At 27.2% G+C, this 57,671-nt stretch carries 59 protein-coding genes (2 of these 59 running past the window's edge); 30 read left to right on the forward strand and 29 right to left on the reverse strand.

What is annotated here, in order from left to right; translation table 11 throughout:
* The 4 genes in view from XO12_RS01685 to XO12_RS01700 are tightly spaced (at most 57 nt apart) and all read right to left on the reverse strand, a layout consistent with a single transcriptional unit that may run on beyond the window.
* Positions 1–396, reverse strand: partial view of a tartrate dehydrogenase gene (locus tag XO12_RS01685; protein WP_047265260.1) — the beginning only. Its footprint begins 678 nt before the window's first position; the window shows 396 of its 1,074 coding nt (coding positions 1–396); it begins with the start codon at positions 394–396; its stop codon lies off the left edge, out of view.
* 4 nt (positions 397–400) lie between these two features.
* Positions 401–1,663 carry a phosphoglycerate kinase gene (pgk, locus tag XO12_RS01690; protein ID WP_047265259.1) on the reverse strand — a complete coding sequence of 421 codons (1,263 nt, stop codon included), beginning with the start codon at positions 1,661–1,663 and terminating at the stop codon, positions 401–403.
* A gap of 57 nt (positions 1,664–1,720) precedes the next feature.
* Entirely contained in the window at positions 1,721–2,746 is a 1,026-nt protein-coding gene (locus tag XO12_RS01695; protein ID WP_047265258.1) for a type II glyceraldehyde-3-phosphate dehydrogenase, read from the reverse strand.
* A 17-nt stretch (positions 2,747–2,763) separates the two neighbouring features.
* Positions 2,764–3,747 (reverse strand): LacI family DNA-binding transcriptional regulator, encoded by a 984-nt coding sequence (locus XO12_RS01700; RefSeq protein WP_175419571.1) that lies wholly within the window; start codon positions 3,745–3,747, stop codon positions 2,764–2,766.
* Between the two features lie 330 nt (positions 3,748–4,077).
* Between XO12_RS01700 and XO12_RS01705 the strand changes: the two genes are divergently transcribed.
* Positions 4,078–5,109 carry a hypothetical protein gene (locus XO12_RS01705; protein WP_047265257.1) on the forward strand — a complete coding sequence of 344 codons (1,032 nt, stop codon included), beginning with the start codon at positions 4,078–4,080 and terminating at the stop codon, positions 5,107–5,109.
* 60 nt (positions 5,110–5,169) lie between these two features.
* Here XO12_RS01705 and XO12_RS11565 read toward each other — a convergent pair whose 3' ends face one another.
* Both XO12_RS11565 and XO12_RS01715 read right to left on the reverse strand, forming a co-directional pair.
* Positions 5,170–5,472 carry an AzlD domain-containing protein gene (locus tag XO12_RS11565; protein ID WP_084822608.1) on the reverse strand — a complete coding sequence of 101 codons (303 nt, stop codon included), beginning with the start codon at positions 5,470–5,472 and terminating at the stop codon, positions 5,170–5,172.
* The gene (locus XO12_RS01715; protein WP_047265255.1) at positions 5,456–6,136 is read right to left on the reverse strand and encodes an AzlC family ABC transporter permease; all 681 of its coding nucleotides are present in this window, start codon (positions 6,134–6,136) and stop codon (positions 5,456–5,458) included. Before XO12_RS01715 ends, XO12_RS11565 begins: the two co-directional genes overlap by 17 nt.
* 239 nt (positions 6,137–6,375) lie before the next feature.
* Here XO12_RS01715 and XO12_RS01720 point away from each other — a divergent pair, with 239 nt between their 5' ends.
* From XO12_RS01720 to XO12_RS01750, 7 genes are read left to right on the forward strand one after another with little or no spacing between them, the layout of a single operon-like run.
* Positions 6,376–7,371: a LacI family DNA-binding transcriptional regulator gene (locus tag XO12_RS01720; protein WP_047265254.1), complete on the forward strand. Its 996-nt coding sequence runs from the start codon at positions 6,376–6,378 to the stop codon at positions 7,369–7,371.
* A 26-nt stretch (positions 7,372–7,397) separates the two neighbouring features.
* On the forward strand, positions 7,398–8,648 hold the full coding sequence (locus tag XO12_RS01725) for an ABC transporter substrate-binding protein (protein ID WP_047265253.1): 1,251 nt from the start codon (positions 7,398–7,400) through the stop codon (positions 8,646–8,648).
* A gap of 54 nt (positions 8,649–8,702) precedes the next feature.
* Positions 8,703–9,632 carry a carbohydrate ABC transporter permease gene (locus XO12_RS01730; RefSeq protein WP_175419572.1) on the forward strand — a complete coding sequence of 310 codons (930 nt, stop codon included), beginning with the start codon at positions 8,703–8,705 and terminating at the stop codon, positions 9,630–9,632.
* Positions 9,629–10,447 carry a carbohydrate ABC transporter permease gene (locus tag XO12_RS01735; protein WP_047265252.1) on the forward strand — a complete coding sequence of 273 codons (819 nt, stop codon included), beginning with the start codon at positions 9,629–9,631 and terminating at the stop codon, positions 10,445–10,447. Before XO12_RS01730 ends, XO12_RS01735 begins: the two co-directional genes overlap by 4 nt.
* Positions 10,448–10,455: 8 nt before the next feature.
* The gene (locus XO12_RS01740; protein WP_052913139.1) at positions 10,456–12,102 is read left to right on the forward strand and encodes a glycoside hydrolase family 36 protein; all 1,647 of its coding nucleotides are present in this window, start codon (positions 10,456–10,458) and stop codon (positions 12,100–12,102) included.
* Positions 12,095–13,054: a galactose-1-phosphate uridylyltransferase gene (galT, locus tag XO12_RS01745; protein WP_047265251.1), complete on the forward strand. Its 960-nt coding sequence runs from the start codon at positions 12,095–12,097 to the stop codon at positions 13,052–13,054. Before XO12_RS01740 ends, galT begins: the two co-directional genes overlap by 8 nt.
* Positions 13,051–14,100, forward strand: a complete 1,050-nt coding sequence (locus XO12_RS01750) for a galactokinase (RefSeq protein ID WP_047265250.1) — start codon at positions 13,051–13,053, stop codon at positions 14,098–14,100. The genes galT and XO12_RS01750 overlap by 4 nt, the downstream gene beginning before the upstream one ends.
* Before the next feature lie 10 nt (positions 14,101–14,110).
* Here the strand turns inward: XO12_RS01750 and XO12_RS01755 are convergent, their stop codons facing one another.
* Positions 14,111–14,683 (reverse strand): lysine exporter LysO family protein, encoded by a 573-nt coding sequence (locus XO12_RS01755; RefSeq protein ID WP_047265249.1) that lies wholly within the window; start codon positions 14,681–14,683, stop codon positions 14,111–14,113.
* Positions 14,680–14,949 carry a LysO family transporter gene (locus tag XO12_RS01760; protein WP_047265248.1) on the reverse strand — a complete coding sequence of 90 codons (270 nt, stop codon included), beginning with the start codon at positions 14,947–14,949 and terminating at the stop codon, positions 14,680–14,682. Before XO12_RS01760 ends, XO12_RS01755 begins: the two co-directional genes overlap by 4 nt.
* Positions 14,950–15,229: 280 nt before the next feature.
* Between XO12_RS01760 and XO12_RS01765 the strand changes: the two genes are divergently transcribed.
* From XO12_RS01765 to XO12_RS01780, 4 genes are all read left to right on the forward strand, one after another.
* Complete coding sequence (locus XO12_RS01765) at positions 15,230–16,744, forward strand: sodium-dependent transporter (RefSeq protein ID WP_047265247.1); 1,515 nt, start codon at positions 15,230–15,232, stop codon at positions 16,742–16,744.
* A 12-nt stretch (positions 16,745–16,756) separates the two neighbouring features.
* Positions 16,757–16,858: a MetS family NSS transporter small subunit gene (locus XO12_RS01770; protein ID WP_156166120.1), complete on the forward strand. Its 102-nt coding sequence runs from the start codon at positions 16,757–16,759 to the stop codon at positions 16,856–16,858.
* Positions 16,859–16,908: 50 nt separating this feature from the next.
* Entirely contained in the window at positions 16,909–17,778 is an 870-nt protein-coding gene (locus XO12_RS01775) for a hypothetical protein (protein WP_047265246.1), read from the forward strand.
* A 135-nt stretch (positions 17,779–17,913) separates the two neighbouring features.
* Positions 17,914–19,086 (forward strand): iron-containing alcohol dehydrogenase, encoded by a 1,173-nt coding sequence (locus XO12_RS01780; RefSeq protein ID WP_175419574.1) that lies wholly within the window; start codon positions 17,914–17,916, stop codon positions 19,084–19,086.
* A gap of 120 nt (positions 19,087–19,206) precedes the next feature.
* Here XO12_RS01780 and XO12_RS01785 read toward each other — a convergent pair whose 3' ends face one another.
* Together XO12_RS01785 and XO12_RS01790 are read right to left on the reverse strand one after the other, a co-directional pair.
* The gene (locus XO12_RS01785) at positions 19,207–19,881 is read right to left on the reverse strand and encodes a hypothetical protein (RefSeq protein ID WP_175419575.1); all 675 of its coding nucleotides are present in this window, start codon (positions 19,879–19,881) and stop codon (positions 19,207–19,209) included.
* Positions 19,882–19,883: 2 nt separating this feature from the next.
* On the reverse strand, positions 19,884–20,489 hold the full coding sequence (locus XO12_RS01790) for a DUF4897 domain-containing protein (RefSeq protein WP_047265243.1): 606 nt from the start codon (positions 20,487–20,489) through the stop codon (positions 19,884–19,886).
* Positions 20,490–20,583: 94 nt separating this feature from the next.
* Here XO12_RS01790 and trpS point away from each other — a divergent pair, with 94 nt between their 5' ends.
* From trpS to glgB, 5 genes are all read left to right on the forward strand, one after another.
* Positions 20,584–21,561, forward strand: coding sequence for a tryptophan--tRNA ligase (trpS, locus tag XO12_RS01795; protein ID WP_175419576.1), 978 nt, complete (start codon positions 20,584–20,586; stop codon positions 21,559–21,561).
* 5 nt (positions 21,562–21,566) lie between these two features.
* On the forward strand, positions 21,567–22,244 hold the full coding sequence (locus XO12_RS01800; protein WP_047265241.1) for a ScpA family protein: 678 nt from the start codon (positions 21,567–21,569) through the stop codon (positions 22,242–22,244).
* A complete protein-coding gene (locus XO12_RS01805; RefSeq protein WP_047265240.1) occupies positions 22,234–22,764 on the forward strand; it encodes an SMC-Scp complex subunit ScpB in 531 nt (176 codons plus the stop codon). Before XO12_RS01800 ends, XO12_RS01805 begins: the two co-directional genes overlap by 11 nt.
* Entirely contained in the window at positions 22,727–23,476 is a 750-nt protein-coding gene (locus XO12_RS01810) for a pseudouridine synthase (RefSeq protein ID WP_047265239.1), read from the forward strand. The genes XO12_RS01805 and XO12_RS01810 overlap by 38 nt, the downstream gene beginning before the upstream one ends.
* A gap of 269 nt (positions 23,477–23,745) precedes the next feature.
* On the forward strand, positions 23,746–25,944 hold the full coding sequence (glgB, locus tag XO12_RS01815; RefSeq protein ID WP_175419577.1) for a 1,4-alpha-glucan branching protein GlgB: 2,199 nt from the start codon (positions 23,746–23,748) through the stop codon (positions 25,942–25,944).
* 26 nt (positions 25,945–25,970) lie between these two features.
* Here glgB and XO12_RS01820 read toward each other — a convergent pair whose 3' ends face one another.
* From XO12_RS01820 to XO12_RS01830, 3 genes are all read right to left on the reverse strand, one after another.
* On the reverse strand, positions 25,971–27,224 hold the full coding sequence (locus tag XO12_RS01820) for a glycerate kinase (protein WP_175419594.1): 1,254 nt from the start codon (positions 27,222–27,224) through the stop codon (positions 25,971–25,973).
* Positions 27,225–27,435: 211 nt separating this feature from the next.
* On the reverse strand, positions 27,436–28,032 hold the full coding sequence (locus XO12_RS01825; protein ID WP_217683611.1) for a transglycosylase SLT domain-containing protein: 597 nt from the start codon (positions 28,030–28,032) through the stop codon (positions 27,436–27,438).
* Between the two features lie 3 nt (positions 28,033–28,035).
* Positions 28,036–29,478, reverse strand: coding sequence for an alpha-amylase family glycosyl hydrolase (locus tag XO12_RS01830; RefSeq protein WP_047265237.1), 1,443 nt, complete (start codon positions 29,476–29,478; stop codon positions 28,036–28,038).
* Positions 29,479–29,536: 58 nt separating this feature from the next.
* Here XO12_RS01830 and XO12_RS01835 point away from each other — a divergent pair, with 58 nt between their 5' ends.
* Positions 29,537–31,270, forward strand: a complete 1,734-nt coding sequence (locus tag XO12_RS01835) for an HD-GYP domain-containing protein (RefSeq protein ID WP_175419578.1) — start codon at positions 29,537–29,539, stop codon at positions 31,268–31,270.
* Between the two features lie 48 nt (positions 31,271–31,318).
* On the opposite strand, the gene mnmG is transcribed toward XO12_RS01835, so the two are convergent.
* From mnmG to XO12_RS01870, 7 genes are all read right to left on the reverse strand, one after another.
* A complete protein-coding gene (gene mnmG, locus XO12_RS01840; protein ID WP_047265345.1) occupies positions 31,319–33,190 on the reverse strand; it encodes a tRNA uridine-5-carboxymethylaminomethyl(34) synthesis enzyme MnmG in 1,872 nt (623 codons plus the stop codon).
* An 82-nt stretch (positions 33,191–33,272) separates the two neighbouring features.
* Entirely contained in the window at positions 33,273–34,331 is a 1,059-nt protein-coding gene (locus XO12_RS01845; protein WP_047265236.1) for an ABC transporter permease, read from the reverse strand.
* Complete coding sequence (locus XO12_RS01850; RefSeq protein WP_047265235.1) at positions 34,324–35,487, reverse strand: ABC transporter permease; 1,164 nt, start codon at positions 35,485–35,487, stop codon at positions 34,324–34,326. The genes XO12_RS01845 and XO12_RS01850 overlap by 8 nt, the downstream gene beginning before the upstream one ends.
* A gap of 9 nt (positions 35,488–35,496) precedes the next feature.
* Positions 35,497–36,396, reverse strand: a complete 900-nt coding sequence (locus tag XO12_RS01855) for an ABC transporter ATP-binding protein (protein ID WP_047265234.1) — start codon at positions 36,394–36,396, stop codon at positions 35,497–35,499.
* Positions 36,389–36,880, reverse strand: a complete 492-nt coding sequence (locus tag XO12_RS01860) for a hypothetical protein (RefSeq protein WP_175419579.1) — start codon at positions 36,878–36,880, stop codon at positions 36,389–36,391. Before XO12_RS01860 ends, XO12_RS01855 begins: the two co-directional genes overlap by 8 nt.
* Before the next feature lies 1 nt (position 36,881).
* Positions 36,882–37,742: a hypothetical protein gene (locus XO12_RS01865; RefSeq protein WP_052913137.1), complete on the reverse strand. Its 861-nt coding sequence runs from the start codon at positions 37,740–37,742 to the stop codon at positions 36,882–36,884.
* Between the two features lies 1 nt (position 37,743).
* Positions 37,744–38,148 carry a PspC domain-containing protein gene (locus tag XO12_RS01870; RefSeq protein WP_047265231.1) on the reverse strand — a complete coding sequence of 135 codons (405 nt, stop codon included), beginning with the start codon at positions 38,146–38,148 and terminating at the stop codon, positions 37,744–37,746.
* Between the two features lie 176 nt (positions 38,149–38,324).
* Between XO12_RS01870 and XO12_RS01875 the strand changes: the two genes are divergently transcribed.
* From XO12_RS01875 to uvrB, 10 genes are all read left to right on the forward strand, one after another.
* Positions 38,325–38,861, forward strand: coding sequence for a hypothetical protein (locus XO12_RS01875; protein ID WP_047265230.1), 537 nt, complete (start codon positions 38,325–38,327; stop codon positions 38,859–38,861).
* On the forward strand, positions 38,816–39,643 hold the full coding sequence (locus XO12_RS01880) for a hypothetical protein (RefSeq protein ID WP_047265229.1): 828 nt from the start codon (positions 38,816–38,818) through the stop codon (positions 39,641–39,643). The genes XO12_RS01875 and XO12_RS01880 overlap by 46 nt, the downstream gene beginning before the upstream one ends.
* Positions 39,640–40,599 carry a calcium/sodium antiporter gene (locus XO12_RS01885; RefSeq protein WP_175419580.1) on the forward strand — a complete coding sequence of 320 codons (960 nt, stop codon included), beginning with the start codon at positions 39,640–39,642 and terminating at the stop codon, positions 40,597–40,599. Before XO12_RS01880 ends, XO12_RS01885 begins: the two co-directional genes overlap by 4 nt.
* A gap of 12 nt (positions 40,600–40,611) precedes the next feature.
* On the forward strand, positions 40,612–41,295 hold the full coding sequence (locus XO12_RS01890; protein WP_047265227.1) for a metal-dependent hydrolase: 684 nt from the start codon (positions 40,612–40,614) through the stop codon (positions 41,293–41,295).
* Positions 41,296–41,385: 90 nt separating this feature from the next.
* Entirely contained in the window at positions 41,386–41,658 is a 273-nt protein-coding gene (locus tag XO12_RS01895; RefSeq protein ID WP_047265226.1) for a co-chaperone YbbN, read from the forward strand.
* 243 nt (positions 41,659–41,901) lie between these two features.
* Positions 41,902–42,342 carry a J domain-containing protein gene (locus XO12_RS01900; protein ID WP_047265225.1) on the forward strand — a complete coding sequence of 147 codons (441 nt, stop codon included), beginning with the start codon at positions 41,902–41,904 and terminating at the stop codon, positions 42,340–42,342.
* Between the two features lie 47 nt (positions 42,343–42,389).
* On the forward strand, positions 42,390–43,040 hold the full coding sequence (locus XO12_RS01905; RefSeq protein WP_047265224.1) for a DUF47 domain-containing protein: 651 nt from the start codon (positions 42,390–42,392) through the stop codon (positions 43,038–43,040).
* A 54-nt stretch (positions 43,041–43,094) separates the two neighbouring features.
* Positions 43,095–44,267 carry an inorganic phosphate transporter gene (locus XO12_RS01910; protein WP_084822615.1) on the forward strand — a complete coding sequence of 391 codons (1,173 nt, stop codon included), beginning with the start codon at positions 43,095–43,097 and terminating at the stop codon, positions 44,265–44,267.
* A 181-nt stretch (positions 44,268–44,448) separates the two neighbouring features.
* Positions 44,449–45,666: a 6-phosphofructokinase gene (locus XO12_RS01915; protein ID WP_175419581.1), complete on the forward strand. Its 1,218-nt coding sequence runs from the start codon at positions 44,449–44,451 to the stop codon at positions 45,664–45,666.
* Between the two features lie 255 nt (positions 45,667–45,921).
* Complete coding sequence (gene uvrB, locus XO12_RS01920) at positions 45,922–47,895, forward strand: excinuclease ABC subunit UvrB (protein ID WP_047266518.1); 1,974 nt, start codon at positions 45,922–45,924, stop codon at positions 47,893–47,895.
* A 51-nt stretch (positions 47,896–47,946) separates the two neighbouring features.
* Here the strand turns inward: uvrB and XO12_RS01925 are convergent, their stop codons facing one another.
* The 9 genes from XO12_RS01925 to XO12_RS01965 form a co-directional block, all read right to left on the reverse strand.
* Complete coding sequence (locus tag XO12_RS01925; protein WP_175419582.1) at positions 47,947–48,318, reverse strand: hypothetical protein; 372 nt, start codon at positions 48,316–48,318, stop codon at positions 47,947–47,949.
* A gap of 80 nt (positions 48,319–48,398) precedes the next feature.
* The gene (locus XO12_RS01930) at positions 48,399–49,085 is read right to left on the reverse strand and encodes an RsmE family RNA methyltransferase (protein WP_175419583.1); all 687 of its coding nucleotides are present in this window, start codon (positions 49,083–49,085) and stop codon (positions 48,399–48,401) included.
* Positions 49,085–50,359, reverse strand: a complete 1,275-nt coding sequence (serS, locus tag XO12_RS01935) for a serine--tRNA ligase (protein WP_175419584.1) — start codon at positions 50,357–50,359, stop codon at positions 49,085–49,087. Before serS ends, XO12_RS01930 begins: the two co-directional genes overlap by 1 nt.
* A complete protein-coding gene (locus tag XO12_RS01940; protein ID WP_175419585.1) occupies positions 50,356–51,003 on the reverse strand; it encodes an LptA/OstA family protein in 648 nt (215 codons plus the stop codon). Before XO12_RS01940 ends, serS begins: the two co-directional genes overlap by 4 nt.
* A 2-nt stretch (positions 51,004–51,005) precedes the next feature.
* Positions 51,006–51,794 carry a hypothetical protein gene (locus tag XO12_RS01945; RefSeq protein ID WP_047267966.1) on the reverse strand — a complete coding sequence of 263 codons (789 nt, stop codon included), beginning with the start codon at positions 51,792–51,794 and terminating at the stop codon, positions 51,006–51,008.
* Positions 51,787–52,572 carry a patatin-like phospholipase family protein gene (locus XO12_RS01950; RefSeq protein ID WP_047266526.1) on the reverse strand — a complete coding sequence of 262 codons (786 nt, stop codon included), beginning with the start codon at positions 52,570–52,572 and terminating at the stop codon, positions 51,787–51,789. The genes XO12_RS01945 and XO12_RS01950 overlap by 8 nt, the downstream gene beginning before the upstream one ends.
* Positions 52,572–54,878, reverse strand: a complete 2,307-nt coding sequence (locus XO12_RS01955) for a hypothetical protein (protein ID WP_175419586.1) — start codon at positions 54,876–54,878, stop codon at positions 52,572–52,574. The genes XO12_RS01950 and XO12_RS01955 overlap by 1 nt, the downstream gene beginning before the upstream one ends.
* A gap of 12 nt (positions 54,879–54,890) precedes the next feature.
* Positions 54,891–56,531 (reverse strand): PEGA domain-containing protein, encoded by a 1,641-nt coding sequence (locus XO12_RS01960; protein WP_175419587.1) that lies wholly within the window; start codon positions 56,529–56,531, stop codon positions 54,891–54,893.
* A 34-nt stretch (positions 56,532–56,565) separates the two neighbouring features.
* Positions 56,566–57,009 carry a MarR family winged helix-turn-helix transcriptional regulator gene (locus XO12_RS01965; protein WP_047266529.1) on the reverse strand — a complete coding sequence of 148 codons (444 nt, stop codon included), beginning with the start codon at positions 57,007–57,009 and terminating at the stop codon, positions 56,566–56,568.
* A 51-nt stretch (positions 57,010–57,060) separates the two neighbouring features.
* Between XO12_RS01965 and XO12_RS01970 the strand changes: the two genes are divergently transcribed.
* Positions 57,061–57,528 (forward strand): hypothetical protein, encoded by a 468-nt coding sequence (locus tag XO12_RS01970; RefSeq protein ID WP_047266530.1) that lies wholly within the window; start codon positions 57,061–57,063, stop codon positions 57,526–57,528.
* A gap of 93 nt (positions 57,529–57,621) precedes the next feature.
* Positions 57,622–57,671, forward strand: partial view of a 23S rRNA (uracil(1939)-C(5))-methyltransferase RlmD gene (rlmD, locus tag XO12_RS01975; protein WP_175419588.1) — the beginning only. The gene runs 1,288 nt beyond the window's last position; the window shows 50 of its 1,338 coding nt (coding positions 1–50); its start codon is at positions 57,622–57,624; its stop codon lies beyond the right edge, outside the window.

The raw sequence follows: 57,671 nt of genomic DNA on the forward strand, positions 1-57,671 counted from the left end.
TTCTACATTTTCTCTAACAACAACAAAATCTATTTTTTCATTTCTTAAAGGTCCTTTTATACCTTTTAATAACTTTACAGGCCTTAGATTTATATATTGATTGAATTCTTTTCTTATGGGTAATAACAATCCCCATAACGAGACATGATCGGGAACCCCAGGAAACCCAACTGCTCCCAAATATATTGCTTCAAAATTACTTAAAATTTTCATTCCATCTTCAGGCATCATCTTTCCAGTTTTCAAATAATATTCACAACTCCAGGGAAATGTTTCAAATTCAAAATCTATTCCTCCATGTATTTCTTTTATAGTATTGAGAATTTTCAATCCCTCATTTATAACCTCAACTCCTACACCATCACCTGGTATTACAGCTATCTTATATTTTTTCACAAAATCACCTCTTTTTATATGCTTTTTTTAACGCTTTTATAAGCGGTAATTCTTTTCCAGATAAAAACCTAACCATTGCTCCACCAGCTGTACAGATATAACTAAACTTTTTTTCTGCATCTTTTACCAATTTATTGGCTGCACTTACAGAATCTCCGCCGCCTACTACAGAATAAGCATATGAATTTGCAATAGCATTCCATATTTCATATGTTCCTTTTTCAAATATTTTATTTTGATCGTAAGCACCTGCAGGACCATTAACAAATATTGTTTTTGCATTGTTTATTTCTTTTTTAAACAAATCAATTGTTTTTGTACCAATATCCAAAAACAAAGCATCTTCAATAGGCAGATTTTCTAAATTTACCTCAATTCTTTCACCATTATTTTCATATGCAAAATCAACTGGGTTAATAAATTTATCTCCCCATTTTTCCATAAATTCTTTAGCAGGTTCAAAAAACTTGTTTAAAGAACGATCATATATAAATTTTTCTTGTTTTTTACTGAAAAACTTACCTTGAGCCATATGCATAATTATTCCAGTCACGCCACAAGTTAATATTTTATCCGCAGTACCACTTTCCAATACCTGTTTCATCATTCCAAAAGCATCTGAAACTTTTAACCCACCTAAAATAAAGATAGAAGGTTTTTCTGGGTTTTCCATTACGTTAGTCAATGCTTTAATTTCAGAAATTAACAACCTACCACCAGCAGTAGGTAAAATTTCTTCAAATGCAACCATTGAAGGAGCATTTCTATGTGCCGCTGCAAAGGCTTCATTCACATATATATCTCCAAGTGGTGCCAGATGCCTGATTAAAAATGTATTTAACATTTCTTCAGGAACTAATTTTATAGCATCTTCAAAAGTTGATATTTCTTCACTTAAATATCTAAGATTTCCTAAAAGAATTCCTTCTCCTCTTTTCAAGTTTTTAACCGCTTCTTGTGCGGCAGGTCCTGCAACATCATCGATATATTTAATTTCTATACCGAGTTTTTCTGAAAGTTTTTTTGCATGTTCTTCCAGAGGAATTAAATTGAAATAATCTAACGAATCACCCTGGTGGGCTATTATAGCTAATTTTGATCCCTTTTCTAATAATTCTTTTATTGTTGGTACACTTTTGTTAATTCTGTTTTCATCTACTATTTTTTTTGTTTTTGGATCAAGTGGTGAATTAATATCAACTCTTAAAATGACAGTTTTGTCATAAAAATCAAAATCATCTAAAGTGTTTATTTTGAGAACTGTCATATTATCACCTCACTTATAAAATTTGTACGGCGACTAACAGTCACCGCACGATAATTATCAATAATTGATATTTTTAATGTTTAAATATTTGTTAGTTAATGAAACAGCTTCTAATCTGTCCTTTTGCATTTCCATCGCAGCTCTGATTCCATCTATTGTTTCTGGAATGGTAACTGATTCTTGAGGAATATGAATAGAATATAATATTCTGTCATCAAATACGGTAATTGTTTCTTCCCAAGTGAACACTTCGTATAAGTCTCCTCTTGGATGTCCTAAATCACGAGCAAATTTAAAAATCGCAGCATTTCCTAAAAATCCATCTTCGATTTTTACAACGCGAATTCTTGGATGCTCTTTAAATATTTCTATTACTTCCTGTGTGGTAACAGATTTTTTTGGTTTAGCAGCAACTGTTATAAAATGACCATGAGTAACAGGAGTGTGAACTAACGTCCCTGTAGCTTTTACATGAGGCATTACAAGCATTAAATCCACTGCTTGATGATTTGGAACTTTATCTACCTTCAGGGCATTTGTAAGACCTCTATGATAATCTCCGGGATCAGCCACTCTTCTGACAATTGTAATTATTACATTATCTATCCCAAACGCTCTATCCAACGCATCTACAGTTCTAATTAACCCTGTGGTATTACACGAAGTGAGTTTTAAAAATTGTTTTCCTAATCCTTTTTCAAAATTTGCGTATCCATGGAAGAAAACGTCTGCTATTTCTGTTTTTTCACCACCTTGAAAAATAGCTTTTTTACCGTATTTTTCGTAAAGTTTTTTATTTTTTGCTCCGATGCCAGCACTTGTTGCATCTAATATTATGTCGCATTTTTGTACTAAATCTTCCAAAGTACCTGAAATTGGAATACCAAATTTTTCTAATTTTTCTCTGTTTTCAGGAAGAGCTAAATAAAAGTCATATAGCATTCCTTTTTCTTTCAAAGCTAATACGGGTAATGTTGGTGCAACATCAGCGATTCCAATTAACTCAATATCTTTTTGTAAAGCAACTCCATCAGCCAATCTTTGACCAATTGTACCATAACCTACAACACCCACCTTTACCATGTTTAACAACTCCTTTCTTAAAGTTTTACACTTTTCCGGATTATTGGTTTTGTAAAAAGAGAAATCATTATAGGATGTGGATTAATTCCATTCATTAAATTAAATAATCTTCCTGCAGCTAAATTTCCCATTTCTTCTCGTGGAACTCTAACAGTTGTAAGTTGAAATTGTTCGGCAACGTTTAAATCATCAAAACCAATAACTCCAATATCCTCTGGTATCTTATAGTTATTTTTCTCTAAAATTTTCATTATTTCTATAGCGCATAAATCTTTACTTGTTACAATAATTTCTGGTTTTTCTTTTGCCACATTTAATGTTAATTTTTTTAAATCTGAAACTTCTGTAAAAGAATAAATTTTTGGCGTTAAACCTATTTCAATCAAGGCTTTTTCGTAACCTAATTTTCGTTGTTCGAAACTGTAATGTTCTTCTTTGTAATGAAAATAGACTATTTTTTTATAACCTTTACTTAAAAAAGTTTTTACTATATTATATGTTCCTAAAAATCCATTGCTTACAATACTGTCAACATCAAGTCCCCAAATATATTCATCAACTACAACAACAGGTTTATTATAATTTAAAAAATATTCAATATCTTCCTTTTTCAAACCACCACCAACTAACATGAATCCATCAATTTCATCAAAAGATATATTTAATTTTTTATCTTCAATTGAAAAAATAAACAAATTCGATTTTAATTTTGAAAAATAATCTTTAACCCCAGACATTATGGGAACATAGAAATTGTTTTCAGAATTATGAAGTCCATCGAAAACTTCATCAGTACATCCAATTCCTATATTCCACTTATTTTTCTTGGCTAAATTTTTTGCAAATAAATTTGGTTCGTAACCTAAGGATTTTATAGCCATGATTACCTTTTTTCTAGTTTTTTCGGAAACATTGGGATTATTATTCAAAACTCTTGAAACTGTAGCTATTGAAACATTCGCTATTTTAGCAATATCCTTTGTTGTAATTATATTGTTCACCTCCATTTTGAAAACGCTTACAATTTTTATATACTTAATTATATAAATTATTTAAAAAAAATTCAAATTAGATTAAACTAAATATAAACGTATTATGTTTGATTATACATTTTTATCCTTGAATAAACAATAATATTTAATTTTTGCTGTTTTTTTATAATTTGTGGAGGAGAAAATTTTAGATTTTATAGTATAACTTTGTATAAATAAGCTATATTATTAATAAATTACCAACAATAGATTTCATACAAATCAAAAAAAATGATAATATTTTTATATAAAATTATTTTGTAAGCGTTTTCAATTTAAAACAAAAAGGAGTTGAAAATTATGAAGATTAAAAGGTATTTAGAGAAAAAAGCAGAGCAATTTCTAAATGGCAGGAGAAGTATTAGAGATAATAAAACAAAGAATATATTTGATAAAAGATATTATATTTTTCCAGAAAATATTATAGTAAAAAATTATCATAAAAAACCGATTGCCGTATTTAATCCTGGAGCTTTATTGAAAGATGATAAGTTAAAAGTTTTTCCTAGATTAATATTCGATTATTATAAATATACTTCAAGTGTGGGATGTTTCGAGGTTGAAATTGGAAGAATTTTAAAAGGAATTTTAGATAAGAATTTTGAGACAAAAATAATTTTATATCCTGAGTTTTTATGGGAATTTCTCGGAATTGAAGATCCAAGAGTAATTGAAAATAACGAAGAAATTTTAATGTTATATACTGGAAAAGGTTATGTGGACTTTAACAAGAAAAGAAGAGATGTTCTGTCATTTGCAAAATTAGACAAAGACTTCAAAATAAAAAGAAAAGATTATTTCAAAATTTCTGATAGAAATGAATTTTTTTTACCGGAAACTATAAAAGACAGTGCATTTTTAGATTTTAAAGAAGGCAATGTGTCTTTACTTACCAGAATCCAGTTAAAAGATAAATTTTTTTGTTGGCGGGGAATAGCAAATATTAATAAATTAACTATTGATCCAGAATCTTTACATCCTGTTTTTGCAATGGAAGAGTGGGAAACAAAGGTAGGATGGTCTACCAATACTATTAAATTATCTAATGATGAATATTTAGTAGGCTGGCATGCTGTAATGAAAAATGATCTTTCTTATAAGAATGGTTTTGCTATAGTAAATGGAAAAGGGGAATTATTAGGAATTAGTGATTATTTATTATATCCAGAAGGATTGACTGAAAATTATGGAGATAGAGCTTTTGTTATTTTTGGAAATGGTCTTGTAAAATATGAAGATTATATTATATGGATAGGTGGTATTTCAGATTATGGCATAGGTATTTTCATTACAACATTAAAAGACATAATGGAAAACATTAGGATAATATAAAAATCAAAGTAAAAAAGCCTTTCAGAATTTTTGAAAGGCTTTTTTATTATTTAATTAATATTATTGAATAAGATAAACAACTAAGACGGTGATAAATATTACAATTATTGAATTCATGTTTAAAAAAGATAGTATAAGTGCAGTGATAAAACCAATAATACCAGAAAAAATATTTCCTGTAGAATAAAAAATATCGGGAATAATTAACATCCCTAAAATTGTGTACGGGATATATTTAAAAAATTTTTTTAAAAAAGAATTAGAAGTCAATTTCTCAGCAATAAAAAAAGGAACAATTCTGGGAATCAAAGTAACAATACTCATTAATATAATAGTTATAATATATTTATTCATTAATATCATTCCCTATGTGTTTTTCAAAATATGCAAAGATAAAGGATATAATAACAGATACAATAATTATACTAAAATACTTCGGAAGATAATTTCTTACAATTATATAAATAATGATAGAAATTATAACGCTTAAAAATTCATAATATGATTTTTTTATATTTGGAATTAAAATACTCAAAAACATTGCATATAATGCTATTCCCATACTATTTTTTAGCGTAGTATTAAATGTTGATGAAAATAATAACCCTATTAAAGTACCAAAATTCCAACCCAGATATGATATTGATATTAATCCAAAAAAGTAATTAAAGGTAATTCTATTTTTATTATTAAAATAAGCTATAGAAAATGTTTCATCAGTGATACCCAAAGAAAGAAAATAGAAATATTTATTTTTTTCAGATTTTGTAGCAATAGTAGAAGACATTAATATATGTCTTAGATTAAGAAAAAAAGTTGTTATAACAATTTCAAAAATAGAAGCATTTTTTAACATTTCAACTGCAACAAATTGACTAGCACCGGCAAATACCATTAAAGACATAAGCCATCCAACATATCGTGGATAATTATATGTCTTTACTAAAATTCCAAAAGCAATTGCTATTGTAATATAACCTATAGAAATGGGAATTCCATCTTTTAATCCTCTAATAAATTCTTTCATGTTAAACGACTCCTAAATATTTTTTTTATTATACCATAATTTAAATCAGGAAGAAATATAAATTAAAAATGTTTAATTTATATTAATAAAAAACTATAAATAGTTATCTTATATTATAATCAAGTTTAATAAGGGATAATCTGTTTTTGATTTCTATGTTAAATATGTTTTAATATTATCGGTAACGTTATCGGTAACGTTACCGATAATTGGGGTAATAAATTTTCGGGGTGATAAATATGAAAAAAAAAGAAATTACAATTAAAGATATTGCAAATATTGCAGGAGTTTCTATAAATACAGTTTCACGAGCTTTAAATAATAAACCTGATATAAATGAAAAAACAAAAAAAAATATATTAAAAATAGCAAAAGAGTTAGGATATGTTAAAAATGTAACTGCCAGTTCTTTGCGCAATAAAAAAACAAAAACAATTGGTGTTCTTTTCAAAGATATAACTAATCCTTTTTTTGTTGAAGTTTTAAAAGGAATAGAAAAAGCTACAAAAGAAAATAATTATAGTTTAATTTTAATGGATGTTGAAAAAGATTATAATGTTGAAAAAAAAGCTTTAAAAATAATGGCAGAAAAAAGAGTAGATGGCATAATCCTAAGTCCAGTAAGAGGCGCAAATAGAAAATTTAAAGATATTATGCGACTGGGAATACCTTATGTAATATTAGGCGATCATTTTGAAAGTATTGACGCTGATGAAATTTATGCAGATGATGTAAAAGGAGGGTATATTGCTACAAAACATCTTATCGAAAGTGGTGGGAAAAATATTATTTTTTTAAGTGTGAAAAATCATAATTTTGTATCTTATTCTAGATTTTTGGGTTATAAAAAAGCCTTTGAGGAATTTAAGTTAACAATAAATGAAAAGCTAATTTTTGAGATTGATGAAGATGTAAATGCAGCTTATAAAAAAACAATTGAAATCATAAATAAAAAAATCTTTTTTGATTCCATATTTTGTTTCAATGATATTTTAGCTTTTGGTGCTCTAAAAGCCTTAAGAGAAAAAGGTTTCAATATACCAGATGACATAAAGATAGTTGGATACGATGACATAATATATTCATCAATTATTGATTTAACAACCATTCGAATACCAAAATTTGAATTAGGCTATAAATCTTTTCATATGCTTTTAAATAAAATAAATAACAAAACAAAAAAAGGGGAAAAAATAATTCTTGATGTTGAATTAATACAGAGGAAAACTACATAGATATCTTAAAAACAGGGGGTGTATTTATGAAAAAGTTTGTTTTGGGTATATTAGCACTTTTATTAGTTGTATCTAGTGTTTTTGCTGCATCAAATGATTTGGAAATTTTCAGTTGGTGGACTGGTGGTGGTGAAGAAGAAGGTTTAATGGCCTTATTTGCAAGATTTAATCAGTATTATCCAGATATCAATATTATTAATGCCGCTGTAGCTGGTGGTGCAGGAACAAATGCAAAAGCCGTTTTGAAAACACGTATGCTTGGAGGAAATCCTCCAGATTCTTTCCAGGTTCATGCTGGTATGGAATTGACTGATACTTATGTAATTCCTGGATTAATGGAACCATTGACAAATTATTTAAAAGAATGGGGAGTATATGATAAGTTCCCTAAAGATGTTATGAAAATAGTCAGCTATCAAGGTGAAGTTTATTCTATACCCGTAAATGTACATAGAGGGAATGTAGTATTTTATAACAAAAAAATATTCAAAAAATTAGGATTAACAAAGGAACCAACAACATGGGCTGAATTTTTTGATGCTTTAAAAAGAGCTCAAGCTGCTGGATATATTCCTTTAGCTTTAGGTGATAAAAACAAATGGACTACAACACATTTATTTGAAAATATTATGTTATCACTTTATGGTCCAGAAAGTTATAAGGGATTATTTGAAGGAAAAACTTCATTTAATTCGCCTGAAATGGAAATGTCTCTTGTTCTTTTAGAAAGATTAATACCTTTCTTTAATAGAGATCACTCTGCATTAACCTGGCAGGATGCTGGAAGGCTGGTTTTTGAAGGAAAAGCTTTATTTAATGTAATGGGCGATTGGGAAGAAGGTTATTTTAAAACTTTAGGTTGGACTCCTGGTGTCGATTTTGGTTGGTTTGCTCTTCCTGGAACATCTAATGCATTTATGTTTATTTCTGATACATTTGGGTTACCTAAAAATGCACCTCATAGGGAAAACGCATTAAAATGGTTAAAATTCATCTCTACAAAAGAAGCTCAGGATATTTTCAATCCTATAAAAGGATCTATCCCTGCAAGAATTGATGCAGATAAATCTAAATATGATGTATATTTGACATGGTCAATGAATGATTTCGCTACTGTATCTGTTGTACCTTCAATTATTCATGGGTCTGCTGCTCCAGAAGGTTTTGTTACAGGTTTAAATGATGCTCTTAATAGATTCCTTGTAAAGAAAAATATTTCCAATACATTAAGAGATATAATGTGGGCTGCTGAAGATGAAGGTTATGTAACTGAGTAATAATGTAAAACCCGGTTCTTAGAACCGGGTTTTATAAAATAAGGTGGTGAAAATATGAGCATTCAAAGAAGAAAATCTAAAATTGGCTTTTTTATTATACTTCCATCATTAATATTAATAGGTATATTTGTATATTATTTTATTTTTTTGACAATAAGAACGTCTTTTTCCAATTGGAATAGTTTTGGTAGTTTATTAAGGGGAATATATAAATTTGTTGGATTTAGAAATTATCAAAGAATTTTTATGGATGAACGTTTTCAAACAGATTTATGGAATACTTTATACTTTACACTCTTTTTTATTTTTGGTTCCATAAGTCTTGGACTGTTCCTGGCTAATATGATTGATAAAGGAATTAAAGGTTCAAGATTTTTTCAAAATTTATTTTTATTTCCTATGGCTATAGCTTTTGTTGTTACAGGAACAGTATGGAGCTGGATATTCGCTCCTGGAAATATTCCAAAAGACCCGCAGGGAATAAATTTATTATTAAAAATTTTCGGATTAGAAAATTTGCAATGGTTGTGGTATACCAGTTCCGAAAGTATTTATCACTTTAATTTTGCTTTAATACCTGTTATTATTGCAGCAATATGGCAAATGTCCGGTTATATTATGGCCATGTATTTAGCAGGTTTAAAAGCTATTCCAGAAGAAATACTGGAAGCAGCAAGGGTTGATGGAGCAAATGAAAATTATATATTCTGGAAAATAAAAATGCCTTTGCTAAAACCAATTACATTAAGTGCTATGATTGTTCTAGGACATGTATCTTTAAAAATTTTCGATTTAATATATGCCATGACAGGTAGCGGTCCAAATAATGTCACAGATGTTCCAGCTATTTATATGTTTGAATTGACATTTAGATCTAATAAATATGCTATGGGTTCTGCTATATCTGTTATTATGTTATTAATGGTTGCAATAATTATTATTCCATACCTTTATTATTCCCTTAGAAGGGGCGTGAGTTCATGACAAAAATTAAAATAACTATTTCATATATAATATTGATATTAGTATCTTTATTTTTTATTACGCCATTTTATGTCACTTTAATAACAAGTTTTAAACCATTAAGTGAAATTTCCATCGCTACTATGTGGAATTTCCCAAAACATTTTTCTTTTGACGGATTTATTGGTGCATTTAAGAAATTAGCTCCTAATATGAAAAATAGTTTTTATTTAACAATCCCGGCAACAATTATATCAGCTTTTTTAGGGTCTATAAATGGATTTGCTCTTTCTAAATTAAAATTTAAATTTTCAAATCTCATTTTTGCACTTATCTTATTCGGTATGTTTATCCCTTATCAAAGTGTTTTATTTCCTTTAATACAATTTTTTCAGAAAATTGGGCTATATGGCACAATTCCTGCGTTAATTATAATACATGTAATTTATGGTATACCAATCACAACACTTATGTTTAAAAATTATTATGAAGAAGTCCCTGATGAATTAATAGAAGCCTCTTCTATTGATGGTGCAAACCTATATGATGTTTATACAAAAATTTTATTGCCAATCTCACTACCAGGTTTTGTTGTCGTCGCTATCTGGCAATTTACAAATATATGGAATGAATTTCTGTTTGCAGTAACAGTTACCAGTAATCCTGCCAAACAACCTATAACCGTAGCTCTTGTTAACTTAGCAGGAAGTCAGGTTGTTGAATGGAACATACAGATGGCAGGTGCTTTGATTGCTGCCTTACCAACACTTATTGTATATATTGCACTTGGAAAATATTTTATAAAAGGTCTTTTAGCCGGGTCAGTAAAAGGATAGGTGGTTTTATGAATATATTTAATATAAAATATATCGATCATTTTTTAGAGATTAAAAATAACAATTATATACTTAGATTTTATATAGAAAAAATCCCCGAAGGATTTATTGTTAGAGGAAAAATAAAGGGAAAACCTGGTCGAATTGAAATTTTTAGAGATATTGGCGACAGATTTTTATTTATAAATAACTGGCAAAGTTCGGGAAGTTCAAAAGTTATTGATACAGATAAATATTATACATCTCATATGAAAAAGTCAAAATGTAGTGATCATATCTTTTCAGAATTAATTAAGGAAAGTATTGTTTCTGATTATTTTTTAGGTAAAAAAAATGCTTTATATGGATTTTTGACTTCAAAAATTGCACACCCATTTTTCATTATTAAAAACAACGAAATTATCGGATATCTTGATTATTTTGATAAAATTTTTGATGATTTTACAAATATTGAATCCTTTATTTATTTAGAAAATATGCCTTTAGAAAAACTTCTGGAAATTTATGCAGATTATGTAAAAGCTGAAAACAATATTAAATTTTCCAAATGGAAGCCTGTTGTATGGTCCTCTAAATATTTATATTTAAAAAAATTTAAATGGAATAATATTTTAAAAAATCTTGAATTATCAAAAGATTTTAAATATGATGTTTTTCAATTAGATGATTCATGGCAAAAAGATATTGGAGATTGGATACCTAAAGATTCATTTCCAAAAATTTCCGAAATATCTAAAACTATTAATAATTACGGATATATTACAGGTTTATGGTTAGCGCCATTTAGCATATCAGAGACATCAGAAATTTTCAAAAAACACAAAGAATGGTTAATAAAAGATGAAAATAATTTACCAAAAGTGGCTTATATTTATTTTAACAAAAAAATATATGCTTTAGATACAACTCACCCTGATGCACAAGAATATATCAAGAAAACATTTTTGTATTTAAAAAATAATGGAATACAATATTTTAAAATTGATTTTTTATTCTCTGGAGCTACTCCAGGAAAAAGATATTTAAATGTTACTCCTATTGAAGCCTATCATATTGGTATGAAAATTATAAAAGAAAGTTTAAAAGATAATTTTATTTTAGGCTGTAAAGCTCCCTTATTAACTTCATTTAATTATGTAGATGGAATGGAAATAGGAACATCGCCACATTGTAATATTGATGATTATGACTTTGTATACCCCTATGTTTATTCGTTAAAAAATACAATTTCTAAATTTTTCATAAATGAAAAATGGTGGTGGAATAATCCAAGTTGTTTATTATTAAACACAAAAAACTCCGGATTAAATAGTAAAATAGTTGAAATGTATGCTTATGTATCAAGTTTTTTAAATAATATGACTATACAATGTGATGATTTATCAAAAGAATTAAAAAAAGATATATATTTCAAAACTTTAAAGTTTAGAAATGGAACATATAGTGTTAAAGGATTAATGAATATTAATAATGAATACGAAATAATATCTTACTTACCATTTTATGGAAGAACAAATATAAAGATAAATTTAAACAATATTGAATATAAAATTTTTTCAGATATAGAATATCCAGAATTAGAAAAGACTATAAAATTAAAAAATGATAAAAGATTATTCTACTATTACAGCGAAAAGAGTGATAATAATGCTTGAAAGAAGATATAATCCCATTACTGATGAATGGGTAATGATATCCTCCTCAAGACAAAAAAGACCAAATCTTCCTAAAAATAGCTGCCCAATTTGTCCTGGGGCATTAGAGTTACCTGCTGAATATGATTTAGTAAGTTTTGAAAATAGATTTCCGGCATTAAAAAAAGATGCACCGGAAATTGAAAATAAAAGTAAAGTTCTAATTAAAGAGAAATCTCAAGGTTTTTGTGAAGTTATTGTATATACCAAAGAACATAATTCTGAGTTATCCAAAATGTCAATAAAGCAAATTGAAAAATTAATAAATATGTGGGCTGATAGAACTTTAACACTTTCAAAATATGACTTTATAAAATATATATTTATTTTTGAAAACAAAGGGAAAGAAGTTGGAGCTACTTTGCCACACCCTCACGGACAATTATATGCATTTCCTTTTTTGCCCCCAAGAATAAAAGCAAAAATGCAATCCATGAAAAAATGGTATGTTGAAAAGAAAACCTGTACTATATGTGAAATTATCAAAGAAGAAATTAAAATAAATGAAAGAATCATATATGACACAGAAAATTTTATTGCCTTAGTTCCTTTTTACGCTCGTTATCCATATGAAGTACACATTTATCCAAAAAGACATATTGAAACAATTTATGAATTATCAAACAAAGAAAAGAAAGAATTCGCCCTTGTTCTAAAAGTTATTACAAATAAATATAATAAATTATTTGATACTCCATTTCCTTATATGATGATGTTTTTTCAAAAACCTTTTAATATAAATAAGAGTACACATTTCTTTCATTTCCATGTAGAATTTATCTCTCCAATGAGAGGTCCGAATTTAATAAAATGGATTGCCAGTGTAGAAAGTGGAACATGGGCTTTTATAAACCCTGTTGATCCTGAAAAGGCGGCAGAACAATTGAAAAATATAAAGGTGGAGATAAAATGAAATATAGAGCTCCAGGAAGAATTAATATAATAGGAGAACATACTGATTATAATGATGGATATGTATTACCTTTTGCAATAAATAAATATATTTTTTTAGATATAAAAAAATCAGATAAATTTTTATTTCATTCAAAAAATTTAAATCAAGAAATATCCATAAACGAATTAAGAAAAACTAATACCTGGGCAGATTATATTATTGGTATTATACTAGAAATCAAAAAAAAGTATTCTGACATACCTCCTATGGAATTTTATATTGATTCAACATTACCAATTGGTGCAGGGCTTTCCAGTTCTGCTGCTCTGGAAATTGTTTCTGCATATGCCATTAATGACATATTTAATTTAAATTTAACAAAAGAAGAGATAGCAAAAATTTCATGGAAAGTTGAAAATCAATATATTGGTTTAAATTGCGGTATTATGGATCAATATGCTTCTGCTCTCTCAAAAGAAAAAAATGCTTTACTAATAGATACATTCACAAAAAAATATGAATATATCCCCTTAAATTTAAAAGATTATAATTTTTATATTATAAATTCCGGGGTGAAACATGAATTAGGAAACACAGAATACAATATTAGAAAAAAGCAATGTAATCTGGTACTTGAAAAATTAAACAAAAAAACTTTTAAAGATGTGTCATATGATGATCTATATTTTCTGGATAGTATTTTATATAAAAGGGCAAAACATATTCTTGACGAAAATAATAGAGTATTAAAAACTGTAGATGCTCTAAAAATGGGGAATATTGAAATTATAGGAGAATATTTATTTGAATCCCATGAAAGTTTAAAAAATTTATACGAAGTCTCCTGTGAAGAAATAGATTTTATCGTTGAATATTTAAAAAATAAAATATGCGGAGCTCGAATTGTTGGCGGTGGGTTTGGCGGTTCTGTTTTGATTCTTTCTAAAAAGAATAAAATCGAATACTATATTAATGATTTATCCTATCAATATGAAAAAAAATTTAACATAAAACTCCATTATTTTAAGGTAGAAAGTTCAAATGGTGTTGATAAAATTGAATAAATAATATATTCTAAAAAATTAAAGAGATAAGTATAGGTATCGCAACTGATAAAACTACTCCTTGTCCGAATCCTATTAATGTATTTTCTTTATTGGTACTTTTAGAAACTACCCCCAGTAACGTATCCATAGTTGTTGCACCACCTATAGAAATAGCTCCTAATTGTGAAAATTTTGAATAAATCGGAATTAAAATAATCCCTAACACTTCTCTTATAACATTTGCAGTAAAAGATACGGCTCCCAAAAATGGGGAGTGTAAGGAACTTATCATTATTCCAGATAAAGAATACCATCCCAAACCAGCTGAAGCACCTGCTGCTTCTTTAAATGTTAAATTAGTAAACAAAGAAACTAAACCTCCAAAAAAAAGGCTACCAACAATTATTAAAAATGATTGAATAAATATAGTTTTCAAACTCTTTTTTATTTTAAATAAAATATTTTCTTCAGATCCAATATCAACACCAACAGTAAAAACAAGCAACATTAATAACACAGTTATTAAATTTCCTGGAATACTAAATTTAAAAAAGTATCCACTTAAAATACCCATAATAACAGAACTAAGTAATAAAATCATTTACTATTCCCCCTAAAAAATTTTTCATATATTGTTGTTAAAACCACACTTCCAGCAATTGAAAATAAAGCTATATATAATGATAAATATCCTATTTCTGATAATTTTGATATTAAATCTTGATCTGAACCTATTTCAAACCCCATAAAAAATAACAATAGAACTGTAATATAGGTAACTGGTTTATATCTTTTTATAAACGATAACTTTCCTTTCATCCCTAAAAACATTCCAACCAAAAAAGATATTAATATTATCCATAGCATCATATCATCTCCTTGAATAGAAAAAACGGCAACCCTATTCCAAGGCTGCCAATAATAATTATATCATAAAATTCATATTATGTCAAGTTAATTTTTCTTGCTATAAAAACACTTTTTTTATGCCAGATATTGACTTTACAGTCAAATTATGGTATTATATAATTGATTAACATATATGAAATATTTTTCATGCTTTTTGTTATTTAAAACTATAAATAGTAATAAAATATATATAAATGCAATATTATTTTTTTTATTTTAATATGGAAGGAGTGGTTTTGTGGCAAGACAAAAGTGGGGTTCAAGGTGGGCGTTTGTTTTAGCTGCCATCGGGTCAGCTGCTGGATTAGGTAATGCATGGAGATTCCCTTATATGGCTTATTCAAATGGTGGCGGAGCTTTTTATATTCCATATTTCGTTGCTTTATTTTTAGCCGGTATTCCAATTTTGATGGCTGAATTTGGAATAGGTCAGGGTCTTCAAAGTAGTGCTCCAAAGGCTTTAGGGAAAATAACTAAAGGTGCTGAAGCAATTGGTTGGTGGGCTGTAATTACTGGAGCTATAATTACTTTTTATTATAATGTAATTATGGCATGGATATTTAACTATTTATATTTTTCATTAGGAACTGCGTGGAAAGATGATCCAAAGGGGTTTTTCTTTGGTGATTTCTTAAAATTAACCGATGGCCCAGGGCAACTCGGCGGATTGAGATGGCCTATTGTTATCGGACTTCTTATTTCATGGTTATGGATATATTTAATATTAAGAAAAGGTACAGAATCTGTTGGAAAAACAGTTATGTGGACAGTTCCATTACCAGTAATTTTATTATTACTTTTAGGAATTAGAGGCGTTACATTACCAGGAGCAGCTACAGGTTTAAATTTCTTATTTGAACCAAACTTTTCAAAATTAGGCGATCCAAGAGTTTGGGCTAATGCTTTTGGGCAAATTTTCTTCTCATTAAGTGTTGCATTTGGTATTATGATAGCATACGGAAGTTACAATGATAAAAAGAATGATGTTGCAAATAATGCTATTATTACTGCCCTTGGTAATTCTGCTACATCATTTTTAGCCGGTATCGCTGTATTCTCTGTTTTAGGTTATATGGCTCAACAAATGAGCGTACCTGTAGACAAAGTTGTTAGTGGTGGAGTTGGGTTGGCATTTGTTGTTTATCCACAGGCAATATCATTGATTCCCGGTGGAGTTATAGTTCAATCGATTATAGGTTTAGCTTTCTTCATAATGTTATTAACATTAGGAATTGATTCTGCCTTCTCTTTAGTAGAAGCTATAGAAGCTGCTGCTGGAGATAAATTCAAAGTTAATAAAAAATCATTTTTAATTGGATTCTCAATATTGGGCTTTATTTTTGGTCTTTTATTTGCAACTCAGGGTGGTTTGTATTGGTTAGATATTATAGATCATTTCATGGGTACATACGCATTATTGGTTGTTGGTATTTTAGAATCCATCATTATTGGTTGGGTATTAGGAGCAGAAAATCTGAGAGAATATATAAATTCAGTATCTGAAATAAAAATTGGCAAATGGTTTGATATTTCTTTAAAATACATTATCCCTATTGTATTAATTGCTATATTAGGGTTAAATATAGCAGATGAAATTAAGAATCCATATGGTGGTTATGAATCATGGGCACTAACTGTTGGCTTTATTATTTTCCTAATTGTACCAATAATAGCATTTATATTCTCAAAATTACCTTCAAAAGATGATAAATATAGTGAAAAAGTGACGAAAATTACTATTGAAGAAGAATAAGGGGGCTAAAATATGTCTGGAAGCGCTATATTCTTTATGATTTTTGCTGGAGTTGTATTATTTGGTGGTTTAGCATGGTCTTTAAATATTGCAGCAAAAGCAAATAAAAAATAATAAAAGCGATGCGTAAAGCATCGCTTTTATTCAATTTCGGAGATGATATCGTGAGGATTATCTGTTTAGAAAACAATTTTATTAGTTTGAAACTATTTCCTGATTTAGGAGCTAAAATTGCTTCTATTTTTTATAAACCACAGAGTTTTGAAGTTTTATTTAGAACTACTGAATATAAATTACCTAAATACGGAGATCCTTTTGAAAATTATGATACTTCAGGAATCGATGAAATGTTTCCAAACGTAGATAAAGGGAAATATCCATTTGAAGAATATTTCGGCGAAATTTTACCAGATCATGGAGAATTATGGTCTATTCCATGGAACTGTTATAAAAAAAATAATAATATTCATTGTGAAGTAATAAGCCCCAAATTTAATTATATTTTCAAACGAACAATCCACTTAGAAAAAAATAAAATTTTTTTGGCTTATTCTGTAAAAAATTTATCTAATAATATATTTAGAGGATTTTGGACATTTCACGGTTTAATCGCTATCGATGAAAATAGCGAAATAATATTAAACGTTAAAAAAGTTATAAATGTACATAAAAGCAAATTTCTTGGTAACGTGGAAAACATATGTTCTTACCCTGAATACAATAATTATAGATTAAATAAATTTTTACCAAAAAGCTCTAAAAATACTGAAAAATTCTATTTAATAGATAAAGTTACATCTGCTGGTTTAACTCTAAATAACAACAAATTATTATATACTATAGAATTCCCCGAAATTCCCTATTTAGGTATATGGAAAAATGAAGGTGGTTTCAAAAATCAATTTAATTGTGCTTTAGAACCATCTAATGGTTTTTATGATTCTCTAGAAATTGCAAAAAAATACCAAAAAATTCTCACTTTTCAGCCTTTTGAAGAAAAAAAATGGGATTTTAGAATAATATTAAATGATTAGACTATCAAAAAGGTAAATACTATCAGCTATATTTCTACAAACTCCAACGTTTTATTTCTTACAAAAAATGTAGAAATTATAAAATTTTGTGATATAATATAATTAGTTATACGAATAAAACATGGAGGTGATTGTATGAAAAATTTTGTTTTTTATAATCCTACAAAAATAATTTTTGGAGAAAATACTATAAGCAAAATTGGCGAGGAAATTAAAAAATTTGGTCTCAATAAAATTTTATTGCATTATGGAAGCGGCTCAATAAAAAGAAACGGTGTTTATGATCAGGTTATAAATTCTTTAAAAGAATATAATATTGAATGGATTGAAGTTTCTGGAGTAAAACCTAATCCAAGATTATCTAAGGTATATGAGGGTATAAAATTCGCAAAAGAACACAATGTTGATGGAATACTTGCAGTTGGTGGTGGTAGTGTAATAGATTCTGCAAAAGCTATAGCTGGTGGCTTTTATTATGATGGTGATATATGGGATGCATATTCAAAAAAATATATCATAAAAAAAGCTTTGCCTTTATTTAGTGTTTTAACATTATCAGCTACTGGTTCTGAAATGAATGGAAATTCAGTTATAACAAAAGAAGAAACCAAACAAAAATGGTCTACTCACTCTAAAGAATTATATCCAAAAGTATCCATTATAGATCCAACAGCCCAATATTCTCTACCAGAAAAACAAACCATTAATGGTGCTGTTGATGCTATTAGTCATGTTATGGAATATTATTTTGATGGAACTCCTGGAACAGAAATACAACATCAAATTGCAGAAGGAATTATTAGAACTGTAATAAAAAACACAGAAATTTTATTAGAAAATCCTAAAGACTATAATGCTCGTTCAAATCTTGCCTGGAGTGCAACTTTAGCATTAAATGGTCTTTTAAATGCAGGTTCATCAGGTGGTGATTGGGCAAGTCATGCACTTGAACATTCTGTCTCTGCTATTTTTGATATAGCCCATGGAGAAGGATTGGCAATTATTTTCCCTGCATGGTTAGAATATGTAAAAAATGACAACTTAGAAATATTTGATAGGTTTGCTAATGAAATATTCAATATTGACACAGGAAATGCTGCTATAGATGCTAATTTAGGTATTCAAGCATTAAAAGAATGGTATAAAAAAATAGGCCAACCAATATCATTAAAAGAGATAGGTGCAAAAGAAGAGGATATTGAAACACTTGTTAAAAATGCTGTTCAAATGGCGCCTATGGGAAAATTAAAAAAATTAGAAGAAAAAGATATTAGAGAAATTTATACTATAGCCTTTAAAAACAAGTGACGCAAGCGTCACTTGTTTTTATTTCTTTTTATATTCTTTATATATAATTTCTTACTTTATTATTAAAATAATTAATACTATGTGCTGACGCAAAACGTCTGTTGTTTTTATTTCTTTTTATTACAACGTATTTCTATTGTATAAATCTATTATTAATTTTACCTCTCCAGAACCTTTATCCAACATTTTGGCTATTTCATTTATACTCATTCCCCTATTATAATATTCTATAATTTTATCTTTTAATGAGTTTTCTTTCAATTCCTTATTCTTGGCTAATTGTTTTATCAACATTTCTTCATTTTGTCGGTTTCCAATATTTTCTTCTATTTGATCTGTTTGTGCTGTATAAGATTCTCTAAATGTATTTTGAAGATTATAATATTCATTGTTGACTCTTTTTTTATCTTCAATATCTGGCATTTCTACTTTTTTAGAATCCAAACTCGAAAAATGTGATTTTTCCTTTTTTATTCTTTCTACAGTTTTAACTCTCATCAATTCATCATTCTTTTTTTCCAGATCCGTAAGCATGGAAAATGATTTCATATAAGCTTCATCCGCATCTTTTATCAACTGATCCAATATTTCTATTTTATTATCAAGTGCTCGTAACCTCGAAGAAGTTATTTTTTGAAACCTTGCCAATAAAGTATTGGATTGATCCTCAATTGATGAATCAATCGAAATAGAAAAATTATTAAATTTTCTCCATAACGATATTATTAACGATAAATTTATCAAAGAAACGACTGATAAAATTATTAACCAAACAAAAATTATTAATGTTACCATATCTACTTCCTTTCTAATGTCACTTCAGGAAATTCTATTTCACCTGTATTTTTCCATAATAAGTAATTTTCCGTAATTTCTGTTGGATTTGGTATAACTTTGATAAAATCCCAATTTTCCGGTTTATATATATATAATGTTGCACTATTTAAATTTATTTTCTGATCATCTAAAGAAAATTCATATTCATTATTACCTTTTTTTTGAATAAATCCTTTAATTTCAGATTTTTCTATAACATTAATTTTATAACCATCACTAACCGATACTGTTGATTGAACACTGATTAATTCAAACATTCTTCCAGTTTTTTTGGTCAAATTAGAAATGAAATCTTCATATACCTTTCTTTTTTCAGAATCTGGTTTTTTATAACTTTCTAATAACTTATTATATGATTTTTCATCTTTAGCCTGAACCGTTACTTTTGATAACATAATAACATTTCCATTATCCTGAATATAATAATAATTATCATTGTTAATTATATCAAAATCTATCCTTGCATTTTTAGCCATAAAATAATTAAAAATACCTATACCAACTATAAATATTAAAGCAAAAATAATAAAATTAGATGAGTTCCTCTTTTGTTGTCCTTCCGCCATTTAAATTCCTCCTTGAATTTTTATATTTTCTTATTATATAATACCACAAAATGTGGTAAAATTAAAGGAGTATTCATGAAAAAGGAGGAGTTGTATGAGAATATTAAGTGGTATGCGTGCAACTGGAAAATTGCATCTTGGACATGTGTTAGTTTTAGAAGATTGGAAAAAATTGCAGGATGACGGTAATGAAACATTCTTTTTCGTTGCTGACTGGCACGCTTTAACTACTCATAAAGAAGAGAGTAACATTATATATCAATCAACACTTGATATAGTTAGAGGATATTTAGCTGCAGGTATAGATCCAGAAAAGTCTGTTATTTTTGTTCAATCTGCTATTAAAGAACATGCTGAACTATATTTATTATTTAATATGTTAGTTTCTGTAAGCAGATTGGAAAGGATTCCTACATACAAAGATTTAAAAGAAAATTTAGAAAACAGAGATCTTTCAACTGCAGGATTTTTAACTTATCCTGTATTACAAACTGCAGACATTCTGATTTATAAAGCAACTGGTGTTCCTGTAGGCGAAGACCAGGTATATCACATTGAATTAAGCCGTGAAATTGCAAGACGATTTAATAATCTATACAAAGAAATATTCCCGGAACCAAAACCACTTGTTACAAGGATTCCTAAACTTCCTGGAACAGATGGAAGGAAAATGTCAAAAAGTTATGGGAATATTATAATGATAGATGAAAATTCAGAAAGTTTAAAAAAGAAAATTATGCCAATGATGACAGATCCAGCGAGAATGAGAAGAACTGATCCTGGAGATCCAGAAAAATGTCCAGTATGGGATTATCATAAAGCTTTTACGCATAAAAATCAAGAATTAAATTGGGTAGCAAATGGTTGTAAAACCGCCGATATTGGTTGTGTTCAATGTAAAAAATTACTACTAAAAAATATGGAAGAAAGATTAAAACCTATATGGGAAAAATATAGTAAAATATCAGATAAAGATGTTTTAAACGTTATACATGAAGGAAATAAAAAAGCTTCAAATATTGCCCAAAAAACGCTTGCCGAAGTGCGGGAGGCTATGAATCTCAGGTGGTGATTTAAATGTTTTCCGATTTAAACATTGAATTAGATATATTTTCAGGTCCTTTTGAAACGCTTGTTCAACTGATTAAAGATAAAAAAATCCCTGTAAGATTATTATCTGTATCAAAAATAGCCAGTATATTCAATGAATATATTGAAAAAAATTATGATAATCTTGATGATATCGGCGAATTTCTGAGAATAGCATCTTATCTTACATTATTAAAATCAAAAGAACTACTTCCACGTTCTGATGAAAACAAAGAATTCACACGAGAAAGAAATACTTTATACAATATAATTGAAGATTATGAAAAAATAAAAGAAACTATGCAAATTTTACAAAAAGATTTTGGAAAAAATACAACGAAAAAATCAGTAAAAATCAAAACTTCACGTTTTGATAAAGATAAAATCCATAAACAACTGGAATTATATATGTATGATTATCTACAAATACAACAAAAATTGGAAATATTAAAAGAGAGTTTTACTGTTGAAGAAGCCGTAGAAGAGTTAAAAAACAAAGATAGATTCACAATAAAGGAACTATATGTAATCGCAAATCATGAACGCTTACGATTTATTGTATATTTTCTTGCCTCTTTAATGCTGGTTAGAAATGGGTTACATTATATAACGGATAATTATGAATTTATAAAAAATACAGAAGAGGTGTCTGTAAATGAAAAATAAACACCTTATACCAATAATTGAAGCAATGCTTTTTTCAAAACCTTCTGGATTTAGTTCAAAGGAAATATCTGAAAAATTAAATGAACCAGAAGAAAAAATTAATTCTATACTTATTGATATATGGGAACATTATAATTCCGAAATACATGGTATAGAATTAGAAAATTTTGAGGGTAAATATAGATTTACAATAAAAAATGAAATAAAAAGTATATTGAATCCAAAACCAAGAGTTTTTTCTCTTACTGAATCACAATTTGAAATATTGGCAATATTATTGTTAAATGGACCTTCTTCAACTACAGAAATAGAAAAATCAAGAGGAAAATCATCGTATCATCAAATAAAAAAGCTTTTAGAAATGGGATTAATTATAAAAAAAAGAAAAGAAAATGCGAAAAATAGATATTTATACGCTCTTTCTGAAATGTTTTTTGAATTATTACCGGAAAAAACTATAAATAAATTAAGAGGTGCTAAAATTGATAAAACTTCAAACGTTTCTTCAAAAAATAGGTGAAGGCTCAAGAAGAGAAATTGGAAATTTAATTATATCTGGAAAAGTTAAAGTAAATGGTGAAATAATACGAGAACCATGGTTCAAAGTTGTAGAAGAGGATATTATTGAAATAAATAACAAAAAAATTCATGTCAAAGATAAAATTGAAGAAGCGGAAAATTATGTTTATTATTTAATTCATAAACCAGTTGGATATTTATCAGCATTGAAGGATGATAGAGGAAGAAAAACAATAACCGATTTAATAAAAAATAAAATTAAAGAAAAGGTTTTTCATGTAGGAAGATTGGATTATAATACCTCTGGATTAATGTTACTCACAAATGATGGAGACCTTGCTAACTTACTTCTTCATCCAAAAAGAAAAATTTATAAAACATATAAAGTTTTAATAAACAAACACATAAAAGAAAAGGATTTAAAAATTCTAGAAAATGGAATTTTAATTGAAGGTGGCTATAAAACTCAACCAGCAACTATTGAAAAGGTTCAAAAAAAAGGTAAATATTCAGAAATAACTTTAAGCATACATGAAGGTAAAAAAAGGCAAATTAGATTAATGTTTAAAGCTCTGGGATATAATGTAATTAAATTAAAAAGAATTAAATTTGGTCCATGGAATATTAGCGAGGTTAAAAATCCTGGAGATATAAAAAAATTAAATTCAGAAGATATTAAAAAATTAAAGGATTACTTAAAAAGCAGAAGCTAATGCTTCTGCTTTTTAATATTCTGTCTAATTTCACTTGATAAAACCAATTAATAACAAATTATTTTAATCAAAGCAAAATTATAATAAATGTTTCAATAAAATTTTTCAAGTATTTTTAGAAAGAACCATTTTTAATTTGAGAATAATTTAAACTTCTACCTTTTTTATTCCTCTTGACAGATAAAAATTTTGTGTTATAATTAAATAAAAGCGATAAAGTTTAAAAATCTCCTTTTTTTATACAAAAATAATGCGGGGGTGGTTATGACATGGGAACAATGTTAAATGAAGAAATATTAAAAATAGTAAATGCTGAACATCACGATCCATTTTCAATATTGGGAATACACAAATTAAATGAAAAGGAAATGGTTATTAGAACTTTTCATCCTTTTGCTAAATCAATTGAAATAATAAACCTAAATACAAAAACTAAAAGAAGATACAAAATGGAAAAGATTCATCCTGATGGGTTATTTGAAAAGGTTTTAAAAAGAAAAACTTTTTTCAAATATGAATTTGAATATAAGGATAATAATGATAATGTATGGCGTTCAAGAGATCCATACAGTTTCTTACCAATTATTTCAGACTATGATTTATATCTTTTTAATGAAGGAAATAATCACAAAATTTATGAAAAACTGGGTGCTCATCCTATGAAAATTGACGGGACAAAAGGTACTTATTTTGCCATATGGGCCCCAAATGCTAAAAGAGTTAGTGTGGTTGGCAATTTCAATAATTGGGATGGTAGAGTTCATCAGATGAGAGTCCTGGGATCATCCGGCGTATGGGAAATATTTATCCCTTTAGTTCAGGAAGGGGATATATATAAATTTGAAATAAAGACAAAAGACAATAATATACTTTTAAAATCAGACCCTTATGCTTTTTATACTGAAATGAGACCAAAAAATGCTTCTATCGTTTATGATTTTCACAAAAAGCATGAATGGAAAGATAAAGCCTGGTTGGAAAGACGAAGAAAAACAAATTGGTTTGAACAACCTATTTCTATATATGAAGTACATCTTGGGTCATGGAAAAAGAAAAATGAAGATGATTTTCTAAATTATAGAGAATTAGCACATGAATTAGCAGAATATGTTAAAAAGCATAATTATACTCATATTGAAATTTTACCTGTTTTAGAACACCCTTTAGATGAATCATGGGGATATCAGGTAACTGGATATTTTTCTCCTACCAGCAGACATGGAAAACCTGAAGATTTTATGTATTTTATAGATTATATGCATCAAAATAATATAGGAGTTATTCTTGATTGGGTTCCCGGGCATTTTCCAAAAGATATTCACGGACTCGGAAAATTTGATGGAACAGCACTTTATGAACATATGGATCCAAGACTTGGAGAACACCCTGATTGGGGAACATATATTTTTAATTATGGCAGAAATGAAGTAAAAAACTTTTTAATTTCAAATGCATTATACTGGCTGGATAAATTTCATATTGATGGTTTAAGAGTTGATGCTGTTGCTTCAATGCTATATTTAGATTTTAGCAGGAAAGATGGCGAATGGGTACCTAACAGATACGGTGGAAGAGAAAATCTTGAAGCAATAGAATTCATAAAATATTTCAATACTATTACACATCAATATTTCCCGGGAATTTTAACTATAGCCGAAGAATCCACAGCATGGCCCGGAGTAACAAAACCCGTTGATTTTAGTGGTCTTGGTTTTTCAATGAAATGGAATATGGGATGGATGAACGATTCTTTAAGATATATAAGTAAGGACCCTTTATATAGAAAATACCATCATAATGATCTTACTTTTTCCATGGTATATGCTTATGCAGAAAATTACATTCTTGTATTATCACATGACGAGGTAGTCCATGAAAAAGGTTCTATGATAAATAAAATGCCTGGCGATTACTGGCAAAAATTTGCTAATTTAAGACTGTTTTATTCTTATATGTTTGCCCATCCAGGGAAAAAATTATTATTTATGGGAAATGATATCGGACAATTTAATGAATGGAATTGCAAAAAATCTTTAGATTGGAATTTATTGGAATTTGATTCACATAAAAAATTACTTCAATTAGTAACCGATTTAAATAACTTATATCAAAATAATCTAGCATTATATGAATTAGACCATTCACCAGATGGATTCGAATGGATAGATTATAACGACAAAGAAAATAGTGTCATTTCCTTTATAAGAAAAGGAAAAAATCATGAAGAAATGATACTTGCCATATTCAATTTCACTCCAGTTATAAGATATAATTATCGCATAGGTGTTCCAAGAGATGGTTTTTATAAAGAAATACTAAATACAGATTCTGAAATCTACTGGGGAAGCAATGTAGGAAATCAAGGTGGAGTTTATGCTGAAAAAATCCCTTTTCATAATAGAGAATATTCTATAAATTTAACCTTACCTCCTTTAGCTGGAATATATTTCAAATGGGAGAAAAAATAGATAAATAAGCCTTGCAAAAGCAAGGCTTATTTTATTAATAAAATCATTATATCATTTACATTTGTCCCTGTTGGACCAAGTTTTAACAATGAATTAGCTTCATTTAACCCATTATATGTATCATTATTTTCAAGAAAAATTAGAGGATCTAATCCTTTTTCTTTAATTTTCTTTATCGTATTTCCGTTAACAATTCCGCCAGCGGCATCAGTTGGACCATCTGTTCCATCTGTTCCAATTGATGCAAATATAATATTTCTTTTTCCTTCTATTTCCAGAGCAAATGAATACGACAATTCTTGATTTCTTCCTCCTAATCCATTCCCTTTTACAGTTACAACTGTTTCCCCGCCAGCGATAATCGCACATGGTGGTTTTACTGGTTCATTTGAATCAATAATTTCTTTAGCTATTGATGCAAAAAGCTTCCCAGCTTCCTTAGCTTCGCAATTTAATGTAGTTGTTAATAATAAAGTATTGTATCCTATATCTTTTGCTTTTTTTATTGCTGAATTACAGGCTACATTTACACTACCAATTATAATATGTTCTGTATTGTCTATTTTCTTCGGCGTTTCTTTTATAAGGGCTTTTTTAATTTTATCATTTACTACTATATTGTATTTTTTTAATATTTTAAAAATATCCTCTGTAGTTGTTTCATCAATATAAGCGGGGCCAGAAGCTATGCTATCAATCTTATTTCCCAATACATCTGACAACACTAATGCATATACTTTTTTTGGTGATATCAAAGATGCAAATTTCCCTCCCTTTACCATTGACATCCTTTTTCTTATTGCATTGATTTCAACTATACTTGCTCCAGATTTTAATAACTTTTCTGTCATTTTTTGAATATCCTCAAGATTTATATTTTCTTCAGGAAGTTCAAACAAAGCTGATCCACCACCAGATATCAAAAATAATATTTCATAATTATTATCTAAATTTTTTATCATTTCTATAGCTCTTTTTGTAGCTTTTATCGAATTATTATCTGGGATAGGATGTCCCGCTTCGTATATTTCTATATTGTCAATATTTCCCATACTATGCTTATACTTTGTTATAACTATTCCTTTTTCTATTTTATTTCCCAATTCTTCTTTTGCCGCTTTTGCCATTCTCCACGCTGCTTTTCCAATCGAGATTAAAAATATTTTATTTCCAATATTTAACTTTTTTATATTATTTTTCACAGCATTTTCAGGCAAAACAGATTCAACTGAGTAATTTATTATTTCCTTTAAATCATTTGCTAATAAATTATCGATAATATCTCCTCCTTTCAAAATTACACTTGGATTTTTTGTGCTCTTCAATACTCTGTAATTATAACATAAAAAACATAATATATCCCTAGACGTGATTATAGTTGAAAAACGTTTCTTTCAAAAATAGGTGAAAATGGTTTATATATAAATTTGCTTATAATATAAATCTAAAAGGAATCGCATAGCGATTCCTTTTAGATTACGTTTGAATATTTTAGATTATTGGATATTCTATTGTTATTTGAGCTATTTTAAATACAACTTTATCTAAATAATATGAATTTCCACCACCATTATACCAGCTAATAGCATGTGTAATATCTCCATGTAATTCTTTTAAATAATCAAGATATGCAGTTCCAACAAGTATATTATACTTTGGATCATATAATAATCTTTGTTTAATCCATTTCAAATCCAGATTATAATATTTATATTTCTCAAATGTTTCTTTATACATTTCTATTATATATTTGGCTGTTTCTGGTCTAATCTGCATATAACCTATTTCACCATACTTACCTATAACATTTCTAAAACTTGTTTCGATATCGATAATCGATGCAATAAGTATTGGAGAAATATTAAATTCCTTTGATGCCATTAAAATACCATCTGCCAGTAATATTTTCCTTTCAGATTTTAAATCCTTTCCAGTAGTTAATTTGTATTCACGATTCATAAAATCCACTAAAAATAGTTTTAAATTCGTTTCATTTGTTAAATTATAATTTTTCACTTCACCAAATACAAAAGCTGTCAATAAAACAACAACTAATATTAGATACTTTTTTATAAGTATCACCTCCATAATTTATTTTTCCAAAATCAATGTTGAGTATCCATTTAAATAAGCTATATTGTTTTTTACAGTTGCAGAACCAAATACACTATATGAATTATACACTTCTAAGTTTATTTTTACTATTTGTGGTTTAACATTATGATAAATTAATATGTTTTTTTCATTATTTTTCAATTCATATTTTATTATAAACCTATCATTTTTTAGATTAGATATTAATGCATTTTCAATCCATTTATTTTTACTTCTAAATTCTGTCAACTTTTTGACATGAATTAACAACGAATTTTTATCCTTTTCCTGTTCTTCTACCGAAACAAAAGAATATGGTTTATTAAATTTACAACCCTTCCATTCTGTCTGCCCTGGACCAAAACCAGACTCATACCATTGCATCGGTTCCTGAGAATCCTCTGTATAATTTACATCGATTATTTCTCCTCTCATACCCAATTCTTCTCCATAAAAAACAAAAGGATAACCAGGTAGCGTAAATAGAATATTAAATGCCATCTTAGCCATATTAGAATTATCATATAATGTTGAAATTAACCTTTCCATATCATGATTTGTAAAAAAATTACCAGATATAGATTCAATATCCCCTGTTATATAATGACTTAATGTTTCTTTTATTCCTTCAATCAATATTTTGGGATCATGATATTTAAGAGAATCCTTTATATAATAAGATAATGGAAAATTAAATTCCACATCAAAAATACCATGATATTTTTTTACAATATCGGGAGAATCCCAGATTTCACTGATGATAATTGCATCGTGTTTTAAATTTTTTATGTATGTTACCATTTCTTTCCAAAATCTTATGTTTTTTTCATGTTGATATTTAAATTTCATATTTTTTATATCATAATCAAAAATATGTTTAGCCGCATCCAATCTAAATCCATCCACACCTAAATCAAGCCAATATTTAAAAACTGCTTTCATCTCTTTCCATAATTCTTTATTCTCAAAATTTAAGTCTGGAGAGGATGAACCAAATAATCCATAAAAATACTTATCTCTATATTTAAACCATATGTTACTATCATCCCAATGCCTTTTCTCGTTTAAATCTGTTTTTTCATTTGCCCAAATATAATAATTTTTATATCTTTCATCTCCATTTATAGCTTTTTGGAACCACTCACACTTAACAGACGTATGATTTATTGGAATATCTAAAACTATTTTAATATCTTTTTTATGTGCTTCTTTCACCAATTCTTTAAAATCTTCCAATGTGCCATATGACGGATTAATTGAATAGAAGTCAATTACAGTATATCCATGAAATGCAGACGATTGCATAATAGGCAACAACCAAATTCCTTCTACACCTAACTTTTTTAAATAATCAAGTTTTTTAGTGATTCCTTTTATATCACCTATTCCGTCATTATTTGAATCATAAAAAGATCTTACAAACAATTCGTAAAAAAACATACTTATTTCTCCTTTCTATGATATAATATTTACGAAACTAATAAAGAGGGTGTATTAAATGAAAAATTTATCTATGCATAAAATAACATTAATAACAATGAGTGTTATTTTGCTATCTTTTTCTCTTTCATTTATTATCATATCATCTTTTTTGAAACAAAATGAGCAAATAGATAAATTTTATGAAAATATAAAATTAACAATCGAAGTTATAAATGATGTTATAGTAAATGACTTCGAACATACAATAATAAATTATTATTCATCAGAAATAAAACCTCCTTTTGTTTTAAAAACACAAATAATTCCTTTTGAAAACAGTGAATTTGTAAAAAATATTTTTGATTTAAATGTTTATGTTTATGGAATTAAAAATAATAGTATTTATTTAAAAATAAGAAACAAAGATGATTTTAAAAATTTAAAATTTCAATTGGATACTTTTTTTGACACGCATTTTTCAAAATTAAATTTAGATTTCAAATTTTATATTACAGATCTTTCTGGAAATTTCATTTATGGTAATGAAAGCTATTATGAAAAATATAAAAATATTCATTTTATTAAAGATACTTTCAAAATTAAAAAATTTTATATGAGTTATTTTGATTTTTTTTATTTTGGAAATAAACCACTTTTAAAGATTTATACATTTTTTAAACCTGGTATTTTTGATTTTCCTTTAAATTATTTTAAATCTTTTTTTTATTCTTTTATTATATCAATAATAATTGTTTTTATCTATCACTTCTTTCTTTTTAAATTTATAATGTCAAGATTTAATATAAATAAAGATATTATAAAAAACTTAAACTTAAATTCCGTTATTAAAAAAAAGGATTACTTCAAAACAACAGAAACATCTATTCCTGAATTCGATGAACTTTTTAATTCTTTTTTTTATATAATAAATTCATTAAGAATCCCTTTACAAACAACTATATCAGAAAATAAAATTTTAAAAAATAAATTAGAAAGAATAGAAAAAGAAAATTTTGCAATTATAACTTTTCTTTCTTCTTTTAAAAAATTCATTTATGAAGAATATGATAGAAGGAATTTTGAATTGTCCATAAATAAACTAATTGCAGAACTACCTTTTGAATCTGAATTATTAAGACAAAACCTAAACAATCTGGCAACGAAGTTAAATATTAAGGTTCTTGAAATAAATAATATTAAAAATAATTATTACTCCCAACTAGAAAACCTTTTTAATATTATTGGAATAATGTCCGAATCAAAAGAATACAATCATATTCATAATTATCTGCTGGGAGATATTTCTTTATTTCTTGGAAAACAAATAGAATTAGATGAATTAAAACTAAAAGGTTTATATTATGGAGCTAAAATTCATGATTTGGGAAAAATATTTATTCCTGAAAACATTTTACTAAAAAAAGGACCACTTAATGAAAATGAGTGGAAAATAATCAAAAAACATACAAAATTTGGTCTAATTTTATTAAATAATATAAATATATTTCCATTTTCAAATGCTGGGAAAATTATTATTTCACATCATGAAAATTGGGATGGTTCAGGTTATCCTTATGGCCTTTCAAAAGACGAAATACCAATAGAAGGAAGAATTGTTGCTATTGTTGATACTTTAATAGCTTTAATGTCAAAAAAAGTATATAGAAATGCATATTCATTTGAAGAAGCTGTTGAAATTATTAAATCAGATTCTGGAAAAAGGTTTGATCCTGATTTAATTGATATTTTCATAAAAAATAAAATAACTATTAAAAAAATTATTAATAAAAATATTGAATCCAACAATTAAAGAATTATAAAAATAATTACTATATTAAAAACAAAATGAGCATAGTGCTCATTTTGTTTTTAAATAAATGGTTAAGTTCATTATATCCGCTGGTGTAATTCCCGGGATTCTCATTGCTTGACCTATTGATTTCGGTTTAACTTTACTTAACTTTTCAACCGCTTCGTAAGCCAGATTAGGAATTTCTTTATAATCTATATTTTCAGGAATTTTTTCATTTTCAAGTTTTTTCATTCTTTCCACATCTTCCATCATTCTTTTTATATAACCACCGTATTTTATTGCTATTTCAACCTGTTCTAAAAGTTCTATATCTGAAATTGGATTATTGTCAAATTCTCTTATGTTTACATATAACACCTGTGGCCTTTTTAATAATTCATATAAATTCATCCCACTTTTTATAGGTGTTGTCCCACTTTTTACTAAAATATCGTTAATCCTATTATTAGGTTTTATCTTAACTGTTTTCAATCTTTCAATTTCTTCCTGGACTTTCTTTTCCAAGTTTATAACCTTTTCATAAAATTCTTTAGGAATCAATCCATATTTATAACCATACTTAGCTAATCTTATATGCGCATTATCATGCCTTAAGAGTAATCTAAATTCAGCTCTTGATGTTAATAATCTATATGGCTCATTTGTACCTTTTATAATTAAATCATCTATTAATACTCCAATATACGATTCTGCTCGTGATAAAATAAATGGTTTTTCTCCTCTAATTTTCAATGCTGCATTTATTCCAGCAATTAATCCCTGACCTGCAGCCTCTTCATAACCACTTGTTCCATTAATTTGCCCCGCAAAGTACAACCCTTCTATTATACTTGATTCCAGAGTGTGTTGAAGTTGATCTGGATAAGCAAAATCATATTCAACTGCATATGCTGGTCTAACTATAACTGCATTTTCCAATCCTGGAACACTTCTCACCATTTGAATTTGTGCTTCATATGGTAAACTAGTGCTTAATCCATTAATATAATACTCTTTTGTTCTTCTTCCTTCAGGTTCTATAAACAGTTGATGAGAATCTTTATTAAATTTAACCACCTTATCTTCTATTGATGGACAATATCTTGGCCCAACACTTTCTATTAATTTTATATCACCATATAATGGCGAAAACATCAAATATTTTTTTATTATATCATGTGTTTTTTTAGTAGTTCTTGTAAGCCAACAAGGATATTCTTTATTTAACACTTTAGGCTGAGAAAAATACGAAAAAGCTAATGGTTCATCAGAGGTATCTTGTCGTTCCATTTTAGAAAAATCTATACTTTCTTTTAGAATTCTTGCGGGTGTTCCAGTTTTAAATCTTCCCAATTTAATACCATTTTTCAAAAGAGATTTGCTTAATCCATTTGCTGGAAAATCTCCCATTCTTCCAGATTCAAATACACTTCTTCCTACAAAAATTTTTCCTCTTAAAAAAGTCCCAGTAGTTAAAACAACTGCCCTTGCTTCATACTTCGCTCCTAATTCAGTAATTACGCCTTTTATTTTTCCTTTTTCTATAATCAGGTCTTTAACAAGACCATATCTCAATAATAAGTTTGGTGTAGAATGTAAAATTTCTTTCATATGCTGAGAATAATCATATTTATCTATTTGAGCTCTCAATGCTCTTACTGCAGGTCCTTTTTTAGTATTTAACATTCTAATATTTATCATATTTTCATCTGTAACTTTAGCCTGAATCCCACCTAACACGTCTATTTCGCGTGTAACGATCCCCTTTGCCGGCCCTCCTATTGCAGGATTACACGGCGCCCATCCAACATTATCCAAGTTTATAGTAAGCAATAATGTTTTCATACCCATTTTTGCAGAAATATGCGCTGCTTCAATTCCAGCATGTCCAGCTCCTACCACAATAACATCATATTTTAAATCATCTTCATAATTAATCACAAAAATTCCCTCCAAATTACATATTATACATTTATTATACACTTATTGTTTTTCTTTTAATAATATAGTTTGTGAATTTTTATTTTTCTGGAGTTAAAAATGCTTTTGATGCAAGTATTAATAAAAACGTACCTGATACAAACATTATTACATTTAAAAATATAAAATAATATATATTCATAATATCTATACCTGCTACATATCTTAGTGAATCAACAATATATTTTATCGGTAAAAAATTAGAAATTATTTGAAATGTTTTTGGTAAAAATTCTATTGGAAAATAAACCCCAGAAAAAAACATCATTATTGTAAAAAATATCGATGCTACATTTTGCGCAGTTTCACTTTTCTTAAATACAAATAAAAATACCAATCCAAGCCCCATCATACCAATTGTACTTGTAAATGACAGTAATAAATATAATATCCAGTTTATTTCTATATTTGACTTAAATATAATCATACCTGTTATTATAAGAAAAATCAATGATATAAAACTAATTATTACCCTTGTAAGAACTATTCCCACAGTAAATACATATGATTTTATGGGAATTAATATAAACCTTTTTAAAATATTTAATTTTTTATATCTACCAAAAACAGTTATCATAGAAAACATCCCGTTTGATAAAATAGAAATTGCAATTACTCCAGTAAGTAAAAAATCAATATACTTACTTTGAATTTTTGTTGGATAAACATTTATCTCATTAATTTTTAAATATTCAAAAAAAGTTTCTTTCTTTTTCATTACTATCTTTTTCAAATCAAGTTCCAAACTTCTTAAAATTGATGAGTTATTCATATTTGCGTTATCATAATATAAGGTTATTTGGTCATTTTCTATAATTATACCAACATCATAATTGCCATTTTTTATGTCTTTTGATATGGTTTCTATATTATTTATAATTTTAACTGTATATACTTTTGACAACTCAGCTGAATAATAATTTATATTTTTATCGGCATATAAAGCTATGTTTAACATACTTTCATTATCTTCATCATTAAATAGAAAACCAAAAATAATAAGAAATATTAACGGAAAAAACAATGTAAAAAAAATCTCCGCTTTGTTTCTCAATGCTTCTTTTGTAATATATTTTGAAAGCCATAATATTTTATTCATATCCCATCACCCTTTTATAATTTACAGAAAATATTACTATAGAAAATATCCCCCAAATCATTGGTATTATATAAACCCAATGATTTTGAAAAGGCGCTAAATTAAATCCCACTATTCTTCGCATTCCTTCAACTAAATAAGTTATTGGATTAATATACACAAACCATTTAATCGCCCACGAAACATTAAAAACTGGAAAATATAATCCTCCTAAAAACATGGAAACTTGAAATATTATATTTATCAATGCCATTGCTGTTGATAATTTCTTCGATATACTTATAAACATTAATCCGAGGGAGAAAATTATTATTATAGAAAATATATAAAATATTAAAAACTCAAATGAAAAAAATTTAGTTGAAACTTTCATTATAATAGCTTCAATTATAACAAATACACTTGATATTACTACCATTAAAAAACTACTTATAATCAAAGAAAAAAAATAAGAAAACCCATTTATTGGAATGATTAAAAATCTTTTGTTTATTCCTTTTTCACGAGCAAATAAAATATTAAAGGGAATATTAAAAAAACCCACTGACATAATTGATAAAACCAATATTCCAGGAAAAACAAAATCTTTATAGGAAAACTCGTTTTTTAACGTTGTTATTGATACTTTATTAATATTTATCTCCTTTATTTTTTTTGCACTCGTTTCATTGATTCTTTTTAATATTTCAATATTCACATATTCAAAAAATGTTTTTAATATGTCTTTTGTGATATTTGAATCACTTCTCCCTTTCACATAATATATATCAATATTGGATTCTTTCTTTTTTAACCCCATTAATGAAGTATTAAAATCTAAAGAAAATTTAGCCGGGAAATATAATACAGCATTTAATTCTTTATTTTTCAATTTTTTAATTGCAGCATCCACATTTTCATATATTTCTTTTTCAAATGGGACATTATTAAATGTTTTTTCTATTATTATTTTTGAAAATCCGGATAATTCTTTTTCATAAACTACCCCAACCTTTAAACTTGATAAATCTATATTTTCAGTATTTTTCATACTTCCAAAAATTGAAACCAATATAAAAAACAAAATAAGTGGAAAAATAAAAGACCAGAAAAAAGAGTCAAATTCTCTCATATCATTTTTAAATTGGAAATATGCAAGTTTTAATATCTTTTTCATTTTATCACCTTATTCCCGTAAAGTTCGCCCTGTAAGGTTTAAAAACACATCTTCTAAGTTTGGTTTTCTTATAACTATATCATCCAGATATATATCTTTATCTTTTGAAAAACTCATTATATTAAACAGAGTATCTTCAACATTATCTGTTTTAATTTCTACTTTTTCATCAAAAATAACACCATTAAATTTTTCTTCAAATATTTTATTATTCCCACTTTTAAACACTATTACCGATTCCTTATTTAATAATTTTATCAATTCATCAACTGTACCTTTTGCGATTATCTTACCATGATCTATTATTTGAACACTATCTGCTAAATATTCAGCTTCTTCCATATAGTGTGTAGTTAAAACTATAGTTTTACCCTGATGTTTTAACTCCAACACTATATCCCAAATATTTCTTCTCGATTGAGGGTCAAGCCCGGTTGTAGGTTCATCTAAAAATACGATTTCAGGATCATTCACTAATGCTACAGCAATTGCCAACCTTTGTTTTTGACCTCCAGATAATTCTTTTACTTTAGCATTCTTTTTTTCATTTAGGGACATTTTATTAATTAATTCAATAGGTTCAATTGATTTTTTATATAAACCGCCAAACATTTTCAAAGTCTCATACACTGTTAGATTATCAAAAAAAGCATTGTTCTGCAACTGAACCCCTATTTGTTCTTTAATATAAAAATCCTGAGGAGATGTGTATTTTTCAAAAAAAATTATTTCTCCTGAATCTTTTTTTCTTAATCCTTCTATTATCTCAAGTGTAGTTGTTTTACCAGCACCATTTGGCCCTAAAAATGCAAAAATTTCACCTTTTCTTACAGCAAAAGAAATATCATCAACGGCTTTAACTTTACCATAATATTTCTTTAAATGCCTTATTTCTATTACATTATCCATTATTATCCACACCCTTTTTTCTTAAAAACATTAAACCAAAAAGAATAAAAACTATACCAACAGCATAATTCCATACTCTTACACTATTTGAAATTTCTTCAATAAAAAATATAATAGATATACCGCTTAATAAAAAAGATGGAAATAAAAGATTTTTTCTTTTAGTTGCCAAATACATTTGAAATAATCCAACAGCTGGTGCTAAAACAAATCCTGGCCATAATAAATTCAATACTTCATTCCCCAAAAAAGAATTTATTAAAAATATGATTCCAATTGTAGTTAATACTCCTCCTGGAACCAAAATACCCGGGTTCTTTTTATATTTAAAATAATCATATTCAAATTTTATCCCAGGAATTAGTATAAATAGAGGCCAGATATAATTCCAAGAAATATTTATATTAAAAATATTAGAAAATATTAAATATATCCCTATTATTATTAAAAACATACCACCTAAAATATTTTTATTTTTTCTCATCTTATTTCACCTCTTTTTCCAATTTTTCAAAATCATTTGTTTTTAAATTAATGGTTAATACTCCGGCATCTATATTTCCTTGAAAATCACCTTCGCTATCTTTAATCATATCACTACTAATATTAATCTTTTTTATTCCTGCATCATATTTTAAAAAATACGTTGTTTTACCTGGTAATATCATATTAAACTTAGTTACCCCACTATCTATATCAAAAAATACTTTTTCTTTAAACATTCCTATTTCACCTTCAATTCTACTAACACCTGAATTTATCTGAAAATATTTTATAGTATTTACTTCTTCATTTAAATTAACATTTGCAACACCGCTATCAATATAAAATTTATATATATATTTAGATGGTATTTTCAAATAAATTTTATATCCTTTTGATCCAAATATATCACTTTCAAAATTTATTTTCCCTCTTTTTTGAATTATATTCAAATCCTTTAAGCCATAATAATATCCATATATTTTATCAGAATTATCATCTATTGATATATCAAGTGTAACTGTCAATACATCAAACCTTAAAGTTATTATTTCAGAATCTGGTAATATTGCAAATTCAAACTTTTCATAATTAGCATAATTAATATCATTATTATAATCAAAAAAATCCACATTATAATTCCAAAAAACAAGTAGCAATAAAAAAAGCAAAGTTATGATCCAATTAATATATTTAATCCATTTGATGTTTTTTGATAATATTGATATACCTGTAATTATCAAAAGAAAAGGCCAGAATTTTAAAAAATTAAATCCCATTTTAATTAATATATCAACGGTAAAACCCTGTAATATAAATATTATGCCTATTACAACAAAAAAAAGACCAAATACATATCTCATTTTATCTCCCCCTTTTCATCAATAAATATATCCCAAAGATCAAAAAGATAATTCCAAAAAATAAACTTAAAGATATTAAATCAGGGAAAAAATTTTTTATTACAAAAATAATTCCAATTGTTATGAAAAATAGTCCAATAAAAAAATTATTTCTTTCACTATGTTTTTTATAAAAATCATTTTGTTCAGAAGTTCTATCTTCTTTTTCTACTGTTTTATTTATCGGTTCTTCAGGAATAATTATCCAGGCTATTATATATAATATTATGCCTATACCATCTGCCAAAATTAATCCAAAACATAATAGTCTAACAAGTGTAGAACTAATATTAAAATAATTTGCTATACCTCCACAAACCCCTCCAATAAATCTATCCTTCCTTGAACGATATATCTCTTTTTCCATACCATCACCCCACTTTACTATCTTTTTGTCTATTTAAATTATATATTACTTTTATTACCTTTTAAACAATAAAAAGACATATTGTCATTTTTATACAATAAAATGTCATTTAATATGATATAATATTATTGTTATTTTTTAGTGTTAATGTCAGCTTTAAAAAAGGAGGCTTATATATGAGTTTAAACTATCTTGCTTTACAATTTAATACACTTGACACTTTAGAAGATAATCTAGAATTTATAGAAGGAATTATGGATTTTGTATATCATAAAAAACTATCCTTTTTCCTTATTAATGGCAATCCATTTAAAAATGGTTCCATATCCGATGAAGATATAGAACAAATCAGTGATTTTTTATCAGCTATTTCTGATTATAATAATTGTACTATAATTACAGCACAAATGTATAATAAAAGATATCAGTTATTTATTCAAAAACCATATGAAGAATTGGAAATAGTAACAACCTATTCATTTAAACTTACTGGTGAAAAAAAGATAATTATAAACTCTAATCCTGAAAATAATAAAAATATTTTAAACATTTATATTAACCCATATTTTGAAATTATAAATCAAAATAATTTAATTAAGCTAGAAAATTATCTTTATTTAACTCCACCATCATTGGGTAAAACAAAAATAAAATTAGGTGATAAAACATGGATAGGCGGAAATTCAGAAGGATATCTATATTTTTCCTGGTAATAATATTAATTAATTTTCTTAAAATAATATTGGTAACTGATAACTACTTATATATACTAAATTTATCCTTTTATCCTCATTTTGAATTAATAAATAATAATAATTTATATTCTGAAATTTCAACATATAAAAAAATCCCATTTAAAGGAAACGGTGTATTAAAATTTAATAGTCCTGGGAAAAAAATAATTATCAATATTTCTAAAAAGATAATATCAGAATCAGACAATTTATTTTTAGTCTATGACAACACATTTAAACAGATGTATTTAAGTAATTTAACTATATTTACCCAATTAAACATCCCTGCAGAAACTTTTAAAATAATTGATCTATTCTTTAAAAACAATTATATTTCCTTACCAAAACAATTATATATTATTTCAACAGAATACATGCAATCATTTTTTACACCACCTAATTATATATTTTTAAGAAAAAATGATTTATTTAATGGAGTAATAGTTCATGAACTTTCACATTATACATTTGGCTACCTTATTAAAAAGAAAAACGAAGAAGATACATGGCCAGAAATTTTATGTGAAAGCATAAGACTCAAATACCTTTATTTAGATAATCAAAAATTATATAATAATTTATTAAATAAAAAAGAAAAAAACAAAAAAGATATATACTCTCTGGTGCTAAAATACCCTTTAATAATAAATAAATTTCATTTCTTCATTACTGATTTTATAAATACCTATAAAAACAAAACATTATCCGATAAATATTTTAACAATTTTTATAAAGAGTTTGAAAGGAGAGAAAATAATTGATTTTAGATATAATCCTTATTATAATTGGAATGTTATTGTTGATAAAAGGTGCAGATTATCTAATTGAAGGATCTGTTGGATTTTCAAGAAAAATCGGAGTTTCAGAATTGTTTACAGGCCTTACATTAGTAGCTTTTGGAACAAGTGCACCTGAATTATTTGTTAGTATTAGTGCTGCGTTAAACGGTTCTGCTGGCATTGCCCTTGGAAATGTAATAGGAAGTAATATTACCAATATAGCTTTAATTTTAGGATTATCATTAATGATTAAAAAAAGTTCCATTCCAAAAAGCACACTTGCATATGAAATTCCTTTTGTAATATTAATATCACTAACTTTATTATTTATGTTATTAGATGGAAATAGTTCTCTTTCAAATTTTGATGGTTTTATTTTACTAACCTATTTGATTATATTCATAGCATATATGTATAATATGGCAAAAAATGATAAAACTATTCAGGAACAATTGTTAGAAGAAATACATGAAGTCAAAACAGATGAAACTTCATGGAATAAAATTGTATTTCTTGTTTTACTTGGAATTGTTATGCTTGCAATAGGCGGCGAAATAACCGTAAGAGGTGCTTCAGATTTCGCAAAAATTCTCGGCTTAACAGAAACACTAATCGGTGTAACAATTATTGCAATTGGAACATCTTTACCAGAATTAGTAACAAGTATTATTGCAGCCAAAAAAGGAATAAATGATATTTTAATAGGTAATCTTATAGGATCAAATGCCTTTAATATTCTTGTTGTTTTAGGAATAACGGCAAGTATTCATCCTGTAATTCCTGATAGAAGCGTTATATTTGATGCTTATTATATGGTTGGAGTTGTTTTTCTTACAGAAATATTTTTATTCAAAAAAAGAGAAGCTGGTTTCTGGAAAGGTTTAATTTTATTATTATCTTATATTTTTTATATTCTTATAAACATAAAATTAGGATAAGGAGGGGATTTTATGAAAGTATATTTTTTAGGTCACGCTGTTGTATATATTGAAGCAAGTAAAAAAATATTAATAGATCCATTTCTAAATGGAAATCCTCAAGCCGCTAAAAAAGTGTCAGATTTTAAAGAATTAGATTATATACTTATAACTCATGGACATTTGGATCATATGGGTGATGTAGTAGAAATAGCCAGAAATACTCAAGCTACTGTTATTTCTAACTTTGAAATAGTAAATTATCTTGGAAAAAAAGGAGTAAAAAATTTACATCCCATGCATATTGGTGGAAGAAAGGAATTTGATTTCGGAAGTATTAAAATGACTCCTGCTTTACATGGTTCTGGTATTATAGAGGGCGATAATATTATTTATGGTGGTAATCCTGGTGGGTTTATAGTAAAAATTGATGGAAAAAAAATATATCACTCAGGAGATACCGGATTAACAAAAGATATGGAATTATTGGATTTAGAGAATATAGACCTTGCATTTCTGCCTATTGGAGGTAACTTCGTTATGGATGTTGAAGATGCCGTTATTGCAGCTAAAATGATTAAACCTAAAATAGTTGTTCCTTTTCATTACAATACATGGGAAATAATTAGTGCTGATTCAAATGTATTTAAAACCAAGGTTGAAAGCTTAAATATTAAATGTAAAATATTAAAACCTGGAGATTATATAGAATTTTAAAATTTGATTCTTGTTAACTATTTTTCTTTAATATTTAAAGTCTATTTGTTAAAATCCCCTGAAAAGAATTTTTGAAAAGGGGGTAATTGAGTGAAAGCTTACTATTTTGCAAACAAAACATGTAGAACATGTAAAGGACTATGGCCAAAGGTTGAAGGATTAATGGATGAATATAATGTAGAACTCGAATATGTTGATGTTGAAGAAAAACCTGAAATTTCTGGTCAGATGTTAGTGTTTTCAGTTCCAACATTGGTTTTTGTTGATGAAGATAACAGAGAATTAAATAGATTTTACAGAAATTTTGGAATGCAAGAAGTTAGAAATTTTATCGAAAGGTATATATCAATAATGAATTCTTAATTAATAGACTCTCTGAGAATCAGAGAGTCTATTAATTACAGATTATAAAAAAATTATTTCTACATTTTTATAAATACATTGCCTTCAAAATGTATTTAATAGCTTCTCTAATAGAAACTATTGATTATTTACTTTTGAAAAAGCATGGAAACATTTTTTCAAAGTATTTATGATACAATAAATTTGTGAAATAAAATATTTATCTATAAATACTAATTATAAATTTATGAAAGAAGGAATACTATGGAAAGTTTATTAACCTTTATCGGATTATTAGTTGTTATATCAATATTTTTCAGATTTATTGGACTAATCTTTGCTATGATGTTCAGATATCCTATATTATTTCTTTTTGGTATATTTGGAATATACTTTATATTCAGGAATATGAGATTCAAATTTTACACTTATAGACGATACTACAACCAAAATAGAAATTATAATGACACTTCTCAACATTCATATGGTTCACAAAACTACTATGAATTGAGGCAGAAATATGATTATTACAGAAATTTATTCAATTTACCAGAAAATTACACTAAAGATGAATTAAAAAAGAAATTCAGAGAATTAACAAAAAAATATCATCCTGATAAATGTCAAGAAGATAAAGAAAAATGCGAAGAGAGATTTAAAAAAATAAATGAAGCTTATGAATTTTTATTAAAATATGCAAAATAACCTTGAAAACAGCTCTGGAGGTGATTGTTATTAGTATTTGGGGTAAAATGTTTCAAAAATTCAGTCCCATAGAAGAACTTATAAAACATGCTCGTATAGTTGAAGAAGCATCTGATTATTTACCAGAATTATTTGAAAGATATCTAAATAACAAACCTATTGATGATATTGTAAACAAAATTGATAAATTAGAAGATGACGCTGACGATATAAAAAGAAACTTTCGTCAATATTTAAAAAGGGGACACTTATACAGATTTGAAAGATCTGAATTATTGAATTTCATTGACCTACAAGATAAAATAATAGATTTGATAGAAGATGTCGCAAAAAAAATGACTTTTAATAGAATAGATTTTGATGAAGAACATAAAAAAATGATATATTCTGTAGTTGATGAAATTGAAAAAATGTTAGATCATTTCAAAAAAACTGTAAAATATATAAATGTAATACTCGAATCAGACTTTTCAAAATCAACCATTTCTTCTGAAGAAAAAGATATTGCAGAAATGAAATGGTTTGAAAAAGATATAGATAATAAATTGTTTGAGTTTGGAAAATGGCTTTATTCACAAAAAAATAATATACACCCTATTGATTTCTTATATATTAGAGAATTAATTTTATTACTTGCGAGAATAGCAGACGTAACCCAAAACGTATGTGATAGAGTACATATTCTAATAAATGAATAAAGGAGGAATATCGTGAGCGCGATACTTATTATCGGACTATTAATAGGATTTGGAATGGCATTAGCAATTGGTGCCAATGATGTTGCTAATTCTATGGCTACTGCTGTTGGAGCTAAGGCCATAACTCCTAAACAGGCTGTTGTAATTGCTGGCGTATTGGAATTCGTTGGAGCTACATTTTTCGGAAAGCAAGTTACAGACACTATAAGAAAGGGCATCCTACATTTAGACATTTTAGCAGATCCAAAACTGGTTATATGGGGTTCTATGGCAGCTTTACTTGGCGCTACTATATGGCTTGCAATTGCAACATATAAATCGTGGCCTGTTTCAACAACACATTCAATCGTTGGTGGAATGGTTGGTTATGGTATTGCTGCAGGCGGGCTTGCAGTAGTTAACTGGTCTAAAATCATTACCATTACCTTAAGCTGGATCATTTCTCCTTTAGTTGGTTTAGCAGTTTCATTTGCAATGTTTAAAGCTATTTCTGCAACTATTCTTCATAGTAAAAATATCAAGAAAAACTCAAAAATTTGGATTCCATTCTTTCTTGGATTAGCTGCATTTATCATAGGTCTTTCTTTTATAGTAAAAACCCTTCATATTCCGATAACCTTTAAAGCCATATTATACGCTATACTTTTTGGAATATTTATGTCTTTAATAATTATGATTTATATAATAATAAAATTGAAAAATGTTTCAGATGATCCTTATGTATATGTCGAAGAAATATTCAGAAAATCTCAAGTTGTCACTTCATGTTATGTTGCATTAGCCCATGGTGCCAATGATGTTGCAAATGCAATTGGTCCCGTAGCTGCTATATACGCCGCTGTAGTAACAGGTACAGTTGGTGCCAAAGCTGAAATCCCAAGGTATATTCTCGCATTAGGTGGTTTAGGTATAGCTATAGGTGTTGCAATATGGGGAAGCAGAGTAATGAAAACAGTTGGAACAGAAATTACAGAATTAAATAATTCAAGAGGATTCGCAATAGACTTTTCAACCGCAACAACAGTATTATTAGCTTCAAATATGGGAATGCCAATATCAACAACACATACAGTAGTTGGTTCTGTTATAGGAAATGGCTTAGCCAGAGGTACCGGTTCAATTAACTTAGGTGTTATCAAAGATATATTTGTTTCATGGTTTTTAACAGTTCCAGCGGCTGCTATTGTGTCTTATATATTATTTAAAGTTTTCGCTTTATTTTTCTGAAAAATTGTTATATGATATTTACAAATCTTTTTTTAAATGAAGCTTTAATATGCTAAAATATCCCTGTCATAAGATGGGGATATTTTTTATTTTTTCTATATAATTTTGCTCCCCAAATTTTTGCTTTGTTTGACTTTTTAAATAAGTTATAAATTAAATTTTTTACATTGGAGGGACTAACATGAAAAATGCTATATATGCACAATCAGGTGGTGTAACAAGTGTTATAAATGCATCAGCATATGGTGTAATAAAAGCGGCTTTAAATTCTGAAAAAATTGATAATATATATGTTGCCATTAATGGAATTAACGGCGTTTTTGATGAAAAATTAGCTGATATGAGTAAAGAAGATCCTGATCAAATTGAATTATTAAAATTCACACCATCCAGCGCATTTGGTTCTTGTAGAAGGAAATTAAAAACAGAAGAAGAATTTCAAAAAATATTTGAAATATTTGAAAAATATAACATACATTACTTTTTTTACAATGGTGGAAATGATTCAATGGATACAGCTAACAAAATTCATCAATATGCACAAAAAATAAATTATGATTTAAAGGTCATTGGTGTGCCAAAAACAGTGGATAATGACTTACCAGAAACTGACCATACCCCAGGATTTGGGTCTATTGCAAAATATTTATCGGTTTCTATTTTAGAAGGAACATTAGATGTTAAAAGCATGGCAGCAGATTCCACAAAGGTATTTATATTGGAAACAATGGGAAGACATGCAGGCTGGGTTGCTGCTTCAACTGCATTGGCTAAAAGGCATGAAAGTGATGGCCCACATATCATTTTAATACCTGAAGTGCCTTTTCACAAAGAAAAATTCTTTGAAAAAATACAGAATACAATTAAAAAATATGGATATTGTTCTATAGCCGCATCTGAAGGTATAAAATACGAAGATGGTACATTTGTTGCCGCAAGAGGCTATCAGGATAATTTTGGAAATGTTCAATTAGGTGGAATTGGTTCAACTTTAGCAAATTTAATAAAAACAGAGTTAAATATAAAAACGCATTATGCAGTACCTGATTATTTACAAAGAAGTGGAAGACATATATCAAGTCAGATAGATGTTAATGAGGCTATAGAAGTTGGAACAATGGCTGTAAAATATGCATTAGAAGGATATAGTGGATATATGGTTGGAATAGAAAGAATATATAACAACCCCTATTTAAGCAAAACAAAATTAATATCTTTAGAAAATGTTGCAAATGAAACAAAATTAATTCCAGAAGAATTCATAACCGAAGACGGTATGTTTGTAAATGAAAAATTTATTGAATACGCATTACCTCTAATCGAAGGTGAATATTATCCACCTTATCTAAACGGTATCCCTGTATATGCAAGATTAAAATTAGAATTGGTAAAAAAATAAAATAAATCCCAATTGTTAACACAATTGGGATTTTATAGTATATAGAATAAATGATTTTTATTATTTATCCAATAACCCACTGTAAGAGAGCGATAGCTCAAAAGTTTTTTTTAATTAAAAAAATATTTAAACCAATACCCGCGGTAGCGTGTAAGGACAATCTTCGAGTCTTCGTTGCATTTGAAACTTTTTAGACAACAACCTAATTAAAAAATCTAAGCGTAAATGGTGTATTTTTAAAAGAAGGTGATGTATATGACCAAATTTAAATTAAATTCAAAATATAAACCACAAGGCGATCAGCCAAAAGCTATAAAAAAAATAATAGATGGAATTAATAAAAATTACAGATTTCAAACCCTACTTGGTGTAACCGGCTCTGGAAAAACCTTCACAATGGCCAATGTTATTGAAAAATTAAACAGACCAACACTTATATTATCCCCAAACAAAATACTTGCCGTACAATTATATAGAGAATTTAAAGATTTTTTCCCGGAAAACAAAGTAGAATTTTTTATTAGCTATTATGACTATTATCAACCAGAAGCATATTTACCCGGACGAGATATGTACATTGAAAAAGATGCAACAATAAATGATGTTTTACAAAAAATGAGGCTTTCTACACTAAAATCTATATTAACAAGAAGAGATGTTATAGTTGTTGCAAGTGTTTCAACTATTTACGCCTCAGGTAATCCAGAAGATTTTGCAAATATAAATTTAAAACTACAGGTTGGAAAAGAATATAAAAGAAGATTCATTTTAGAATCACTGGCAAAAATGTTATATACTCGTTCTGAAGATAAGCATACCGGTGGGAATTTTAGATTTAAAGGAGATATTCTTGAAATCTACCCTCCATATGAAGATTTTGGAATTAGAATAGAATTTTTTGATGATGAAATTGAAAAAATTTATTCTTTTGATATATTAAATAGAACAAAAATAGAATTTTTTGATAAAATTACCATTTATCCTGCCAGTGAATTTGTCACAACAGAAGAAAAAATACAAAGGGCAATCGACTCCATAAAAAAAGAATTAGAAATAAGAATAAATGAATTTCAAAAAATAGGGAAATTACTTGAAGCCCAAAGAATAAAACAACGTACCTTAATGGATATGGAATTACTTGAAACACTTGGTCATTGTAAAGGTATTGAAAATTATTCCAGACACTTTGATAATAGAAATCCAGGAGATCCGCCATGGACATTACTCGATTATTTTGACAAAGATTTTATAACCTTTATTGACGAATCTCATATAGCAATACCTCAATTAAGAGCTATGTGGGCTGGAGATCATTCAAGAAAAAGAAACTTAATTGAATACGGTTTCAGATTACCTTCTGCATATGATAATAGACCTTTAAAATTTGAAGAATTTTTATCAAAAATAGGTCAAACGATTTTCGTTTCTGCAACTCCAGGTCCATTTGAATTTGAACATTCTAACCAAATTGTTGAACAAATAATAAGACCAACTGGACTAATAGATCCAGAAGTACTTGTTAAACCTACTATAGGGCAGGTTGATGATTTTATAGATGAATTACAAAAAGTTATTAAAAGAAACGAAAGAGCAATAGCCGTTGTCTTAACAAAAAAAGATGCAGAAATGCTTGCGGATCATCTAAATCTAATTGGAATAAAAGCAACTTATTTACATTCTGAATTGGATGCTATGGAAAGATCTGAAGTAGTAAGAAAACTAAGAAGTGGAGATGTAGATGTTGTTATTGGAGTTAATTTATTAAGAGAAGGTCTTGACCTACCGGAAGTTTCACTAGTTGCTATAATGGATTCTGATAGAGAAGGATTTTTAAGATCAGAAACTACATTAATCCAGACAATAGGCCGTGCTGCAAGAAATATAAATGGAAAAGTTATATTGTATGCAGATAAAATTACAGAAGCAATGCAAAACGCTATTTATGAAACAAATAGAAGAAGAAAATTGCAAATGGATTATAATGAAAGAAATAATATAAAACCAAAAAGTATAATAAAAGAACTACCTAAAAATATATTTGAACAATTTATGGAAAAAGTTGAAAAACCAGAATTTATATTTGAAGTTGCTGAAAATACAACACCAGAAGAATATATACAACTACTTGAATTAGAAATGTTTAAAGCCGCATCAGAACTAAGATATGAAGATGCAGCAAAATACAGAGATGAAATCAAAAAAGTAAAAAAGAAATATAGATTAAAATAGAAATTTACCTATATAAAAAACACGGCCTGCGCCGTGTTTTCTATTATTTATTTAATAATTTTTGGAACTATTTGATAGCCTGAATGTACCTGTTCTATCATTATCATTAATTATATGAAGATATCTATCTTTAGCTTCTTTAGCTTTTTTTCTTAATATTGATGGTAAATCGGATGTCTCAAATTCATTTTTTAAAAGTTGCATTAACGGCTCTTCAAAAGAATAACCCTCTTCTGTTTCTTCATCAAATACAATATAATTTAAATGTTCATCTTTAATTCTGTCGGGAAATGTCTTTTTCAAAAAATTCAATGTATATTTTGTAAATACGTCAACAACATCCTGAGGCCTTTTGGCATGATTCAACATGTCATGATATTCTTTTTTAGTTTCCTCATAATACTTTACATAAGATTTCATCATACTTTCCCCCTCCTATCTATGAGTCTGTTATTTTTGACTCTAAATATGCGGGAAAAGTTCTTAATAAAAAGATTTTAATTTCAATATAATCTATCAAAAAAATAATTCAGTATACTCATAGTATAAATTCCTGCTGTTTCAAATCTCATAATTGTATCTCCAAGGTTGACTCTATTTTCAGGTAATTTTAAAATTTCTTCTTCTGTAAATCCCATATCAGGACCTAAAATTATAGAAATTTTTTCTACTTTAGACATATGATTTAATTCATCTTTTAATGATTTCGTTGAAGTTAAATCCAACACTATTGGATTTTTTATTGTTTGAATATCTTTCAAATCGAAAAATCCAACTTCTGGAAAAACAGGATTTTCTGATTGTTTAGAACTTTCTATAATAGTTTTTTTGAATTTTTCAATAGTCTTAAATTTCAACTGTGACTTTTTACTGTGAAATATATAAATATTGTTTACTCTTAATTCAACTAATTTTTCTATTAAAATTTTCATTCTGTCAAATTTACTTGCTCCTATATAAAAGTCTATCTCTGGTGTTAGCTTTTTAATATAAGTTTCTTTTGTTTTTATCTGACAAATAGTCTCATTTTTCTTAATTTTTTCTATTATGCAATAATATATATTCCCTTTACCATCAAAAACCTTTATTTCATCATTTTCTTTTAATCTTACGATTTTTAAATGTGATGTTTCACCTTTATCAAGAATTACCTTATTTTCATTAAATATGCCATAAAAAGCATTAGGCATTAGCCTATTACCTCCACTCCCATATATGGAACAAGTACTTTTGGAACTTTTATTTTTCCATCAGGTAATTGATAATTTTCCATTATTGCTACAACAGTTCTTCCGATTGCAAGTCCTGAACCATTTAATGTGTGAACATATTCCATTTTATTATTTCTTGTTCTATATTTTGTATTACCTCTTCTTGCCTGAAAATCCTTAACATTACTACATGAAGATATTTCTTTGTATGCATTGTAACTTGGTATCCATACTTCAAGATCATATGTTTTTGCTGCTGCAAAACCCAAATCTCCGCTACACAGAGTTATTACTCTATATGGCAATTCTAAAAGTTGTAAAATTCTTTCTGCATGAGAAGTCAACTCTTCCAAAGCTCGCTCAGAATCTTCTGGTGTGGTATACCAGAACAATTCTACTTTATCAAATTGATGTTGCCTTATCATACCCCTAACATCTTTCCCATAACTTCCTGCCTCTCTTCTATAACATGGCGTATAAGCAACATATTTTAATGGTAAATCTTTAAAACTCAAGGTTTCATTTTGATGCATTCCAGCAAGAGCAACTTCTGAGGTGGGAATTAAAAACAAATCATCATTCTTTGTGTTATAAGCTTCTTCTTCAAATTTTGGCAATTGCCCAGTTCCCAACATTGTTTCTCTTTTTACCAGATGAGGAGGTAAAACTTCCATATACCCGTGTTCTTTAGTGTGAACATCAAGCATAAAATTTATTAATGACCTTTCAAGTCTTGCTAATTGTGATTTTAATATTGAAAACCTTGATCCACTTATTTTAGAAGCTCTTTCAAAATCCAGCATTCCTAATTCAGGACCTAAATCCCAGTGCGCTTTAGGTTTAAAATCGAATTCACGAATCTTGCCCCATTTTCTAATTTCTATATTATCTTCTTCTGATTTCCCAATAGGTACGCTTTCATCAGGAATGTTGGGAATATGTAATAATTTTATATGTATTTTATCTTCTATATCTCTCATTTGCATTTCTATTTCTTTTATTTCATTGCCAATTTCTTTTGATTCTTCCTTGATTTTTGTAAATTCTTTTACATCACCAGCGGCTTTTAATTTAGCAACCTGTTTTGAGTATTCATTTCTTTTGGCACGTAATTCATTAACCTCTGTTTGTAATGATCTTTTCACTTCATCTAATTCTTTTATTTGGTTAATTAAATCTGTTTCATGATTTCTCTTTTCTAATGCTTCAATAATAATTTCAGGATTCCTTCTTATCAATTTTATATCTATCATTTATTCTCCTCCTTATCTTCTATTTCAAGAGTTAATTTAACTTTATTAGCAGAAATTTCATTTTTATCCGTTTTAAATGTTGCCTTTGTTGTTTCCATGTCGATCTTTTTCTCCGGATTTGTTATTTTTACATTATTATTTAATACCAAAATTTTTGTATTCTCATCATATTCAAAAGATCTGGAAAAAATTAAATAATCATCTTTTATAATTTTTACAAGTTCTTTTTCTGAATTCATTTTTCCAGAATATGTTTTATTTTTATTGTCAAAATTAATTTCATCACAATATATATATATTTTCTTATCATTGTTTTCTAATATAATAACAGTTTCAACATTCCCTTCTAATAAACCTGTATCTTTTTTTAAGTCATATTCCAGAGATACTGCTGTTGCTTCCATTGTATCTGTTTTTATTTTAATACCACCTTCAGATGCCAATTTTCTCCATTCATCATTAACAAGTGTAACTGTTGCTAAATCCGTTAATACTTCTAAAGTTCCTTTAATAACCTGAACATTATTTTTCAATACATAAAATTCATCTCCGCCTTTTACAGTATCTGCACTTACATGTATGGTAGAAGAATATGATATTATAACAAAAGATAGAATGAAAATCATTATAAAAACTTTTTTCATTATTATACCTCCAAATTTTTATTTATCCATGTTTGAGCTATTTTTTTGGCATTATTATATGCTGCTCCACTTAAAGAGTGAAAGGATATTTTTAATGGAGTCAAAATATCTTTCTCTTTAGTAATTATATCAAATAATTTCTTTTTTCTCAAAAAAAATGAATAAAGTAATATTTCAGCACCATTTTTAGGATTCGGTAAAACCATCGAACATTCTAAAGATGTTATTATATCTATGTCTGAAATATTTAAAGGACATAATGATATTTCAGATGATGGAATTAATTTCTGTTTATTATATTCATAATATTTTAAAAAGGGTGGAGTTGAAAATGATGCTAATAAAGCATCGACATACAATTCATCTAAATTAAAATTATATATTTCCTTTTTTTCAATATTATAACTTTCAATCTGAAAAAAATCCCCTAATTCACCTATTTTTGTATTTCCAAAATAAGACTTTAATTCCTTTTCTAATTCTTTATGAGATTCAAATTCAAATTGTTTTCTTTTATTTAGTTTCCATAATGCAATCGCCTGATTATATAATTTTTCATATATTTTATCTTTAAAAAAATATCGATTTAATACTTTTGAGTTTTGTATGAATTCAATCATTTTACCAAAAAAATTTTTTCTATATTTTGATATAAAAAATGGCAATAAAGCGCTGACTCCTGTAACTCTCAGAAAAACCGGTACATTCTGATGCAGAAATTGCGATATTATTCCAGAATTCCAATAAATACCATATTTTATATCGCCAGCAGCTATTTTTATTCTATTCATGTTTTTCACTTCTTTCAAGTTTTGTTTTTGCTTCAAAATATATTTCTTCATATTTTTCAAATTCATACCATTGATATATTGAATCAAATATATAAATTTCATCTGCCTGTTTTAATTTTTCTTCTGTAATATAGTCTATACTTAAAGAAGAAATATAGTTTATGTATTCCAATCCATCATTAAATTTATCATTTTTTTGTGGAATATGTGAAGCAACTACATATTTAGCTCCTAATTTTCTGCAAAGATTTATAGGAACTTCTTCCAATAAACCGCCATCTAAAAGTGTCATTCCACCCATTAGTTTTGGAGTGAATGCTGCCGGTACATTTGATGAAGCCATAACTGCATCCAAAATATATCCTTCTGTTATTTCTTCGATATTTTCAGAATCTATATCCACAGCTACAACACCAAAGGGTATTTTACAATCTGAAAAGCGTTTTTTATAAAATAATGGTTTTAAAAGTTTAAACAATAAATCATTATTTAAAATCCCCTTTGAAGATAATAACTTAGCAAAACCAGTAATCTTATTTTCAAGATTCTTTTTTATATAATTTATTTCTTTTGATGAATGTTTTATAATATAATTAAATTTCTTCATCACCAGTTTACTATTAGGTTCTAATGAATACAATGCCCCTATTATAGAACCTGCACTACACCCGCTTATAGAAACAGGATTATTTTTATATTTCAACTCTAAATGTTCCAATAAAGCTATATGAGCCATCCCTCGAATTCCACCGCTCCCCAGAGCAATTCCGTATTCCATTATAATCCTCCCATTATTACATATACAGCAATTCCGCCAACTATACCTCCAACTAAACCATATAACAAATTGTTCAATATATTTTGATTATTAATTCTACTTTCCAATGATTGTAATCTTGATTCAAGATTATCCGTATTTTCTGAATATTTTTTCATTTCCAGCAACTCTGTAGTAATTTTACTATTTTGAGATTTTAAATTTGTTACTTCTTTTTCCAGATCTATTATTTTCTCATCAAGATAAGATGTATCAGAAACATTTTCAACCTTTTGTTCAACTATATTTAATCGTGTTATTATAGATTCTAATGATTTCATATTCGCTTTTATTAAGTCATCTTTAATTTGCATATATACATAATCTTTAATTTCATCCGATTTACTCATTAAAGATTGAGAAACCATATCGCTGATTATACCTGTTAAAACGTCTTTATTATTAGAAGGTAGACTTTCTAAATTATAAATAGAATTTTCCAGTGATTTTAATCTTCCTTCAAAATTATTTAATTTTAAAGTATTTTTATCAAAGTTATTTTTTAACTCAAATAACACCTTTGTATTATTTATAACATCTTTTTGCAATTTTTCAGTCGGTGGTTGTAATGCCAATTCCTGAACAAGATTGTTGAGTGTTTTGATTTTTTTTGTTAATTCTTCTACAATTTTTAACTCATTATTCAATTTTTGAATTTCAAGAGAATTTTTTGTGCTCAATTGCTCAATATTTGATAATTTTGGTAAAGCGGAATTAACATTTTTTAATAACTCCCCTATATTATTAAGACCACTTTCTTTGACCGCATTTCTAAATGCTTCGAGGTCTTTTTCCATGCCTAAAACCTGTGTTGTAAGATTTGATACAGCATAATCATTGGTATTAATTCTTGATTCAATTTTATCTAATTTAGTGAATAAATTCGATATACTTTCATTTTCTTTATCAAATGCAGCTCCTTCTAATAATCCTATTCTTTGATCGTATTCCTGAAGTTTTTTATTTAAATTTCTGATTTCATCAGCTGCATTTTCTAACTTTTTCATATTATTTATTTTTTCTTCAATCAAAGATAATCTATTCAGCAATTCTTCCGGTATACCTGTTTTGATATTTGTTTTTAAATCACTTATTTCTTTCTGTATATCAAGTACTTTTTTGTCAAGAATATTCACCCTGTTTGATGAATCGGATAAGATTGCAGAATACGAATTTGTTATTTTTTCCAATTCATCAACTTTTATTTTCAGGCTTTCAATATTATCAATTTTATCTTCAATTGTTTGTAACTTTCTTAGTAATAATGGTTCATTTGTTATTGTTGAAGAATCTGTCATTTTAATCCCGGATTCCAGGTAAGATACCCTGTCACTTAATTCATTTATTTGATTTGATAATTCTGGTATTCTTGAGGTTAAATTCATTAATGGCTTCACCTGAAAATCAAATTTTTGTTGAACAACTTCATCTATATATGTATTTGAAGAAGATATTTCATTTTTTAAATTATTTAATTCATTTTTTAATTCCATTATAGTTGCATTTTCACTATCTTTTTTCCATCGCATCTGCGCAGCAACTTCATTTGTTATATATACCTTTAATCCTTCTTTTTCTTTTGTAAATAATTCATCTATATATGACTTATAATTGCTCTGTTCCCTTTTCAGGTAATCATCCAGAGTATTTGTCATGTACTCCTTGGTTTTTGAAAATTCTTCCAAAACACCTTCGACTGCTTTTTCAAAATCATTCATTCTATTGCTAAAAATAACAATAGACGCAAGTGTTGTTTCGTATAATTCATTAATCTTTTCAACTGACTTTTTTTCAGCCACCATATATGCATTTTGAGCAATCGCATTAAAAATAGGATTGTTAGAATCTGTTGAATCTATTGTTATAGCCATTTCTAAATTTTTAATTCTCGTTGAAAAATCTTCCAGTAAATTTTTTGTATTTTTATAATCAGTATCAAGTGAAAACATGAAGTTTTCCAATGTATACACTCTTTGAGGTAACTTTTCCATTTCTAATCTTGTTAATGAAGCGTCTAAAGAATCTAATTTCTTTTTATAATTTTCATTTAAATAATCTAGAAAATTAGAACCAAATATAGCTAAATCATATCTTGAAACGGAAATAGCACCATTAAATTTTCCCTGTGTATCCGTTTCCATTATCCCAGCTTTTACTATTTTATAAACATGTGGATATACAGGCGAAGTTGGTTTAACATCGAGAATTTCACCAAATATTGATACAATAAAAATAAATATTGAAATAAAAATCAAAAATTTTTTCATTTTTTTGCCCCCTTAATACCAATTATCCAGGTTAATATATTTTCCTTCATCAGTAATATATATAAATCTTTCTACTATTTTTCTATCGCCTTTATATACGCTAATTTTATGAACCCCATATTCCAACCTTAAATCCAATTCAGAAGCTGTATATTTAATATCATCAACATAAACATCAAATGCTCTTGAATTTACTATTTTTACAGGCACCAGATTTGCTTTAGAAAAGAATATTACTCTATGTTCATAATTATTTATATTTATATCTATATTATACGATTTTCCATCAGGAAACTTAAATACAACATTATGAATACCACTATTTAAAACCTTTCCTAAAACATACCCTCGATTTATGTATTTTCCATCTATATAAATTAATACATAATTAGAAGATGTAAATAAAGAAACTGCTCCTATATTATCTTCTGTAGTTAAAAAAACTGTTTGAGATCTATTTTTTCTTAATGTTATTGATTTCTTTGAATTTAAATAATAAATATCAAGTTTTTTAGTATTTTGCATTGTATTTATTAAAATAGTTGATGGAGTAAATGCATATTTATCACTTATATAAGCCAAAATTTTTTCTTGAGATAATACTTCAACCGAAGTTGAAAGTAATGGATTTAAAATTAATTCTTTTGGTGAATCTTTATTTATAATATACCTAAAAAAAAGATTTTTATCTGTTTTTGAGACTATTTCCAAAATATGAGGCATTCCGTCCAATTCAAGATATTCAACCGAATTACCAATATATTTTCCATCTAAATAAAACTCTAAACCTTTACTATTCTGTATTTTCACAATTCTTTTGTTTTCATATAATTCAAAGAATAAAGTTTTTTTATTCAATGATTTATCTAAGTTTATTGTTAATTCCTTTGATATGTAACCAATTTTTGATAAAATTATTTTTAGATTACCAGATGGAACAGTAAATGTATTTGGTGTATATCCAACTTTTTCACCATTTATAGTCACCAACGCATTTTGTGGTGATGAATCTATATACAACTGAATTCCTTTTTTTAATTCAAAGTTATAACTCACTGGCTCGTCAGATTTTAAAATAATATTTTTCTTAAAAGGTAGATATCCATCTTTAATCAATTTAATATTATAATTTTTATTTAAAGATAAAATAGTAGAATATGGTGTTTCACCTACAAACTTTTCGTTTATATACAAATTTGAAATTGGTGTTGAATCAAAGGTGACCATACCATTTGGAACCAACTCCACCATTATTTTCTTTGTTTCAAATGGTTTTAATTCAAGATTAATATTTTGGGATTTATAGTTTTCAGCTGAAATTGTTAGAGTTTTTACATTTATAGGAATTTTAAGAACATCACCATTTTTTATTAACACCTTATTTTTATCAAAAGAAATATAAAATGATTCTATATTTGCCCTAAATTCTATTGAAGCCAAAGGAATAAGGTTTGCATTTATTTTTTTATCTGAGTCAATAGAAACTGTAGTTTTATAATCTTTATACCCAAATTTTGATATTATTATATTATATGTTCCCGATTGCAGTGAAACATTCTCAGTATTGCTTTTCATTGTAAGCATATATTGATTATTAATATAAACTAAAGAACCTTTTGGGGCATTTATCGTTAATTGAAAAGAAAAGATCATAGAGGTAAGCATCAAAAATATAAACAAAAAAGTTTTAATCTTTTTCACAGTTCCTCACCTCATTTATAATATTATCCAGATCCTCAAGTTGATTCATTAATTTTTCAGGATTTTCGATTTTAGATAATACTTTATCCATAAACACAACACGAGCTTTTATAACTTCTTCAATAACATTTTTGCCTTTTTCTGTAATTTTAATAGTCGTGACTCTTTTATCCTTTTCATCTTTTGTTTTTTTAAGATACCCTGAATTCTCAAGTCTGTTGATTAAACCTGTAGTCGTACTCTTTGTTATCCCTAAAGCCAGACTTAAATCTGTAACTCTTTTTTCACCTCGAAAGTATAATATTTGTAATAGATCAAATTGTGCTGGAGATATTTCACTATTTTTTATAATTTTTCTTCCTTCAACCTTAATTTTAAAACATATATCTCTTAGAATTTTCTCGAAATTTTCCAATCTTTTTTTATCCATAATGTTCCTCCTATCTAAATTTTATATTTTTTTGAAAGAGAGGTTGTTTTAATGGTAAAAAACATAACATTTTCTGCTATGTTAAGCGTTATAACAGTGTTACTATTTACCTCACAGATGTTTATTCCTGTATTAGGTGTTTTTGTTGCATTTTTCAGCTTAATACCCTTAATTCTGGTATTTGAATTGACAGATATGAAATATTTTATTATATCCACCTTAACTTCAGGCTTTTTAATATTAATATTAAATGATATTTTTGGTCTAATCTTTTTTTCGACCTTTTTATTGCCACCAGTATTAAGTATAGTATATAATAAAAAAAATAAAATACCCCACATTATATTTTTTCTCGTACCAGTGGCATCATCCTATTTTATGTATAAATCTTTTTTCAATGTAAAAATTTTCTATTATATGTGGCCTTTAATTGGGGCATCAATATTTTTTGTAGTAAAATTTTATTATATAAAAATAACAGAGTTAATAATGAAAGGTTTAAAAGCAAAAGGTTTTTAGCATTAAAAAATGTATATATATATTTTATCAGAAAAACTCTAAAAAATGAAATATATGTTATAATGAATATATAAATACAAAGAGGTGAACGTTATGGAAACTATAGATGTTGTTATTGAAAAAATAGTTAATGGTGGATATGG

This window comes from Marinitoga sp. 1154, assembly GCF_013363285.1.
Taxonomy (GTDB): Bacteria; Thermotogota; Thermotogae; order Petrotogales; family Petrotogaceae; genus Marinitoga.

Coding starts and splice junctions, on each gene's coding strand:
- pgk (WP_047265259.1), bottom strand. CDS start 1,663: ATGACAGTTCTCAAAATAAACACTTTAGATGATTTTGATTTTTATGAC.
- XO12_RS01695 (WP_047265258.1), bottom strand. CDS start 2,746: ATGGTAAAGGTGGGTGTTGTAGGTTATGGTACAATTGGTCAAAGATTG.
- XO12_RS01705 (WP_047265257.1), top strand. CDS start 4,078: ATGAAGATTAAAAGGTATTTAGAGAAAAAAGCAGAGCAATTTCTAAAT.
- XO12_RS11565 (WP_084822608.1), bottom strand. CDS start 5,472: ATGATATTAATGAATAAATATATTATAACTATTATATTAATGAGTATT.
- XO12_RS01715 (WP_047265255.1), bottom strand. CDS start 6,136: ATGAAAGAATTTATTAGAGGATTAAAAGATGGAATTCCCATTTCTATA.
- XO12_RS01720 (WP_047265254.1), top strand. CDS start 6,376: ATGAAAAAAAAAGAAATTACAATTAAAGATATTGCAAATATTGCAGGA.
- XO12_RS01725 (WP_047265253.1), top strand. CDS start 7,398: ATGAAAAAGTTTGTTTTGGGTATATTAGCACTTTTATTAGTTGTATCT.
- XO12_RS01730 (WP_175419572.1), top strand. CDS start 8,703: ATGAGCATTCAAAGAAGAAAATCTAAAATTGGCTTTTTTATTATACTT.
- XO12_RS01735 (WP_047265252.1), top strand. CDS start 9,629: ATGACAAAAATTAAAATAACTATTTCATATATAATATTGATATTAGTA.
- XO12_RS01740 (WP_052913139.1), top strand. CDS start 10,456: ATGAATATATTTAATATAAAATATATCGATCATTTTTTAGAGATTAAA.
- galT (WP_047265251.1), top strand. CDS start 12,095: ATGCTTGAAAGAAGATATAATCCCATTACTGATGAATGGGTAATGATA.
- XO12_RS01750 (WP_047265250.1), top strand. CDS start 13,051: ATGAAATATAGAGCTCCAGGAAGAATTAATATAATAGGAGAACATACT.
- XO12_RS01755 (WP_047265249.1), bottom strand. CDS start 14,683: ATGATTTTATTACTTAGTTCTGTTATTATGGGTATTTTAAGTGGATAC.
- XO12_RS01760 (WP_047265248.1), bottom strand. CDS start 14,949: ATGCTATGGATAATATTAATATCTTTTTTGGTTGGAATGTTTTTAGGG.
- XO12_RS01770 (WP_156166120.1), top strand. CDS start 16,757: ATGTCTGGAAGCGCTATATTCTTTATGATTTTTGCTGGAGTTGTATTA.
- XO12_RS01780 (WP_175419574.1), top strand. CDS start 17,914: ATGAAAAATTTTGTTTTTTATAATCCTACAAAAATAATTTTTGGAGAA.
- XO12_RS01785 (WP_175419575.1), bottom strand. CDS start 19,881: ATGGTAACATTAATAATTTTTGTTTGGTTAATAATTTTATCAGTCGTT.
- XO12_RS01790 (WP_047265243.1), bottom strand. CDS start 20,489: ATGGCGGAAGGACAACAAAAGAGGAACTCATCTAATTTTATTATTTTT.
- trpS (WP_175419576.1), top strand. CDS start 20,584: ATGAGAATATTAAGTGGTATGCGTGCAACTGGAAAATTGCATCTTGGA.
- XO12_RS01800 (WP_047265241.1), top strand. CDS start 21,567: ATGTTTTCCGATTTAAACATTGAATTAGATATATTTTCAGGTCCTTTT.
- XO12_RS01805 (WP_047265240.1), top strand. CDS start 22,234: ATGAAAAATAAACACCTTATACCAATAATTGAAGCAATGCTTTTTTCA.
- glgB (WP_175419577.1), top strand. CDS start 23,746: ATGGGAACAATGTTAAATGAAGAAATATTAAAAATAGTAAATGCTGAA.
- XO12_RS01825 (WP_217683611.1), bottom strand. CDS start 28,032: ATGGAGGTGATACTTATAAAAAAGTATCTAATATTAGTTGTTGTTTTA.
- XO12_RS01830 (WP_047265237.1), bottom strand. CDS start 29,478: ATGTTTTTTTACGAATTGTTTGTAAGATCTTTTTATGATTCAAATAAT.
- XO12_RS01835 (WP_175419578.1), top strand. CDS start 29,537: ATGAAAAATTTATCTATGCATAAAATAACATTAATAACAATGAGTGTT.
- XO12_RS01845 (WP_047265236.1), bottom strand. CDS start 34,331: ATGAATAAAATATTATGGCTTTCAAAATATATTACAAAAGAAGCATTG.
- XO12_RS01850 (WP_047265235.1), bottom strand. CDS start 35,487: ATGAAAAAGATATTAAAACTTGCATATTTCCAATTTAAAAATGATATG.
- XO12_RS01855 (WP_047265234.1), bottom strand. CDS start 36,396: ATGGATAATGTAATAGAAATAAGGCATTTAAAGAAATATTATGGTAAA.
- XO12_RS01860 (WP_175419579.1), bottom strand. CDS start 36,880: ATGAGAAAAAATAAAAATATTTTAGGTGGTATGTTTTTAATAATAATA.
- XO12_RS01865 (WP_052913137.1), bottom strand. CDS start 37,742: ATGAGATATGTATTTGGTCTTTTTTTTGTTGTAATAGGCATAATATTT.
- XO12_RS01870 (WP_047265231.1), bottom strand. CDS start 38,148: ATGGAAAAAGAGATATATCGTTCAAGGAAGGATAGATTTATTGGAGGG.
- XO12_RS01875 (WP_047265230.1), top strand. CDS start 38,325: ATGAGTTTAAACTATCTTGCTTTACAATTTAATACACTTGACACTTTA.
- XO12_RS01880 (WP_047265229.1), top strand. CDS start 38,816: ATGGATAGGCGGAAATTCAGAAGGATATCTATATTTTTCCTGGTAATA.
- XO12_RS01890 (WP_047265227.1), top strand. CDS start 40,612: ATGAAAGTATATTTTTTAGGTCACGCTGTTGTATATATTGAAGCAAGT.
- XO12_RS01900 (WP_047265225.1), top strand. CDS start 41,902: ATGGAAAGTTTATTAACCTTTATCGGATTATTAGTTGTTATATCAATA.
- XO12_RS01905 (WP_047265224.1), top strand. CDS start 42,390: ATGTTTCAAAAATTCAGTCCCATAGAAGAACTTATAAAACATGCTCGT.
- XO12_RS01910 (WP_084822615.1), top strand. CDS start 43,095: ATGGCATTAGCAATTGGTGCCAATGATGTTGCTAATTCTATGGCTACT.
- XO12_RS01915 (WP_175419581.1), top strand. CDS start 44,449: ATGAAAAATGCTATATATGCACAATCAGGTGGTGTAACAAGTGTTATA.
- uvrB (WP_047266518.1), top strand. CDS start 45,922: ATGACCAAATTTAAATTAAATTCAAAATATAAACCACAAGGCGATCAG.
- XO12_RS01925 (WP_175419582.1), bottom strand. CDS start 48,318: ATGATGAAATCTTATGTAAAGTATTATGAGGAAACTAAAAAAGAATAT.
- XO12_RS01930 (WP_175419583.1), bottom strand. CDS start 49,085: ATGCCTAATGCTTTTTATGGCATATTTAATGAAAATAAGGTAATTCTT.
- serS (WP_175419584.1), bottom strand. CDS start 50,359: ATGATAGATATAAAATTGATAAGAAGGAATCCTGAAATTATTATTGAA.
- XO12_RS01940 (WP_175419585.1), bottom strand. CDS start 51,003: ATGAAAAAAGTTTTTATAATGATTTTCATTCTATCTTTTGTTATAATA.
- XO12_RS01945 (WP_047267966.1), bottom strand. CDS start 51,794: ATGAATAGAATAAAAATAGCTGCTGGCGATATAAAATATGGTATTTAT.
- XO12_RS01950 (WP_047266526.1), bottom strand. CDS start 52,572: ATGGAATACGGAATTGCTCTGGGGAGCGGTGGAATTCGAGGGATGGCT.
- XO12_RS01955 (WP_175419586.1), bottom strand. CDS start 54,878: ATGAAAAAATTTTTGATTTTTATTTCAATATTTATTTTTATTGTATCA.
- XO12_RS01960 (WP_175419587.1), bottom strand. CDS start 56,531: ATGATCTTTTCTTTTCAATTAACGATAAATGCCCCAAAAGGTTCTTTA.
- XO12_RS01965 (WP_047266529.1), bottom strand. CDS start 57,009: ATGGATAAAAAAAGATTGGAAAATTTCGAGAAAATTCTAAGAGATATA.
- XO12_RS01970 (WP_047266530.1), top strand. CDS start 57,061: ATGGTAAAAAACATAACATTTTCTGCTATGTTAAGCGTTATAACAGTG.